54 protein-coding genes are annotated in these 57671 nt (G+C 38.7%); 23 read left to right on the top strand and 31 right to left on the bottom strand.

What is annotated here, in order from left to right:
* Positions 1–656: 656 nt before the first annotated feature.
* The 4 genes from secDF to gyrB form a co-directional block, all read right to left on the bottom strand.
* On the bottom strand, positions 657–3716 hold the full coding sequence (secDF, locus tag IQ282_RS05435; protein WP_194850834.1) for a protein translocase subunit SecDF: 3060 nt from the start codon (positions 3714–3716) through the stop codon (positions 657–659).
* A gap of 269 nt (positions 3717–3985) precedes the next feature.
* Complete coding sequence (mdh, locus tag IQ282_RS05440; protein ID WP_194850835.1) at positions 3986–4906, bottom strand: malate dehydrogenase; 921 nt, start codon at positions 4904–4906, stop codon at positions 3986–3988.
* A 225-nt stretch (positions 4907–5131) separates the two neighbouring features.
* Positions 5132–5515 (bottom strand): DUF4345 domain-containing protein, encoded by a 384-nt coding sequence (locus IQ282_RS05445; protein WP_194850836.1) that lies wholly within the window; start codon positions 5513–5515, stop codon positions 5132–5134.
* A gap of 271 nt (positions 5516–5786) precedes the next feature.
* Positions 5787–7724 carry a DNA topoisomerase (ATP-hydrolyzing) subunit B gene (gene gyrB, locus IQ282_RS05450; RefSeq protein WP_194850837.1) on the bottom strand — a complete coding sequence of 646 codons (1938 nt, stop codon included), beginning with the start codon at positions 7722–7724 and terminating at the stop codon, positions 5787–5789.
* A gap of 166 nt (positions 7725–7890) precedes the next feature.
* Here gyrB and IQ282_RS05455 point away from each other — a divergent pair, with 166 nt between their 5' ends.
* The gene (locus tag IQ282_RS05455; RefSeq protein ID WP_194850838.1) at positions 7891–8430 is read left to right on the top strand and encodes a DUF2911 domain-containing protein; all 540 of its coding nucleotides are present in this window, start codon (positions 7891–7893) and stop codon (positions 8428–8430) included.
* On the opposite strand, the gene IQ282_RS05460 is transcribed toward IQ282_RS05455, so the two are convergent.
* On the bottom strand, positions 8427–9056 hold the full coding sequence (locus tag IQ282_RS05460) for a 7-carboxy-7-deazaguanine synthase QueE (protein ID WP_194850839.1): 630 nt from the start codon (positions 9054–9056) through the stop codon (positions 8427–8429). The two genes, IQ282_RS05455 and IQ282_RS05460, sit on opposite strands and share 4 nt — an antisense overlap.
* Positions 9057–9233: 177 nt before the next feature.
* Here IQ282_RS05460 and IQ282_RS05465 point away from each other — a divergent pair, with 177 nt between their 5' ends.
* The 8 genes from IQ282_RS05465 (at position 9234) to IQ282_RS05500 (ending at position 15201) form a co-directional block, all read left to right on the top strand.
* Positions 9234–10751 (top strand): helicase HerA-like domain-containing protein, encoded by a 1518-nt coding sequence (locus IQ282_RS05465; RefSeq protein WP_194850840.1) that lies wholly within the window; start codon positions 9234–9236, stop codon positions 10749–10751.
* Positions 10752–10990: 239 nt separating this feature from the next.
* A complete protein-coding gene (locus IQ282_RS05470; RefSeq protein ID WP_194850841.1) occupies positions 10991–11536 on the top strand; it encodes a hypothetical protein in 546 nt (181 codons plus the stop codon).
* Positions 11537–11540: 4 nt separating this feature from the next.
* Positions 11541–12377, top strand: a complete 837-nt coding sequence (locus IQ282_RS05475) for an alpha/beta hydrolase (protein WP_228547231.1) — start codon at positions 11541–11543, stop codon at positions 12375–12377.
* Between the two features lie 45 nt (positions 12378–12422).
* On the top strand, positions 12423–12662 hold the full coding sequence (locus tag IQ282_RS05480) for a DUF7218 family protein (RefSeq protein ID WP_194850842.1): 240 nt from the start codon (positions 12423–12425) through the stop codon (positions 12660–12662).
* 1 nt (position 12663) lies between these two features.
* Complete coding sequence (locus tag IQ282_RS05485) at positions 12664–13686, top strand: AI-2E family transporter (RefSeq protein ID WP_194850843.1); 1023 nt, start codon at positions 12664–12666, stop codon at positions 13684–13686.
* A 58-nt stretch (positions 13687–13744) separates the two neighbouring features.
* Entirely contained in the window at positions 13745–14287 is a 543-nt protein-coding gene (locus IQ282_RS05490; RefSeq protein ID WP_194850844.1) for a ClpP family protease, read from the top strand.
* A 63-nt stretch (positions 14288–14350) separates the two neighbouring features.
* A complete protein-coding gene (locus IQ282_RS05495) occupies positions 14351–14767 on the top strand; it encodes a VOC family protein (RefSeq protein WP_194850845.1) in 417 nt (138 codons plus the stop codon).
* Entirely contained in the window at positions 14764–15201 is a 438-nt protein-coding gene (locus IQ282_RS05500; RefSeq protein ID WP_194850846.1) for a YkvA family protein, read from the top strand. Before IQ282_RS05495 ends, IQ282_RS05500 begins: the two co-directional genes overlap by 4 nt.
* Here the strand turns inward: IQ282_RS05500 and IQ282_RS05505 are convergent.
* From IQ282_RS05505 to IQ282_RS05515, 3 genes are all read right to left on the bottom strand, one after another.
* The gene (locus IQ282_RS05505; RefSeq protein WP_194850847.1) at positions 15195–16832 is read right to left on the bottom strand and encodes an amidohydrolase; all 1638 of its coding nucleotides are present in this window, start codon (positions 16830–16832) and stop codon (positions 15195–15197) included. The genes IQ282_RS05500 and IQ282_RS05505 overlap by 7 nt on opposite strands.
* A 176-nt stretch (positions 16833–17008) precedes the next feature.
* Positions 17009–18739: a TonB-dependent receptor gene (locus IQ282_RS05510; RefSeq protein WP_194850848.1), complete on the bottom strand. Its 1731-nt coding sequence runs from the start codon at positions 18737–18739 to the stop codon at positions 17009–17011.
* 8 nt (positions 18740–18747) lie between these two features.
* On the bottom strand, positions 18748–21786 hold the full coding sequence (locus IQ282_RS05515; RefSeq protein WP_194850849.1) for a tetratricopeptide repeat protein: 3039 nt from the start codon (positions 21784–21786) through the stop codon (positions 18748–18750).
* 122 nt (positions 21787–21908) lie between these two features.
* On the opposite strand from IQ282_RS05515, the gene IQ282_RS05520 reads away from it, so the two are divergent.
* The 3 genes from IQ282_RS05520 (at position 21909) to IQ282_RS05530 (ending at position 24781) form a co-directional block, all read left to right on the top strand.
* On the top strand, positions 21909–22592 hold the full coding sequence (locus IQ282_RS05520; protein ID WP_194850850.1) for a cell division ATP-binding protein FtsE: 684 nt from the start codon (positions 21909–21911) through the stop codon (positions 22590–22592).
* A gap of 276 nt (positions 22593–22868) precedes the next feature.
* On the top strand, positions 22869–23768 hold the full coding sequence (locus tag IQ282_RS05525) for a glycosyltransferase family 2 protein (RefSeq protein ID WP_194850851.1): 900 nt from the start codon (positions 22869–22871) through the stop codon (positions 23766–23768).
* Between the two features lie 71 nt (positions 23769–23839).
* Entirely contained in the window at positions 23840–24781 is a 942-nt protein-coding gene (locus tag IQ282_RS05530) for a glycosyltransferase family A protein (RefSeq protein WP_194850852.1), read from the top strand.
* On the opposite strand, the gene IQ282_RS05535 is transcribed toward IQ282_RS05530, so the two are convergent.
* Together IQ282_RS05535 and IQ282_RS05540 are read right to left on the bottom strand one after the other, a co-directional pair.
* The gene (locus IQ282_RS05535) at positions 24778–25173 is read right to left on the bottom strand and encodes a sugar 3,4-ketoisomerase (RefSeq protein ID WP_194850853.1); all 396 of its coding nucleotides are present in this window, start codon (positions 25171–25173) and stop codon (positions 24778–24780) included. The genes IQ282_RS05530 and IQ282_RS05535 overlap by 4 nt on opposite strands.
* 23 nt (positions 25174–25196) lie before the next feature.
* Positions 25197–26024 (bottom strand): glycosyltransferase, encoded by an 828-nt coding sequence (locus tag IQ282_RS05540; protein WP_194850854.1) that lies wholly within the window; start codon positions 26022–26024, stop codon positions 25197–25199.
* A 30-nt stretch (positions 26025–26054) separates the two neighbouring features.
* Between IQ282_RS05540 and IQ282_RS05545 the strand changes: the two genes are divergently transcribed.
* A complete protein-coding gene (locus IQ282_RS05545) occupies positions 26055–27194 on the top strand; it encodes a glycosyltransferase (RefSeq protein ID WP_194850855.1) in 1140 nt (379 codons plus the stop codon).
* A 535-nt stretch (positions 27195–27729) separates the two neighbouring features.
* On the opposite strand, the gene IQ282_RS05550 is transcribed toward IQ282_RS05545, so the two are convergent.
* From IQ282_RS05550 to recR, 4 genes are all read right to left on the bottom strand, one after another.
* The gene (locus IQ282_RS05550; RefSeq protein WP_194850856.1) at positions 27730–28020 is read right to left on the bottom strand and encodes a hypothetical protein; all 291 of its coding nucleotides are present in this window, start codon (positions 28018–28020) and stop codon (positions 27730–27732) included.
* Between the two features lie 81 nt (positions 28021–28101).
* Positions 28102–29457 carry a dihydrolipoamide acetyltransferase family protein gene (locus IQ282_RS05555; protein ID WP_194850857.1) on the bottom strand — a complete coding sequence of 452 codons (1356 nt, stop codon included), beginning with the start codon at positions 29455–29457 and terminating at the stop codon, positions 28102–28104.
* A gap of 133 nt (positions 29458–29590) precedes the next feature.
* On the bottom strand, positions 29591–30682 hold the full coding sequence (locus IQ282_RS05560) for a glycosyltransferase family 2 protein (RefSeq protein ID WP_194850858.1): 1092 nt from the start codon (positions 30680–30682) through the stop codon (positions 29591–29593).
* Position 30683: 1 nt separating this feature from the next.
* The gene (recR, locus tag IQ282_RS05565) at positions 30684–31301 is read right to left on the bottom strand and encodes a recombination mediator RecR (RefSeq protein ID WP_194850859.1); all 618 of its coding nucleotides are present in this window, start codon (positions 31299–31301) and stop codon (positions 30684–30686) included.
* Positions 31302–31397: 96 nt separating this feature from the next.
* Between recR and IQ282_RS05570 the strand changes: the two genes are divergently transcribed.
* Positions 31398–32888, top strand: coding sequence for a sodium:solute symporter (locus IQ282_RS05570; protein WP_194850860.1), 1491 nt, complete (start codon positions 31398–31400; stop codon positions 32886–32888).
* Positions 32889–33080: 192 nt separating this feature from the next.
* Here the strand turns inward: IQ282_RS05570 and IQ282_RS05575 are convergent, their stop codons facing one another.
* A complete protein-coding gene (locus IQ282_RS05575) occupies positions 33081–33443 on the bottom strand; it encodes a CoA-binding protein (RefSeq protein ID WP_194850861.1) in 363 nt (120 codons plus the stop codon).
* A gap of 331 nt (positions 33444–33774) precedes the next feature.
* Between IQ282_RS05575 and tnpA the strand changes: the two genes are divergently transcribed.
* Entirely contained in the window at positions 33775–34179 is a 405-nt protein-coding gene (tnpA, locus tag IQ282_RS05580; RefSeq protein WP_194850862.1) for an IS200/IS605 family transposase, read from the top strand.
* A gap of 65 nt (positions 34180–34244) precedes the next feature.
* Here the strand turns inward: tnpA and IQ282_RS05585 are convergent, their stop codons facing one another.
* Positions 34245–35252 (bottom strand): 3-oxoacyl-ACP synthase III family protein, encoded by a 1008-nt coding sequence (locus IQ282_RS05585; RefSeq protein WP_194850863.1) that lies wholly within the window; start codon positions 35250–35252, stop codon positions 34245–34247.
* Between the two features lie 76 nt (positions 35253–35328).
* Between IQ282_RS05585 and IQ282_RS05590 the strand changes: the two genes are divergently transcribed.
* The 7 genes from IQ282_RS05590 (at position 35329) to IQ282_RS05620 (ending at position 40882) form a co-directional block, all read left to right on the top strand.
* Entirely contained in the window at positions 35329–35940 is a 612-nt protein-coding gene (locus tag IQ282_RS05590; RefSeq protein ID WP_194850864.1) for an alpha-ketoglutarate-dependent dioxygenase AlkB family protein, read from the top strand.
* 44 nt (positions 35941–35984) lie between these two features.
* Positions 35985–36281 carry a TIGR03643 family protein gene (locus IQ282_RS05595; protein ID WP_194850865.1) on the top strand — a complete coding sequence of 99 codons (297 nt, stop codon included), beginning with the start codon at positions 35985–35987 and terminating at the stop codon, positions 36279–36281.
* 532 nt (positions 36282–36813) lie between these two features.
* Complete coding sequence (locus IQ282_RS05600) at positions 36814–37068, top strand: autorepressor SdpR family transcription factor (protein ID WP_194850866.1); 255 nt, start codon at positions 36814–36816, stop codon at positions 37066–37068.
* 3 nt (positions 37069–37071) lie between these two features.
* Positions 37072–37725 carry an SdpI family protein gene (locus tag IQ282_RS05605; protein WP_194850867.1) on the top strand — a complete coding sequence of 218 codons (654 nt, stop codon included), beginning with the start codon at positions 37072–37074 and terminating at the stop codon, positions 37723–37725.
* On the top strand, positions 37718–38668 hold the full coding sequence (locus IQ282_RS05610) for an alpha/beta hydrolase family protein (protein ID WP_194850868.1): 951 nt from the start codon (positions 37718–37720) through the stop codon (positions 38666–38668). The genes IQ282_RS05605 and IQ282_RS05610 overlap by 8 nt, the downstream gene beginning before the upstream one ends.
* A 141-nt stretch (positions 38669–38809) precedes the next feature.
* Complete coding sequence (locus tag IQ282_RS05615) at positions 38810–40126, top strand: DUF819 family protein (protein ID WP_194850950.1); 1317 nt, start codon at positions 38810–38812, stop codon at positions 40124–40126.
* A gap of 45 nt (positions 40127–40171) precedes the next feature.
* Complete coding sequence (locus tag IQ282_RS05620; RefSeq protein ID WP_194850869.1) at positions 40172–40882, top strand: DUF4369 domain-containing protein; 711 nt, start codon at positions 40172–40174, stop codon at positions 40880–40882.
* Here IQ282_RS05620 and IQ282_RS05625 read toward each other — a convergent pair.
* From IQ282_RS05625 to idi, 4 genes are read right to left on the bottom strand one after another with little or no spacing between them, the layout of a single operon-like run.
* The gene (locus tag IQ282_RS05625; protein ID WP_194850870.1) at positions 40879–41145 is read right to left on the bottom strand and encodes a hypothetical protein; all 267 of its coding nucleotides are present in this window, start codon (positions 41143–41145) and stop codon (positions 40879–40881) included. The two genes, IQ282_RS05620 and IQ282_RS05625, sit on opposite strands and share 4 nt — an antisense overlap.
* Positions 41146–41183: 38 nt before the next feature.
* Complete coding sequence (locus tag IQ282_RS05630) at positions 41184–42155, bottom strand: type I phosphomannose isomerase catalytic subunit (RefSeq protein WP_194850871.1); 972 nt, start codon at positions 42153–42155, stop codon at positions 41184–41186.
* Positions 42155–42565, bottom strand: coding sequence for a 6-pyruvoyl trahydropterin synthase family protein (locus tag IQ282_RS05635; protein ID WP_194850872.1), 411 nt, complete (start codon positions 42563–42565; stop codon positions 42155–42157). The genes IQ282_RS05630 and IQ282_RS05635 overlap by 1 nt, the downstream gene beginning before the upstream one ends.
* Positions 42562–43077 (bottom strand): isopentenyl-diphosphate Delta-isomerase, encoded by a 516-nt coding sequence (gene idi / locus IQ282_RS05640; protein ID WP_194850951.1) that lies wholly within the window; start codon positions 43075–43077, stop codon positions 42562–42564. The genes IQ282_RS05635 and idi overlap by 4 nt, the downstream gene beginning before the upstream one ends.
* A gap of 136 nt (positions 43078–43213) precedes the next feature.
* Here idi and IQ282_RS05645 point away from each other — a divergent pair, with 136 nt between their 5' ends.
* Entirely contained in the window at positions 43214–44818 is a 1605-nt protein-coding gene (locus IQ282_RS05645; protein WP_194850873.1) for a peptide chain release factor 3, read from the top strand.
* A 240-nt stretch (positions 44819–45058) separates the two neighbouring features.
* Here the strand turns inward: IQ282_RS05645 and IQ282_RS05650 are convergent, their stop codons facing one another.
* The 11 genes from IQ282_RS05650 to secE all read right to left on the bottom strand — a co-directional run bounded on the left by IQ282_RS05650 (position 45059) and on the right by secE (position 57577).
* Entirely contained in the window at positions 45059–45331 is a 273-nt protein-coding gene (locus tag IQ282_RS05650) for an OmpA family protein (protein WP_194850874.1), read from the bottom strand.
* A 72-nt stretch (positions 45332–45403) separates the two neighbouring features.
* A complete protein-coding gene (locus IQ282_RS05655; RefSeq protein WP_194850875.1) occupies positions 45404–45826 on the bottom strand; it encodes a hypothetical protein in 423 nt (140 codons plus the stop codon).
* A 169-nt stretch (positions 45827–45995) separates the two neighbouring features.
* On the bottom strand, positions 45996–46307 hold the full coding sequence (locus tag IQ282_RS05660) for a DUF3467 domain-containing protein (protein ID WP_194850876.1): 312 nt from the start codon (positions 46305–46307) through the stop codon (positions 45996–45998).
* Positions 46307–50614 carry a DNA-directed RNA polymerase subunit beta' gene (rpoC, locus tag IQ282_RS05665; RefSeq protein ID WP_194850877.1) on the bottom strand — a complete coding sequence of 1436 codons (4308 nt, stop codon included), beginning with the start codon at positions 50612–50614 and terminating at the stop codon, positions 46307–46309. The genes IQ282_RS05660 and rpoC overlap by 1 nt, the downstream gene beginning before the upstream one ends.
* A 92-nt stretch (positions 50615–50706) precedes the next feature.
* A complete protein-coding gene (gene rpoB / locus IQ282_RS05670; RefSeq protein ID WP_194850878.1) occupies positions 50707–54516 on the bottom strand; it encodes a DNA-directed RNA polymerase subunit beta in 3810 nt (1269 codons plus the stop codon).
* A 120-nt stretch (positions 54517–54636) separates the two neighbouring features.
* Positions 54637–55008, bottom strand: coding sequence for a 50S ribosomal protein L7/L12 (gene rplL, locus IQ282_RS05675; protein ID WP_194850879.1), 372 nt, complete (start codon positions 55006–55008; stop codon positions 54637–54639).
* Between the two features lie 53 nt (positions 55009–55061).
* A complete protein-coding gene (rplJ, locus tag IQ282_RS05680) occupies positions 55062–55577 on the bottom strand; it encodes a 50S ribosomal protein L10 (protein ID WP_194850880.1) in 516 nt (171 codons plus the stop codon).
* 12 nt (positions 55578–55589) lie between these two features.
* Positions 55590–56291 (bottom strand): 50S ribosomal protein L1, encoded by a 702-nt coding sequence (gene rplA, locus IQ282_RS05685; RefSeq protein ID WP_194850881.1) that lies wholly within the window; start codon positions 56289–56291, stop codon positions 55590–55592.
* Positions 56292–56302: 11 nt separating this feature from the next.
* Positions 56303–56743: a 50S ribosomal protein L11 gene (gene rplK / locus IQ282_RS05690; RefSeq protein WP_194850882.1), complete on the bottom strand. Its 441-nt coding sequence runs from the start codon at positions 56741–56743 to the stop codon at positions 56303–56305.
* A gap of 69 nt (positions 56744–56812) precedes the next feature.
* A complete protein-coding gene (gene nusG, locus IQ282_RS05695; protein ID WP_194850883.1) occupies positions 56813–57367 on the bottom strand; it encodes a transcription termination/antitermination protein NusG in 555 nt (184 codons plus the stop codon).
* A gap of 9 nt (positions 57368–57376) precedes the next feature.
* Complete coding sequence (gene secE / locus IQ282_RS05700; RefSeq protein WP_194850952.1) at positions 57377–57577, bottom strand: preprotein translocase subunit SecE; 201 nt, start codon at positions 57575–57577, stop codon at positions 57377–57379.
* Positions 57578–57671 lie beyond the last annotated feature (94 nt).

Consider the following 57671-nt stretch of genomic DNA (forward strand, 5'->3'; position numbering starts at 1 on the left):
TTCCTTATATTATTCTTATACAATAGTTTGACGCTTCAACCAGCAGTGGCTTTAATACGGTTTAAAGTCAAAAGGTTATTTGTTCGATCAAGTTTATTCCATTTTAGGTATCGTCAATAATAAACAAAGCCAAAATAATGACCATAGAAGTCCAAACGCGTTTATGATCAATAGTTCAACCTTACTATTAAATTGTTTCTTGAAAGTCAGTCCGGCAGGTACAAGAAGCAGATTTATTGAAAGTGAAATAGGTAATATGAGGGGTACATTCTCAAAAGCATCATCTAACGATTTGATAGTAATATAACTAAATAGCAAAAAGTAGATATTAGTCAAGATTAAAAGTATCGATATTGTCCGGTTAGCTGTTTTCATTTTGTGTTTGCCTACTATAATTGGCTCTCCCTACTATCACTGCTCATTTTATGGATGCATTGAAATCTATTAACCATGCTCAACTTCAATCGCGAGGACTTCCTTCTGACTTTCTTCAAGAAGGCCTATTGAAACTGTCATAAACTCCCGCAAACCTAATAGTTAATTCACTTTTGCGAAAGCGGAACACACAATTTATTTCACTTTTTAATTAGAATTCATGCATAAAAAAACGCCTGAGTATTAACTCAGGCGTTTCTGTATTTAAGATCTAGATCACACTAATCCACTTCCTTTTCTGGAATCGATTTGCGTGGTCTTGCTTTTGTCTTTCTCAAAGTATCATACATGATTGGCGTTGCAATGAATACTGATGAGTAAGTTCCTACTACAACTCCTATGATCAATGCAAACATAAATCCTCGAATAGATTCTCCACCGAATGTAAATATCGCAAGCAATACGATCAACGTAGTAAGCGACGTATTCAATGTACGAGAGATTGTGCTGTTGATGGCACCGTTAACCGTGCGAGCGAAATCCCAGTTGGTTTTCTCTGCAATGAACTCTCTGATTCTATCAAATACAACTACCGTATCATTCAGGGAATAACCAATTACCGTCAGGATCGCTGCAATAAACGCTTGGTCAATTTCCATATTGAAAGGTAAGAATCGATAACATGCTGAGAAAATACCTAGTAAGATAATAACATCATGGAATACCGCAAGTACAGCACCTAATGAGAATTGCCATCTGCGGAATCGTATCAATATATAAAGGAACACAACGATCAACGATCCGAAAATCGCATATAGAGATCCTGTTAAAATATCATCTGCAATGGTAGGACCTACCTGGAAATTAGACATAATACCATATTCCTTGCCTTCCACACTCACATCACCGAATTCTAGCTGGGTCATGTCTGCAGGAAGATATTCTTTCAATGAATTATAAAGTTTACCTTCAATATCTGCACTGGCCTCACTATCATCCATTTCAATACCGTACTTGGTACTGATGGCAAGTTGATTGTCTGCACCGTAAGTTTTCACTTCTGCACTTCCGAAAACTGCATCATCGCTCAATACGCTGGCAACCTCGGTCGCATTCATGTCTTGTTCAAAACGAACTGTGTACTTACGTCCACCTGTGAAATCAATACCTAAGTTCAATTGGAACGTAGCTAATGATATTAAACTGGCAACAATTAAAACACCGGATAAAATGTACGCACCTTTTCTTTTCTTAAGAAAATCAATATTCACATTAGTAAACCAGTTCTTAGTAATTGCAGTGGTGAAATCAATGAACTTACCTTTTTTACCGTAACGGTCGATGAACAATCTAGTAATGAAAATCGCTGTAAATAACGATGTTAAAATACCGATCATCAATGTAGTTGCAAAACCTTGAATAGGTCCTGTTCCAAAAATGTAAAGGATCGCAGCGGTTAAGAATGTTGTGATATTCGCATCAAGGATGGAACTCAAAGCATTGTTGAAACCATCTTTAATACTATCAGCTTGGGATTTTCCTTTGGCCAGTTCTTCCTTGATCCTCTCAAAGATCAGAACGTTTGCATCTACAGAAATACCTATGGTCAATACAATACCCGCAATTCCAGGTAAGGTCAAAACCGCCCCAAAGGACGCCAGCGCACCGAATATGAATAAAATATTTACTAGCAAGGCAACGTCAGCATATAAACCGGCGCGTCCGTAATAGAAAAACATCCATACTAGTACTAGTAATAACGCAATTGCAAAAGACCAAAGTCCAGCAGTAATTGCTTCTTGACCTAAGGATGGCCCGATCACTTCGCTTTGAATGATTTCTGCTTTTGCAGGTAATTTTCCGGCTTTAAGTACCGTAGCAAGATCTTCTGCATCGGCAACGGTAAAGTTACCAGAGATCTGACTATTTCCACCAGTAATAGGACCGTCATTAATTCCAGGAGCACTGTATACCGTATTGTCTAATACAACGGCAACTTGAGTTTGATTTTGGAAAGCTTCTGTAGTCATCTGTTCCCAGATTTTGGACCCTTCAGAATTCATGGACATACTCACGATAACATTATTATTAATGCCGTAATCTTGTTTTGCATTAGTGATAACACCTCCAGAAAGAGGGGCTTCATCCTGTGCATTTGCACGCAATGCATAAAGGTCAATTAACTCGTAACCTAATTCATTATTCAATTCTGGACGTCCCCATGCAAATTTCAGAAAGCGTTGTTCAGGATTTAGTTTCCCACGTGCTTGCTTATCATTCAAATACTTTTGAATCAATTCTTGATCACTGGCTCTAAACGTAGCAATGATCGGACCTGTACCATTTCCTGGAGCAAGTACTCTGGAAAGTATGGGGTTTTTATCAAGTTGGTCCTGATCTGCAACTGCTACATCCTCAACTTCATTAGAATTATTATTCAATAAATCTTCCAGGGTGTTGTCATTCTGTTGAACGGCAACTGCTGTGTCCACCGCAACGGTAGTAGAATCTATATCAGCAGGATTTTTCTCGTTTGCGATTTTTTCTGCCCAATAGGTATCCGCAGCCATTAGATAAGGCGCTACATCACTAGCTTTATATACATGCCAAAACTCCAAAAGTGCCGTTCCAACAAGTAATTGTTTTACTCGTTTCACGTCTTTCTCTCCTGGCATCTCGATCAAAATTCTTCCAGAACTTCCTAGTTGTTGAATGTTAGGCTGTGTTGTACCAAACTTATCAATCCGCTTTCTCAATACGTCAAAAGCACTAACCATATAAGATTGAAGCTCTTCTCTTAAAACAGGAGCAACATCGCTATTAGACATATCAAAGTTGATACGTCCTTCCATTTCTTGATTTGCAAAAATGTCTGGGGAAGCAAGTTGTGCTCCATCAATTGCCTCAAACTCTTCAATGAAGTAGTCAAAGTAATCTTGTTGACCGTCCTTGATGCGCTCATCTGCACGATCCAGTGCCGTACGGAAATCTCCATCAGTAGATCCATCTGCCATACCTACTAATAGGTCGCGTATGGAAATTTGAAGAATCACATTAATACCACCTTTAAGGTCAAGACCTTTTTTGAGTTCATTATCCTTAGCGCTTGCATAGGTTGTGTAACCACCCCAAATGTCCTTATTTGACACAGAATCCAGATATCTTTTTCTGGTTTCTTCAATCAGTGTTGGTGCATTTGGAGCATCTTTATCTACCATGCTTATAGCATAAGCTTCCGCATCATTCTCAACACTATTGGTAATGATCGTGTAAGTAAGTTGGTAGATACAAACTGCTGCAAAAATGATCGCGAAGAATCTGATCAGTCCTTTATTTTGCATTCTCTAAATCTTTAATTGTTGTTAAAATTTGAAGGAGCAAATATAGGCTTTCGAGTTTCTACTGGCAATTAAAATTACTTTCGCAACCCTACTGTAATTCAGCCGGTTAATAATTTATTTTAATAGTTAATGTGTTTCCGCTTTCGCGAAAGCGTATGATCCACATCCTCATATCCTACTATCAATATCATTTAATCTTTCAAAATAGAGAACACAAAAAAACCGCCTAGTGCTAGACTAGACGGTTGTTACAATGTTCTTGTAAACTATTATAAAAGTTTATTAGTAGCCTTTACACCCTCGGCACTTTTATGCATATGCTCTTTCTCTGCATCTGTCAGGTCAATCTCGACTATCTTTTCTATACCGTTTGCTCCCAGAATTACAGGAACTCCTATACATAGATCAGATAGCCCATATTCACCATCTAATAAAGCGCTACATGGAAACATTTTTTTCTGGTCGCAGGCAATTGCTTGAACTAAACCTGAAACTGCAGCTCCTGGTGCATACCAGGCACTAGTTCCTAATAATTTAGTAAGCGTTGCTCCACCTACTTTGGTATCTTCCATTACCTGATTCAATCGATCCTCGCTTAAAAATTCACTTACCGGCACGCTATTGCGAGTGGCAAGTCTGGTCAAGGGCACCATTCCAGTATCACTATGACCACCTATTACCATACCGTCAACATCAGAAATAGGAGCTTCTAGAGCCTCAGCAAGTCTGTATTTGAAACGAGCACTATCAAGTGCACCACCCATTCCTATAATTTTATTTTTAGGAAGACCCGTTGCTTTATGAGCGAGATAGGTCATTGTATCCATAGGGTTTGAAACTACAATCAACACCACATCTGGTGATTCCTTGACGATACTTTCTGATACTGATTTTACTATACCAGCATTTATACCTATTAATTCTTCACGTGACATTCCAGGTTTGCGAGGAATTCCAGAAGTAATGACAGCGATATGACTGCCCGCAGTTTTAGAATAATCGTTAGTAACACCAGTGATTTTAGTGTCAAAACCATTGAGCGATGCGGTTTGCATTAAGTCCATTGCTTTACCTTCTGCAAAGCCTTCTTTAATATCTAGCAATACAACCTCACTAGCGAAATCCTTGATAGCAATATATTCTGCACAACTTGCACCTACTGCGCCTGCTCCTACTACGGTAACTTTCATAACTGTTATTTTTTTATGTTGGATTAATTTCGCTTTCGCGAAAGCGAAACAGTCCATATTCCGCGCTATAAAAGTAATAAAAAACAGCTTAATTAGCACCCTTATCTTTCAGGATATGAGTCGTTTTAAGCCCTATAGACGCTAAAGTTTTCTTAAGTCACTCCGACGAACTATGATTATCGAATGGCCGATTGTAAAAAAATAAGAAAACAAAACAACTCGCATTTAAAAAATTGAAGACTGCACAACATACTTTCTAAACTGATATATAGAAAACAGTCCGATAAAACCCTCAGCGATGATTCCAAAAACATAGCCTCCAGTAGGAATACCATCGATAATTATACTTAATAGGCGTCCCGTGGCAAGAGTTAACATAAATAAGATATTGAGCTGTGTTGCTATTTTCCAATACCTAGATTTCCAAACGCCTGCAATCCAAACGCCACAGATTCCTAGGTATAAACACATGATAGCTCGCAACATATTTGCCAGATCAACGGACTGGACCTCTATATCCAAATGATCGGGAAGGATCGCTGGTGATCCATAAATGATTGCTGTAGGGACAACTATCGCAATAGACAATAGCAAGTGTGAATTTTTCAAAAGCCAATGCACCTTTTCTTTCCTATGTTCCCTTTTCATTTTAATCCTTTATTGAATTATTTTTTCCAAAAATAAAATTTAAGATAACACAAAGAAACTTTGTTGGTAGCACTGCTTCAGTCCAATTGAAAGATTCAAAACTAAATTCATTTTAAAGCAATTACTTATTATAATTTACTATTCAAAATTGACATTATAAGCTGTACTAAGCGGTAAAAAAAATCCCGCTGCAATTAGATTGCAGCGGGATAATTATATACTTCAGTCTGATCTATGCGTCAATATTTGCATAAATAGCATTCTTCTCTATAAATTCTCTACGTGGCGGTACCTCATCACCCATTAACATAGAGAAAACCCGGTCAGCCTCTGGCAAACTGTCGATCGTTACCTGACGTAGCGTTCTGAATTCTGGATTCATTGTGGTATCCCACAATTGGTCTGCATTCATTTCACCCAGTCCTTTATAACGTTGTATTGCTGCTGCCCCACCAAAATCGTCATTTATTTCATCACGCTCTTTATTAGACCAGGCATAACGTTTCTTGTTCCCTTTTTTCACAAGATATAAAGGCGGCGTTGCGATATAAATATATCCCAGTTCTACCAGTTCTCTCATGTATCTAAAGAAGAAAGTTAAAATCAAGGTTGCAATGTGCGACCCATCAATATCCGCGTCACACATGATGACTACTTTGTGATATCTAAGTTTATCCAGGTTCAAGGCTTTTGAATCTTCCTCTGTTCCTATAGTTACTCCTAAAGCGGTGTAAATATTCCTTATCTCTTCATTTTCAAAAACCTTATGTTGCATGGCTTTCTCCACATTCAAGATCTTACCTCGCAATGGTAGAATGGCTTGAAAATTACGATCTCTACCCATCTTAGCCGTTCCTCCTGCACTGTCTCCCTCAACAAGAAACACTTCACAAATGGTAGGATCAGTTTCAGAACAATCTGATAATTTTCCTGGCAATCCACCACCACTCATTACGGTTTTACGTTGCACCATCTCGCGAGCTTTGCGAGCTGCATGTCTGGCCGTAGCCGCAAGAATAACTTTTTGAACGATTATTTTAGCATCATTAGGATGTTCTTCTAGATATGCTTCAAGCATCGCAGATACCGCTTGAGAAACAGCACTAGTCACCTCCCGGTTACCTAGTTTCGTTTTAGTTTGTCCCTCAAATTGTGGTTCTTGAACCTTTACAGATATAATTGCAGTCAATCCTTCTCTAAAGTCATCACCGGCAATATCAAACTTCAATTTATCTAGAAGTCCAGATGCATCTGCATATTTTTTTAAGGTAGTTGTCAGCCCGCGACGGAAACCTGCTAGATGCGTTCCTCCTTCATGCGTATTGATGTTGTTCACATAAGAGTGCAAATTTTCAGAATAACTATCGTTATAGATCATCGCTACCTCTACAGGAATATCATTCTTTTCTCCTTCCATTGAAATCACATCACCGATGATAGGGTGGCGGGAATCATCTAGAAAGCGTATAAATTCTTTCAATCCTTCTTCAGATTGAAAAACTTCTTCAATAACATTTCCTTCCTCATCCTTAACCCGTCGGTCAGTCAAGGTCATTTTTATACCTTTATTTAAAAAGGAAAGCTCCCGCATACGATTTGCCAGAGTTATATAATTGTATTCTACAGTTTGCTGGAAAATGGAACGGTCTGGTAAAAAAGTAATTACCGTACCACGCTTATCTGTTTCCCCTGCCTCTCTTACAGGATACATTGCTTTACCACATTCATATTCCTGCTCATAAATTTTACCATCTCTGTAAACAGTTGCCTTCAAATGCTGGGAAAGAGCATTTACGCAACTCACACCTACACCGTGCAAACCACCGGAAACTTTATAGGAATCTTTATCAAACTTCCCACCGGCGCCTATTTTAGTCATTACTACTTGTAATGCAGAAACACCTTCTTTCTTATGAATATCGACAGGAATACCACGCCCATCATCAGTCACGGTAACACTGTTATCTTCATTGATAACCACCTCGATATTATCACAGTTTCCTGTCATGGCTTCATCGATGGAATTATCCACTACCTCATAGACTAAATGGTGAAGTCCACGTATTCCCACGTCACCTATATACATAGATGGTCGCATGCGCACATGCTCCATTCCTTCTAGTGCTTGTATCTGGTCTGCACCGTAACTATTTTTTTTATCCTCGCTCATAAAATTTTAGTAAAAATCTGCGTTTTTGCGTAATAAACAAATATAACAAACCATTAGTGTTTACAGTGGCTTGGGCTGTTTATAAGCTCCTAAGTTATTAACAATATATTACAAAGACGTCCATACTAAAATAAACAAAACACAGTTATACCTCAAAATAACCCGCGTGAAAAATTTCAAAATCTTCCTGGTCCTTTTTAGTATTTCTGCTATACTGACAGCTCAAAGCCTGGGCTTCTCAAATCTTGATAAAAGCCCGCTGGATGTGGTAATGTATAGAGATGCAGATCAATCTGCCGTGGCGCGGATCATTTACAGCCGTCCCTCCAAAAATGACCGCATTATTTTTGGGGATTTAGTTCCTTACAATCAAGTCTGGAGAACTGGTGCTAATGAAGCTACAGAGGTTACATTTTATAAAGATGTAATGATTGAGGATCAAAAGGTATTTGCTGGTACTTACAGTATTTATACGGTGCCCGGAGAGGAAGAATGGACTTTCATCCTTAATAGTGACACTACCCAGTCTGGAATGGATTATACGGAAAGCCACACTGTTTTTAAAACTGCGATGGATGTCTTTCCAGCCCCTCAAACCATAGAGTCTTTTTCCATAAATTTTAGTGAAGAGCTAGAAGGCGCAACGCTATTTATGGGCTGGGATGATCGCATCGCCAGCGTTAAATTTAAAGTCGCCCTGCCTTAAGGTATATTCAAATACTTATGCGTCTGCAAGGAAACCCGCCATTCTGGATTCTCCATTACAAAATCCGTGATAAGTGGTATCATTTTCTCCCGCACTGACCATTCTGGCTGTAAAAATAATGTGCAGTTTGAAGATACTTTAGCTGCTTCCGCTTTCGCGAAAGCGAAGTCACTTTTATTAAAGATAATCATCTTCAACTCATCAGCACGATCATAGATTTCTGCAACTGGCATTTTGAGCTTCTTGGGAGAAAGGCAAATCCAGTCCCAAACTCCGGACATAGGATAAGCGCCGCTGGTTTCAATATGCACTTTCATCCCACGTTCCTTCAAGCTATGGGTTAATGGCGCCATATTCCAGGTAAGTGGCTCACCTCCTGTTATAACAATCGTTTTACTCCATTTGTCTGCATTTTGTACAATCTGGTCAATATGTGTAGGAGGATGTGTCTCTGCATTCCAGCTTTCCTTAACATCACACCAGTGGCAACCCACATCACAACCACCCACTCTTATAAAATAAGCAGCGGTTCCCGTATGAAATCCTTCCCCTTGAATAGTGTAGAATTCCTCCATTAGAGGCAACATTGTTCCTGTATTTACCTGGTCTTGTATCGTCTTTTCCATGCGACTGCAAAAATAAATCTTTCCATTGTACTGTGGAACCTTTAGCCCTATGAAACTAGGCGGTTTATTGTTTATTACAATAAGTATTAAAGATTCTTTCTTTCCTCAGGTCTCTCTATTTACAGCTCATTTCCTAAAAGTGCTTTTTTCTTTTACTTTTGTTTGAAATCCTAAACCATGTCCAGAAAAGAAGATTTTCAAAATAGTATCATAGAAGGTTACAGTCCCAAAGGAGAATCAATTATCATGGGAGCTGCTATGCTGGATGGAGAAACCATTACCGGATCACATGTAAAAATCCCTTTGAAAACCATGAACAGACACGGTCTGATTGCTGGTGCAACGGGAACTGGTAAAACAAAAACCCTTCAAATTATTGCGGAGCAACTTTCACAGCAAGGTGTTCCTACTCTATTAATGGACATTAAAGGTGATTTATCGGGAATTGCTGCGGCAAGTGAAGGACACATTAAAATCGATGAGCGCCATGCTTCCATAGGATTGGACTTTAAGAAAAGAGCCAGCCCGGTGGAAATTCTTACCATTTCTAAACAAGCAGGTGTGAAAATGCGGGCGACCGTGAGCGAATTCGGCCCGGTGCTGCTTTCCAGAATTCTGGACGTGACGGAAACTCAAGCGGGAATCATTAGTGTCATATTTAAATATTGTGACGATAACAAAATGCCCTTGCTGGACTTAAACGATTTGAAAAAAGTACTGCAATATGCAACTGGTGCTGGCAAAGAAGAGTTTCAAGCAGAATATGGACGGATTTCAACCTCATCTACCGGTGCGATTTTACGCAAGCTCGTAGAACTAGAACAGCAAGGTGCAGAATTGTTTTTCGGTGAGCGCAGTTTTGAGGTTATGGATTTGGTACGAAAAGATAAGAATGGTCACGGTTATGTGAATGTCATCAGGCTAACAGATATCCAAGACCGTCCTAAGTTATTCTCTACATTTATGCTGAGTCTTCTCGCAGAAATTTATAGTTCGTTTCCTGAAAAAGGAGATGCAGACAAACCAGAGTTGGTTCTATTTATTGATGAAGCGCATTTGATTTTTGATGAGGCCAGCAAAGCTTTACTGAATCAGATTGAAAGCATCATCAAATTGATACGCTCTAAAGGTATCGGGATTTACTTTGTTACTCAAAATCCTAGTGATATTCCAGAAGGCGTTCTCAGTCAATTAGGTTTAAAAATTCAACACGCCCTAAGAGCTTTTACCGCTAAAGATCGGAAAGCTATAAAACTGACCGCTCAAAATTATCCCATCAGCGATTATTATGATACTGCAGAGGTTTTGACATCATTAGGAATAGGTGAAGCACTGATTTCAGCACTGGATGAAAAAGGTAGACCCAGCCCACTTGCAGCAACCATGTTGAGAGCACCAGAAAGCAGAATGGATATTTTAACGGCGCGAGAGCTGGACGATCTAATATCAGATTCTGAATTAACGGACAAATACAATGAGTCTATTAATCGAGAAAGTGCTGAGGAAATGCTTCAAGAAAAAATAGTAGAAGCCCACGAAGAGGAGGTAAAAGAAAAAGCGCAAAAAGAACGTGCTAAAACCAGTAGTTCCAGTTCCAGAAGAGCCAGCACGCGACAAAACCCCATTATAAAAGTACTTACAAGTGCCACGTTTATACGCGGCGTGATGGGAATTTTAGGTAAAGCCTTTAAATAAACGCTTCATTATTGATAGTATCAAACTTTGTTTTTTCAAGCGAGACTTAATACTTGCAATTCATTGAGGTTCTATTCAATAAGTTTTATTCTTGAACAAAATTTATAGAAGCAGAATTTTTTCACGCGAATTCACTTTCGCGAAAGCGAGCCAGTTTTAAAAATCTTAAAGCCAAAGAAACCTTTTATAAATTGCTAAGTCCTAGTAGTCATTGTAATTTTACATTTTTAACCACACCCATGAAAAGAATATTTTTATTAGTACTTATCGTTGTCGTTTTCGCTAGTTGTAAAGACGAGCAAGATCCATTTGAATGGAATAAGGATCGCGTAGGAATGCTGACTAAAGACACTCAAGTCTATCAACTGGACAGTCTTTATGCAAACGATAGTATCGTAAAGGCTTCCAATGATGCGGAATTCACAAGTGGTCAGAACGCGATTGAGATTTTTGAAAAAGGCGGAAAACATTTGTTAACGTTAACACCATACAAAAAAGACAGCACGTCTACTATTGAAAACGTGCGTGTACGGGATGAACGATTTACCACGGCTAAGGGAGTAAATATTAATAGTGATTTCAAAACTATAAATGAGGCTTATAAGATCGGGAGTATTGATAATATGATCAATAGCGCTGTGGTATGGGTAAATGAAGAGAACTTCTATTTTACCATTAAAAATGATGTTTTACCGTCTGAAGTAAAATTTGATATCGCTGCTCCTATCGATAAAACCATGATTCCAGATACTGCAAAACCCGAGTTTGTATTTATAAGCTGGTAAACCCATGTTCAAAAAATTAATTAATAAAGCCGTACCTCGATTGTACGGCTTTTACTTTAATGCTCTTTCACTAATTTCTAAAGAGAAAGGAGCGGCACTTGCCATGCGTGTTTTCAGCGTTCCTCGCAGTGGTAAGATTCTTCCATATCAACACGAGTTTCTTTCCACATCACACCAACAAAAGTTAATTACAGAAGAGGGATTTATTCAAATCTACCACTGGAAAGGAAATGGAAAAACCATATTTCTAGCGCATGGTTGGGAATCAAACGCCTGGCGATGGAAATTTTTGATTGAACCCTTATTGCAAAGAAATTACAATATCATAGCTATTGATGCGCCCGCTCATGGCAATTCTGACGGCACGGAGTTTACTGCTATTAAATATTCACGGATAATACGCAAGGTTGTAGAATTATACCAGCCGGAAATTATTGTGGCTCATAGTGTAGGTGCTATGGCTACTAGTTTTCAGGAATCTGAAACTCCTCATGACTTTTTGGAGAAGCTTGTGTTACTGGGAAGTCCAAACACACTGCAAGTAATCATGAAAAATTATCAAAATCTGGTCGGGTTTACAAACCGTGTTTACGGGAGCTTGGATGATTTGCTGGATCAAACCTATGGGTTTAAAATCAATGATTTCAGTACAGAGGATTTTGTTTCTAAAATTAGCTGTCCAGTTCTTTTGATCCATAGTAAAGAAGATGCTATCGTCTCCTTTGACAGCGTTAACCAGATTGCCTTAAAATCTCCAAATGCGACGGTTTACGAGTCTAAAACTGGAGGTCACAGCTTACATACACCAGAGGTGGTGGATCAAATCTTAGCTTTTTTATAATTAAAGATGTCTTTCCATTGTTTTATCTTTCAAAATAAAATAATCATGGGACGACCTAGCATAAAGAATGAGGATCAATACGATGCCTTGAGAGAAAAAGGGTATTCGCAGGAAAAAGCGGCTCGCATTGCAAATTCTGAGAATAGCGGTGAGAAAGGTGGTAAAGCAGATCTGTATGAAGAGCGCACCAAAAAAGAACTATATGATCAAGCTAAAGACATAGGTATTGATGGACGTTCTTCCATGAATAAAAAAGAATTAATTCACGCGTTACGCAATAATTAGAATGGCTCATAAAATCCCAGCTCGCATTATAAGACAAGTTTTCGTTCTTATTTTTTTAGCGGCAATGTTTGTACTTATTACTGTAGAAATGCTTCCTTATTTAGGAGGTGTTCTTGCCGCAGTCACCCTTTATGTTATTCTCGTGCCCGCCCAGCGCAAACTGGAGAGCTACAAATGGAAACCAGGTCTTGCTGCCACTTTATTAATGATTTTATCTACCATAGGAATTTTACTTCCCATCGCTGGTATAGGCATCATGTTCTCCTCACAAATTAAAAGCGCCGTTGCTAACAGTGATAAAATTACAGCACAGATCAAGACTCAGATATCCCAGATTGAATCTTACGTGGGGTTTGACGTGGTACCTACAATTGATGGTGACCAGATTAAAAGTACCCTATCCTATTTAATCAGTAATATCGCGAGCTCAAGCATAACCATTTTTATTGCTTTAGGTGTGATGTATTTTATTTTGTACTATATGCTTGTCAACCGAAAGATATGGCAAGAGGCCAGTATAAACTATCTCCCCATGAAAAAAGAAAATGTGGAAACGATAGGCAAAGAAAGTATCAACCTTGTCAAATCAAATGCTATAGGAATTCCTTTAGTTGCTATCCTACAAGGAGTCGTGGCCCTAATAGGTTATTTCATTTTTGGTGTTGAGAATCCGTTTTTCTGGTTTGGAATTACCGTTATTGGGAGTATGATCCCATTTGTGGGAACTGCTATAGGTATTTTACCGGTGGTAATCCTATTACTGGCTCAAGGTGATACACAATCGGCTATTGGTATTCTCATATATGGAACTGTGGTGGTAGGTTCCACTGACAATCTTTTTCGCCTAGTGGTGCAGAAACGTCTGGCAGATATTCATCCATTGATTACTCTTCTAGGTGTCGTTGTAGGTGTTCCGTTATTTGGATTTATAGGACTTATTTTTGGCCCTTTACTAATCAGTTTATTTTTACTACTGGTAAAAATTTATAAAAGCGAATATGCTGAAAAGACAGACGCTATTTAAGAGCAATCCAACACTTAGCTACTGCAGTTTTTCTTATTTTTAACCCAAACAAAATTTAATGAGTAAGTTGACAAAACTCCAAGATAAAATTGATGAAAAATTCATCGAGCAGCGCAAGTTGTTCATATGGGGAATGGTGGATGAAAAGACGGCGAGACACTGTGTGGACCGACTTTTATATCTGGACTCTATAAGTAATGAAGAAATCACATTTGTAATCAACAGTCCAGGTGGCTATGTGACTGCAGGCTTTTCTATATATGATACCATGAAGCAGATCAACAGCCCGATAAGTACGGTTTGTAGTGGTCTTGCTGCCTCCATGGGAAGTATTTTACTTTCTGGTGGTGATAAAGGGAAACGTTACATCCAGAAGCATGGTCGTGTAATGATACATCAGCCTAGTGGTGGCGCCAGAGGTACTGGAGCAGATCTAGAAATTACTGCCAAAGAGATTTTAAAGACTAAAGAATTGAGTGCGCAGATCCTTGCAGATAACTGTGGCCAGTCTTTTGAAAAAGTCATGAAAGACTTTAACCGTGATTACTGGATGGGAGCTGATGAAGCGGTTGCCTACGGTATCGTGGACGGTATTATTTAAAAATGAGAAAACATTAACCTAAGCCGTTCTAATTCAGGGCGGCTTTTTTTATATTTTTATGGAATGAGTTTAACACCATTTCATCTTGCGATTCCCGTAAAGGAAATCACAACCACACGCGACTTTTACCGCGACACCCTAGGCATGAAGGAAGGACGCAGTAGTGATCACTGGGTAGATTTTGATTTCTTCGGTCACCAGCTGGTAATTCATATAAGTGATGCCATAGCTCCAGAAGCAGTTAATGCTGTTGATGGTAAAGCGGTTCCAGTACCACATTTTGGTGTGGTGTTAGAATGGGATAAATTCCACGCTTTCGCGAAAGCGTTACAAAACAAAAACATCAAATTTATAATCGAGCCTTACATAAGATTTGAGGGGTTGCCCGGTGAGCAGGCCACAATGTTCTTCAAGGACCCCAGTGGAAACGCACTAGAATTTAAATCTTTCAAGGACTTCAATCAAATTTTTGCAACATGAGCCTAAAAAACATATTTACTCCAGATGAAGATTACGTGCGTCAACAAGCAGATGATGCCACGACTGAAGAAGTTGACAAAGTCATTAAAAAGGAAGGTAAAATAGGTTTTATCATGTCCAGCATTAAGGTGCTTAAGAAATACTACCACCTTTTTGATGTTATGATGATGATGATTAAAGATTATCGCAAAGGAATATATACAGCTGTACCCTGGTTTACCATTGCCGCGATTGCAAGTGCTTTGTTATACGTATTAAGTCCCATTGACTTAATTCCAGACTTTATTCCTGGACTGGGTTATCTTGATGATGTTACCGTTCTTACAATAGTTACAGGGTGGATTGATTCTGACCTACATCGTTATTTAGACTGGAAACTCGATCATGATCACACGACTCCAGAAGAAATCAAAAAACTAGAAAAGTCTCAATAAACCTTTTCGCCATTGACATAAGTAGCTTTCACTTTTATATTAGGAACATTTTGAATCGGCATTTTCATGAGATCTTCTTGCAAGATCATGAAATCAGCCGATTTTCCTTTTTCCAAACTTCCCTTTTCGTTTTCCTCAAAATTGGAAAATGCACCCCAGATCGTCATGCCTCGTAAAGCATCTTCTCTAGACAGCGCATCCTTCATATTAAAACCACCTTCTGGAAAACCACTTGTATCTTGTCGAGCTACAGCAGCATAGAAAGTCAAAAACGGATTGACTTGTTCTACTGGATAATCTGTTCCTAACGCAACCATTCCAGACTGGTTCAATAATTTCTGATAAGCATAGGCTCCTTTGATACGCTCTGCTCCTACACGATCTTGTGCCCAATACATGTCACTGGTAGCATGTGTAGGTTGAACGGACGGCAATATGCGATCTCTATCAAAATATTCAAAATCATCAGAACTTATAATTTGTGCGTGCTCTACCCTCCACCTTCTGTTAGGTAGATCGTTCAACAATTCTCTATACGTTTTTAAAACGACCACGTTTGCACTATCTCCAATGGCGTGAGTGTTCATCTGAAAATCTGATGCCGCAATACGTTCTGCTGTTTTCTTGAAATCTTCAACACAGCTTAACAGCGCTCCAAAGTGAACCGATTTATCTGAATAAGGCTCTTTCATTGCAGCACCTCGAGAACCTAGGGCACCATCTGCATAAAATTTTACGGACCTTACATTTAATCTGTCGGTCTTGATTATACCTTTTTGATCCAGGTAATAATCAAGGTTTTCAGGTGTGTTGCTCACCATTGCATAGATCTTAATCTTCAAATTTCCAGCTTGTTGCAGACTATCAATCAGTTCAATAGTATTCCTATTCAAACCTGCATCATCTACCGTAGTCAACCCATAACTAAAATTAATTTTCTGAGCATCCATTAAAGATTCTATATCTTCCTTAACACTAGCTTTAGGAAACATATTTTCAACCAGGCTCATAGGATTATCCACTAGAATTCCAGTAAGTTTTCCATTTCTTTGTTCGATCTCACCCCCAGAAAATAAAGTGTTTGTATCGATTTGAGCTAGTCGCAAACCAGAATCGTTGACAATCATTGCATGACCATCCACTCTTGTCAATGCTACTGGAGTGTTGGGAAATAACTCATTGAGTTCTGCATTCGTTGGAAACTCCTGTACTTCCCAATCATTTTGATCCCACCCACGGCCTATAATAAATGATTTGTTATTTGACTTTTGAAATTCTTGGACTTTATTTAGAACTTCTTGATAGCTTTTAGTTCCAGTTAAATCTACACGTTGTAATTGTTGTCCCAGTCCATAAAAGTGACAGTGTGCATCGATTAATCCTGGATAGACAAACTGTCCAGCAAGATCAATAACGGTATCTCCTTTTAAATTCAAAGCGTCGATATCGTCTTGTGATCCTATAGCAAATATTTTACCATCTTTTACAGCCATAGCAGTTGCCATAGAAAACTCATTATTAACGGTATAAATGTGACCATTCTGATAAATGGCATCCACATAATTATCGGCGTCTTTATTTTGACAACTTATTAAAATAGCTACGAAGACAAGGAAGATAAAATTTTTCATGGTTTAAAAATACGCTAAAGTCTTTTGAAAGAAAAAATGACTGCCGCATGGTCAATCAAGAACAAAAGCCGATTGAAACCTTTGTTATTTTCCCTAAACAAAAAACACGAGCAAATTGCTCGTGTTTCTATTTTATACGTTGGTTTAAAAAGCTAATAGTAATTAACTCATAAACTCTAGAAATCAAACTTGTAAACCACTCCACCCAACACTTGTAAGTCCTGAACAGGATAGTCTAAGTAATATTCATAATTACCACCGGTCAAGTTATTACCTCTTATAAAAGCGGTCAATTTAGAGTTGATCTTATAATTTACATCTAGATTTAAGTCCACAAAGGAATCAAGCGATTCCACACCTAGTCCATTGCGATAAACATCACGCTCTCCTACGTAATAAACCGTAGCACCTACATCTAACTTATCTGTGATTTGATACATTCCGACCAGGTCTGCCGTAAATTCAGGCAATTGGGAAGCTACGTTTTCAAAATCGTCACCGTTGGTCACTTCATAACTCATACTTTTCCCGCTTAAAGTAAGGTTGAATTTTGAGCTTACATCCACACTCAACGATGCTCCATAAAACATAGTTTCAAGATCTGCATATTGAGTGTAAAAAACATTTCCTAGAGTCGCTCCTTCTTCTACAATTAAAACGCGACCTACATCTTTAGTATAGAAATAGCGATCATTCTCTTTTTTATAACCTCCATAAATTTTATAACCCAAATTATTAGTCACCTTTCCTTTTAATCCTAGTTGTGCATCAATCAATCTGTCAGTAGGTTTAATTGTAATCGCTGGTGCTAAAAACACATTCTCATCAGCAAATTGTTGCAAGCTATTCATATCTAATCCTCCTAAAAGCTGTGTGTAAGCTATAATTTGATCGTCTAGAACTCTATAGCTGGCATTGATGTCTGGATAAAAATTGAATTCATTCTGATTGCCTTCAAAATCATTCAGATAATTCACCTTGGCACCTAATTCAAGTTTATAATTATCACCATACAAATTTAGCTTGGGGTTAGCGCCCGCTATTAAATAAGAGTAATCTGTTTGTGCTGGTCGCAGGCCTTGCTGGTCAAAAGTTCCTTTCAAGTAATCTAAATCTAGGCCTAACCCTATTTCTGTATCCTGTATATCAAAAGAAAGCTGAGGCGTCAGTCGCCCGCGGAATTCTTGAGCATCTTCACTGGAGGAAAGCCCGGTTAATTTTACTTTCAGTTCCTTGAAAACCGAATCAAAGAAATCAACATTACCACCTATTCCATAAGAAAGATAATTAATGGCAACATCTGTATCGTCGGGATTTGTTCCTATTAACTGTGTATTTAAGGGGTCATATATTCCGTACCAATTTGCTCTTTGATATCGTGCTCCAGCAGTAACACCATAACTAGCATATCTTGAACGATGACCGTAAGAAAGGTCTAAAGCAGAGTCTGAATAAGAATCATCCAGTAAAACCTCGTCAATACCACCGAAAGATGAGTTGTGATTTAGAAAAATCCCTAAGTCAGAATCCTTGTCGACCTCAACATTACCAGCAAATTCTGCTATAATATTGCCGTAATTCCCCAGTCCCAGTCGTGCATAGTTATCATAATATTCTGGCCGCTTTCGTGGTTTTAAACGCGATAATTTCCCCTTTGCGGGAGTAAATGTGGACGCCACGGGAACTGAAAAAATGCTATAGGTCACTGCTTTCTTCTTAATCTTAATCGTATCATTTAATTGGGGCACGCTCTTAACTTTAAAAGCATCTGCAACAGATGGATCATAAGCTTTGACAACAGTAATAGTACCGCCATTCAATCGGTCTTCATCTTTCTTGTCCTGTGCAATAAGCGTCGTTCCAATTAATAAAACCGAAACTGCTGTAGTTATATATTTAAAATTCATAGAGATGATTAGTTATTGGATGGAACTATGGATGAGTTGGTTTTTGCCTGTTCGTTTTTGATTCTGGCAAGTTCCGTTTTTGCCTGTGCAACAACTTCTGGATATTGCGAGAAATTGTCAATCACACCTTGCAATAAGGTTACTGCATTCAAGGTTTGTTTTGTGGCGTCATAACTTTTCGCCATGACCACAAGACCTCGAGCGCTCCATAATTTATAGCTTCCATAGTTTTTAGAGAGGCTTTGCACGGTTGCGATAGCCTCACTATGTTTCCCTTCTTGATTCTCAAAATATGCCTTATAAAACGTAGCCTCTGCAGCTGTGACACCGCTGGAGTTACTGAACACTTCTGCATAACCGCGTTTTGCAGCTGCCATATCATTACGCTTGAAGGAAGATCTTGCAATGATCAATTGTGCATCTGATCTTACCGCAGCGACTGTTGAACTATCTCCCAATACTTTATTAGCATAACCTACCGCTTTATCAAATTGCTCCGTTTCATAGTAGGCTTTCATCAAGTTTGATTGTGCGTAAGCTTTGTTCTGTGGGAAATCTGCTGTAGCTTCTAGTTTTATTAATATGGGTATCGCTTTCGCGAAAGCGGACTTTCTATCACCACCATCACTAACCGCATCATTCAACAATATTTCTCCCAGTCGTGCCAGTGCCTGTTCAGAATACTCGCTGCGCTCGCGGTCTGCAACATATTGATAATTAGGAATACTTGCTGCCTTATTACCTTCAGAAAAATACGCCTGCGCTAGATTGAAATGCGCCTGTAAAGCATATTTGCCATTGGGAAATTGCTCCAGATACTTTTTCAATTCACGCACCGCAGCACTCATGTTACCTTGTACAAATGGACGCTCTGCGCTCTCATAAGCCGTGTCATCCAGCTCTGAATCTGTGACATCAATAAAATCTAAACCACGCACCCAGCTCGCATATTCTGCCGTTTTACCTTGATCAATATATACCAGTCTCGCACTACTCACAGCTTCTACTGCTTGCGGAGTTCCAGCATATTTTGATGCTACTTGTTTAAAAATAGCTAAAGCCTCATCGAGCTTATTGTCATTGTAAAACTGTAAACCCTTACGCATCATAGATGGTGCGGTATATCTACTGTTTGGAAATTCTTTAATTAAGCGATCATAAGTCTGTGTACCATCAGCGACTTTACCACTGTTGATGTAGGTATTCCCTAATTCATACAAAACATCATCACGAAATTGAGAATTTTTGAAGTTTTCTAGAAACGTATTAAGTTCTTGTATTTTGCTATCTATACGATCAACAAAACCATAAGACATTGCTTTCTGGAAGGTTGCATAGTCAGCAGCTGGTCCTCCCATTTTAATCGATTCGTTGTAGGACTCAATAGCTGGCCAGTATTTTTTTGATACAAAATTAGCATCTCCTATCCTCATGTAAGCATCGTTTGTTCTCACTTTATCATTTGAAAACTGAGCGACAAAGCGCTCCATAGCGCTGATGCTAGAACTATAATTTTTTAATTTAAAATGGGTGTAACCCATATCATAATCTAACAATTTGTCTTCATCAATACTTGCACTGATTTTGTTTGCCCGCTCAAACTCTGCTAACGCGTTGTTGAAATCACTCAATTCGTAAAGAGAAGCTGCTTTCCAAAATCGCGCTTTCTTCTCTAGATTTTTTTCGGTTAAGTTTTTAATAGCCTTATCAAGATTAGCTCCCGCAGCAGCATAATCTCCTGCTGTGAATAAATTCAATCCATGATATAAAGCTACCTTACCGTATACATTTTCATTCCCGCGAATTCTACCATCTTCCAATAAACTGATGGCTTCCGCATAATTTTTAGAGCTGAAATAGGAATCGATCAACAGGTTGTTCATTTCATCCTTATTTTCTGCATTGGGATATTTCTCGATATAATTCAAGATCACCGCTGGAACGCTTTCGTATGGATTCCCGTTCTCATAGCTCAATTTTGCATAGTTATAGGTGGCATCTTGAGTAATCTGATCATCGAGTGCAATTTCACTTGCCTTTTTGAAAGCGTTCAACGCATCCTCACCACGATCAAGCTTGATGTAACTTTGACCCAGGTGATAGTAAGCATTTTGAGCAGTCGCATTTTCACCTCCTATAATCTTATTGAAAGTTTCCACCGCGTTTGCAAAATCGCCTAGTTTGTAATACGTATAACCCAGCTGGTAATAATCGTTATTGTTCCATTTACCTCGAGTTCCCTGATATTTTTGCAAGTACGGTAAAGCTTCCTGATATTTTTCTTGGTTGAATAAAGACTGTCCTATAACACGGTTCAATTCAGATTGTTCTGCGCGGTTAGAGGTCGACATTTGCTTTTCAGCTAGAGTGATCGCTTCATCAAAACGCCCTAGTTTATAATTAAGATCAGCTTGATAATACGATAACTTGGCATCCGTTTCTGGTGCCTCCTCTACCTCGTTGAATAAACCCTCTGCAGTTTCTAGGTCATCACCTTCATAAGCGATGTATCCCAGATAATATTTTGCTTTGGAACCATATTCTTGCGTATCGCTAACTCTGTTCAAATAAGGTTTAGCCTCGTCATATTTATTGCTTTGAACGAGTGTATAACCCTTATTGAAGTAGTACCGATTTTTTTGGTCTTCAGATAAGTTGTTTTCATCCACCTTATCATACCACAATACCGCCTGACGGTAATTACCACTTTCAAAATAATAGTCAGCAACATCAATGTAAGCGCTATTACTCTTTGTAGAGGTAGGATATTGCTTCACAAAATTCTCTACCATCTCATCAGCATTGCGTTGATTCAATCGCACAGCGCAGTTTGCAGCATAATATGCAGCATTTCCTTTGATGGTTTCATCATCAATCTTTTCAACAACCGCTTCAAATAAACGTTGTGCCGCAACGTATTGATCCTCTTGATAAAGATCGACAGCAGTGTTGTAGTTGCGCAAGTTGTCCGTAAAAATTTTAGACTGCTGGGCGAGTCCTGTATAAACGGCGCCTAATAAAAAAGCCGTAAGTGCAATTTTCCTCATGAGAGCTATAGTTAGTCAGTGTGTAAAATTAGAATCCTACACTTTGTTAACGGCACTTTTCCTAATTAATTATACGCATGGTTATCCACAGCTTTATGTATTTTTACCTCAAAATATATTTCATGTCAAATCACGTGCTTTCCCTTTCTGATGTCGATATTTTTCAAATGGACAATCTCATCCTTAAAGACGTGAATCTCAATATTGATAAAGGCGAGTTTGTTTACTTAATCGGTAAAACTGGTAGTGGTAAAAGCTCCTTGATGAAAACCCTTTATGGTGATATTCCCTTGAAAAAAGGTTCTGGAAGTATTGTAGATTTTGATTTAGCCAGCTTGCGCGAAAGCGAAATTCCTTTCCTACGTCGCAAACTAGGAGTGGTATTTCAGGATTTTAAGCTTCTTACGGACAGAACAATTCAAGAAAACCTGAAGTTTGTTCTGAAAGCCACCGGCTGGAAGAATAAAACCGAAATGCAGGATAAGATTGACGAGGTTCTGGATAAGGTGGGCATGAAAACCAAAGGCTTTAAATACCCACACGAACTCTCTGGCGGTGAGCAACAACGTGTGGCTATTGCTAGAGCACTTCTTAATAATCCAGAACTGATTATTGCAGATGAGCCCACTGGAAATCTAGATCCACAGACCAGTGTGGAAATCATGGAGGTTTTACAAACCATTAATAAAAACGGAAATACGATTTTAATGGCAACCCATGATTATGCCCTCATTTTAAAATATCCATCCAAGACTCTCAAATGTGACGATGGCGAAGTTTTTGAAGTGGTTCAGAGAACGGTTTAATTCATTTTAAATATTCTACTTATCGCTGAAAAGAAATGATTAACGGATTAGTTTTGGCACTAGTTCCTTTTTCAAAATATGTCGTTTGAAATTATAAGCCGGGTAGGTCAACGTTAGACATTTAATTATGCGAATACTTTAGATTACTGATAATCAAAAGTATATTTAGATCTGTGGCAAGATAAAATCACCATTATCAATTATCGGTTCATTAAGAAAAAAGCGTTTCTTGGTTCGGCTGGAGAAACCTTTTAAGAGTACAATTAATTTTTAAGCATGTTATCCATCTGCATTCCTGTTTTCAATTATGACATTAGGAAACTGGTCATGGAAATTCACAAACAAGTCTCGGCTCTTGATATCGCATTTGAGCTTTTAGTTTATGACGACTGTAGCTCTTCTAACTCAATCGTGACTAACAATTCTGAAATTCAGGAATTACAAAATGTTAGATTCAAAGTCTTAGAAAATAACATAGGACGCAGCGCTATTAGAAATTTATTGGCCGACGATTCTCAATTCCCTCATATTTTATTTCTAGATGCGGATGTTTATCCAAATAGTCCAGATTTTATAGAAAAGTATTTTAAACATATTTCTGCTGCTACCACCATTATTTACGGTGGTATTCAATATCAAAAAAATAAACCCGCTGCCGATGAAATGCTGCGATGGGTTTACGGAAGAGAAAGAGAAGTATTGACAGTAAAAGAAAGGCTTCTCAAACCACACCTGCGATTTTTGACTTTGAATTTTTTAATTTCCAGAGAAGCTTTCAACCTACTCCGTTTTAACGAGAATATACCCAACTTAAGACATGACGACACTTTATTTGCTCTTAGCGCTAAAAATTTAGGTATCCCAGTTTTACACATCGATAATACCGTAGAACATCAAGGGTTGGAATCGAGTAAGATTTTCTTAAAGAAATCTAGTGAATCATCTCAAGTACTTGCTCATCTGGTCAAATCTGGACTTATAGAAGCTAAATCCACCAAGCTTTCAAAAACAGCAGGTCGACTTTTACGCTACAAGTTAGCTACGTTTATAATTTCTCTTCAAAAAACGTTTAGAAATAGAATGGAAGCAAACCTAAAATCTTCACAGCCATCAATGATTCTCTTTGATTTTCACAGGCTCGGTGAATATTTAAAAAGTTTTATTTCAGTAAGATAAGTTTTGTCATTTAAGAAAGTCTTATTTTGGATAAGCTACCGCAGTCTATTAAACTGCTAACTTTTTATGTTATGAATTCATTTCTTGTTGTTATTCCATTGTATAATAAATCTTCAACGATCCTTAGAGCGATAGAATCAGTTCTCGCACAAGTGCATATTGATTTTAAAATACTCATAATAGATGATGGTTCTACAGACGACAGCTATCAACAAGCTTCATTAGTAACAAATGATCACATTACCCTTATTAAGCAAGAAAATCACGGCGTTAGTTATACCCGCAACATAGGAATAAAAGAAGCTATTGAAAATAAATTTGATTTTGTAGCCTTCCTAGATGCAGATGATTACTGGATGCCAGATCATTTGAAGCAATTAGATTATTCAATCAGCAAGTTCCCTGACGCAACAATTATTGCAAATAATTACAAGATAAAAATAGGTAAACGTCAATTTCAAAAAACTAAATTATCACTTAAAAATATCGAGGATAGTTTTCTTGTAGAACCTTTTTTCCAGTACAATTATCTCAATACCGTACTGATTCCATCAGCGATTTGCATGTCTGTAAAAAATAACGAACCTATTTATTTTGATGAAAATTTAAGTCATACAGAAGATATTGATTTCTTAATTAAAGCTGGACTGAGTGCAAAAGTTGCTTTTCATAAGAATCCCACTGTTATTTATGATGAAACTGCAGGGAACAAATCCTCAGAAGTTCCTATAGTCAAAAGATCTGTTACAAACTTTAGTAAGTATGAAAAGGAATATCCCGAGAACCTCCACCTTAAGAAATTAATTGATATTAATAGATTTTCTATTGCCATCGATTACCGTTTGCTTAACGATATTAAGAATGCAACACTATACCAGCATCAAATAGATCAAAATAACCTTACTAAAAAACAGCGCACATTATTAGAAATGAGCAGCCGTCAATTAAAAGCGCTCAAAAGGACCCAGCGGGTTTTAGGAAACTTAGGATTTAGACTTAGAACCGGGAGTTAATGACTTGCTAGACTCTCAAAAGCTGTAAGATCTCTAATATAATCTTCTTCATCAAATTCATGAGAAGCGATGGAAAGACAAACAGCACCGCTGGAAAAGTCTTCCAACTCTCGCCATAACATTGTGGGAATCAACAACCCTTTGTCCGGTTTGTTTAAAAGGATTTTCTTCCAGCTTTTACCGTCGTAAAGTTTAACGGTAAAACTACCGCTCAATGCAATGAGCATCGACTGGCATTCTTTGTGCGCATGACCACCACGATGGCTGTTACTGGGAACATCAAACAAGTAATATACCCGTTTTACCGCAAACGGAATAGTATTTCCTTCAATGACGGCAAGGTTACCTCGCGGGTCTACAATTTTAGGGATATCGACAAATTTATGCTCCATTGTTCAAATGTAATTCTTTGTCATTAACTAGTCTTGAGTCTATCCCTATCCTGAAAATCAGCTGCGCCTTGCTCAAATGTTCGTTTAACTATCCAGGGCTTACGAGGGTCCAGGATTAAACCTTTTCGCAATAAAAAAAAGGCGTACTTGTAACTAAGAAAAGAAATATTCTTTTTAAAATATTGGGCGATCGCACCACGGGCATAGATAATGCGAGAAGAACTCGCTTCCATACTAGAATTATGTTTTGGGTGTGCAACAATTACCTTATTGAGAAAATACCTTGATATATTTTTCTGTCCTAATTGATGTAGGAAAAGATAGTTCTCCCCATCCTCAAATTGAGCTCCTAACCCAAAACGTTCGTCATATCTAACCTTATTCTTTATAGGATTTCTTTTAAAAACAATTTCAGGCGACAAGGTTTGGTTTTCATTGACTTGAGTAAAAGTTTGATTATTATCTGGATACTCCCAGTATAGCTTTCCAGACTCCAGTACTTCCGTTTGAAACGTGATCAAGTCTGATGATATGTTATTGAATGCCTCAATTATTATCGAAATGGCATCTTGCCGGATAATACAATCGTCGTCCATAAGCCACAATAACTCACCTTTTGATTCTCGAATCGCCAGATTTCTACTGCGACTCAATCCATAATCCGTATCATTTATAACTCGGATATTGGTTTGGTCGCTGACTAGCTTTTTAGTTTTGCTCTGATTGACGATCAAAATGTTTTCTGTGATCGCAACAAGAGGTTTTGAAAAAATAACTTCTAAAAACGACAAGTCACTACGATCCATGGTCGCAATTAGAATCTCAAGATCATCTTCACTGTATTGTCTCAACCCCTTATCTTTATCCCAAAGGTACTTTTTATGCGCATTCTGCTGGTAGGCGAGTACAGTAATTATCACAACTCACTCAAACACGGTTTGATCCAGCTGGGTCATGAGGTAATCATTGTGGGCGATGGCGATGGTTTCAAAGATCTTCCAGTGGATGTTTTTGTAGGCAGCGACTATTATCGCCGCAACAGGTTTCGTGAAAAATTCAAGGTTGCCTGGTGGAAACTTACAGGTCGCAACCTTGAAGATAACCTGAGGTTAGCACGCTTTCGCGAAAGCGAACATCTTCTCAAAGGTTTTGATATAGTGCAGTTTATCAACTCAAATCCATTTAGCTGCGAGCCGCCTGTTGAGATGAAAATGCTGAAGTTTCTCGTTGAAAATAACGGAAAATGTTTTCTTGCTGCCTGCGGCGATGACTATCATTACGCAGATTATCTTACAAATTATCATGAAGGTTACAGCATTCTGGAAGCGGTAAAAATCGACTCCAGTTTAAAGCCTTTTTTGTGGCATACCTATAAATATTTAGGTCCGGAATATAAAGCTAACTATGAGTGGCTGGTCGATAAGTGTGTTGCCATAATTCCTAGTAATGTCGATTATGCAATGACATTGACGAGACAAATAAAAACTACAGAAATTATTCCAGCGCCCATAATTATCGATAAATACCAGCTGGAACAAAATGAAAACACCGAAGTTATCCAAATATTTCTGGGTATAAATCGACAAAATTACTGGAAAAAAGGCATTAATTATTTTGAGGAAGCTTTACTCCTACTCAAGGAAAAATATAATAATCAGGTGAATGTTACCGTAGCAGAAAATCTTCCCTATGTAGAATATATGACTCGTTTAAAGGATTCACACATTCTGTTAGATCAGGTATTAAGCTATGATCAAGGATATAACGCACTGGAATCTATGCTCAAGGGAAAAGTAGTTTTTGCAGGTGCTGGGCCTGAATTCTTAAAAGCCCATAACCTAAAGAATATTGCAGTTATCAATGCTCAACCTGATGTCTCATATCTATTTGAACAAATTTCTATGCTGATAGAGAACCCAGAATCCCTACTATACATCGGAAAAAACGCAAGACGACATGTTGTGAAGTTTCATGATTCTGTGATGATTGCATCATTATTTGTAAAAAAATATAAATTTTAATATCGGTAGTTGTGCATATTTTTATAAACGATATTAATTGTTCCCTCCTGAAAAACTTAAATTAAGTGATGTCCTTTAGGATCTTTTAAAAAAAGATTGATTAAAAAAAGCCCTTTTAGATAAATTCCGTCCTTTTCCAGCTTATGTAATCCATAGCATTCAGGAAAGTTTAAGTGTAAAATGGACGTATAACTCAAACAGTATTGAAGGAAACACGTTAACTCTTCAAGAAACAAGAATTGTTCTTCAAGAAGGTCTAACCGTAAGTTGAAAACCGCTCAGAGAACACTTTGAAGCTGTGAACCATAGCGATGCCATTTAATTTGTAGAGGATCTTGTGACTATCGCAAGTATCTTAAGGAATCTAGTCTTGAATATGCAGCAGACTATATAAGCTTGCTTGCAAGACAGGGAAAAATAGATGCTTATAAAGAAGGTCGTGTGTAGTTCACCACTAAAAAAACGATATAGGATTATGTGAAGAACAGAAAAAAAAGAGGTAGTTGTGAATCAACTACCTCTTTCTTTTTCTGGCTTAGCCTTTCTTATTTTTCCATTTGATATCAATCCCTTGGAAATCTTCTGCAGCTTTTTCTTTAGCTTGTTTTGGAATCATGAATTCGAATTCCTGTATGATTTCTAGATCTTCATCAAAATAAAATAGCATCGTTTCCTCTCCGTCATAATCACAGATAGTGAGTGCATGAACTTCATGCTCTACAAAATATTCATCTTTCACGTTTTGAGGTTCGACAAACTCAAAATAGTGCAAGACTTTTGCGCCTTTGAAAAAATCAAAATCCTCTAAATAAAACTGATCTGCCATGCTACAAAAATAAATATTTAATAATGATTAAAAAGAAAGCCAGTCTATAAGACTGGCTTTCACTATTGTTTTAATTAGTTTTTATATGGATCTGTTAGGATCAAAAGCCTCTAACAACTGCGCAACGCGCTGCACAAACTGACCACCTAATGCACCGTTAACAACTCTATGGTCGTAACTGTGCGATAAGAACATCTTCATGCGTATTCCTATAAAGTCTCCATCAGGAGTCTCTACTACAGCAGGAACTTTACGAATTGCACCTAAAGCCAAGATCGCGACTTGTGGCTGGTTTATAATAGGTGTACCCATTATAGAGCCGAATGTTCCCACGTTAGTCACCGTATAGGTTCCGCCTTGAGTGTCGTCTGGCTTTAATTTTCCATCTCTGGCTCTTCCTGCAAGATCATTTACTGCTTTTGCCATGCCTACTAGGTTGAGCTGGTCAGCATTTTTGATTACCGGAACGATTAGATTACCATTAGGTAAGGCTGCTGCCATTCCTAGGTTGATGTTTTTCCGCTTGATGATTTTATCACCGTCTAAAGCAATATTAATCATTGGAAATTCTTTGATGGCTTGTGCAACCGCTTCCATAAAAATAGGAGTAAAGGTTAAGTTCTCACCTTCACGTTTCTGGAAATCGGCCTTATGTTTCTTTCTCCAGTTCCAGATATTTGTAACATCACACTCAATAAAACTTTGAACGTGAGCACTCGTCTGTACCGATGCCACCATGTGATGAGAAATCATTTTACCCATGCGGGTCATCTCTATCACCTCATCTTCTCCATTAACAGATACTGGAATTGCTTTGGCTGCTGGTTTAGGAGCATTATTTTGAGCTGTAGGCGCTGGCGCAGCAGCCTTTGCAGGTGCTTGGGCTGGCTTACCACTCTTGCGATCTTCAACAAATTTTAGAATATCATTTTTAGTCACACGGTCATCCTTACCAGTTCCATTGATGGACTCTAGTTCTGACATGGAGATATTTTCTTCTTTTGCGATATTTTTAACCAGTGGTGAATAGAAAGATTCGCTAGATGTGTAATCGTTCTTTCCAGCGGTATCCATTCCTTTATCAATCTGCTCTTCTGCAGTTTCTGTAGCTGCCTCTGCATAGCCTGCAGGTGCTTCATCAGCAACTTCTATAGGATCAATAGATTTAGAATCATTACTTGATTCTTCTTGTCCACCTTCCGTTTCTATGATTGCAATTGTTTGTCCTACTTCTACGACATCATCTATATTGAAGAGAATCTCGACTAACTTACCATCAACTTCACTTGGAACCTCACTATCGACTTTATCGGTAGCTATTTCAAGCACAGGTTCATCCATTTCTATCGTATCGCCTACATTTTTAAGCCATGCGGTTATGGTAGCCTCTGCTACGGATTCACCCATTTTAGGTAATTTCAATTCAAATCGAGCCATAATTGCGCAGTAATATATCGGTTTATTAAGAATTGCAAAAATAAGAATTATCTATCAGCCTTTGCAGTTATCGGATAGCAATAGGAATTATTTAAGAAATCAATGAAGTTTAGACGGGAAGGTTGAGTTTATATCATATAATTTTGACCTCACCGCGTTCCTCACTAGAGTCACTTCCCGCCATTGCAGAACGATCCAACGTGAAAAATCTATAGGTGTTCCCAAACCCTTTACTAAGATTCATAAGGTCAATCACCTTCCCATGTTCTAGAGTTGCCATATCCCAGATTACTTGATCACCTCCTTTTGAGCTCATTTTAAGAGTATCAAAAGTTACTACCTGACCTGCCCATTCTGGTTTAAAATTCAAATCTGCAGTTACTAATATTTTTTGCTGAATCGCAGATATAGTAATAGTTGAAGCTGTCTTTGAGCGAGTTATTTTAGGAAGTATAAATTTTAAGAATCCGCTTAGAAACTTACCTTTTGGATAGTGCTTGTCATAAAATAGCGACATAGCTTTAAAAAACCTTTCCTTGTAGACTTTATCTTTTATTGTACTTTCTCCTTTAAAGTGAATGGCTTTTTCAGATCCTATGTAATAGTTCTGAAATCCGTTTTTTAAAGCGGTAAAACTCAAATCAATATCCTCACCGTACATAAAGTACCGCTCGTCCAGTCCACCTAAACTTTCATAGACAGACTTTTTACCTAACATAAATGCTCCCACTAAAATCTCTGTTTGACCATTCTCATCTTCTTTTATTCTATGATCATAATAACTGGAAGAAAACCCCAGCAGTTTCAAAAGGGCGCTGGACCGTTTCGGTGTGCGCCGTTTACTTTCAGGAAGAAAATTTCCCGTTCCATCTAGCAATCGTACTCCTAAAAACCCTGTTTTTGAGTTCGCTTTCGCGAAAGCGAGACCTACATCAAAAACAGTTTCTCCAACAATGACATCAGGATTTACAAGACAAATAAACGATCCTCGCGCTCGAGAGACCGCTATATTATTACCCTTAGAGAATCCATAATTCTCATCTAATTTGACAATTTTAATCTTTTTATATCTTGTCGAAAGTCGCTCAACACTGCCATCAGTCGAGTCATTATCTACTACGATAATTTCAGATTGAATATTTGTAGTTGCGCGTAAAACACTTTCCACACACAGCTCTAAAAAAACCGAAGCATTGAAATTCAATATTACAACGGAGAGTTCCATGCTAGCTTCTTAGCGAATTCTCATAAGGTACGCGATGTAAAATACTGCGACCCAGAGTGACTTCGTCTGCAAATTCTAGTTCATCACCTACAGCAATTCCTCTTGCGATAGTTGACGTATTGATCTCTAGACCGTCCAATTGTTTAAATATGTAGAAATTAGTGGTATCTCCTTCTATCGTGGGACTCAAGGCAAAAATGATCTCCTTCACTCCTTCCTCTTTTACTCTTTTAACAAGTGAGCCTACTTTTAAATCCTGAGGCCCCACGCCATCCATGGGACTAATTTTTCCTCCTATGACATGGTATAAACCTCGATATTGACTCGTGTTTTCAATCGCCATCACATCACGTATATCTTCCACAACACAGACGATTTTTTGATCGCGATTGTGACTAGCACAGATCTCGCAAAGCTCTGTATCACTAACATTATGGCATCGCTTGCAAAACTGCAAATCGTGTCGCATCTTGAGCAAGGCTTCTGACAATAAATCTGTATTCTGTTCTGGCTGGCGCATTAAATGCAGCACCAGGCGCAATGCGGTACGCTTACCTATTCCAGGCAGTTGTGACACCTGATTGACGGCTTCTTCTAATATTTTTGAGGAGAAATTCATACTGTACAAAGATAGGAACAGTAATCCTATCGTCAGCAGGTTTACAATTTCGATAAGCTTAGCTATTAGTACTATTTTAGCGCAAAATTTGATCCATTGACTTCTACCCAAATCCTAATTACCATTGCCATTTACTTTGCTGTTTTGATCGCAATATCATTTATTGTGGGCAGGAAAGGTGATAGCGCTACCTTTTTTAGAGGCAATCGCAGCTCTCCATGGTACATTGTTGCTTTTGGAATGATAGGAGCCTCACTTAGCGGTGTGACATTTATTTCAGTTCCCGGTGCGGTTGAGTCCGGCGCGATGAATTATTTCCAGGTAGTTCTGGGATATATTGTAGGTTACGGAGTGATCGGGCTAGTGCTCATGCCATTGTACTATCGCATGAATCTTACTTCTATTTATAGTTATCTGGGAGATCGATTTGGTAGTGCAGCTCAATATACCGGGAGTAGTTTTTTCATATTATCGCGCGTTGTAGGCGCTAGCTTCCGGTTATATCTGGTCGCTGGAGTATTACAGGCGTTTGTATTTGATGAGATGGGAATTGAATTCTGGCAGACCGTTACGTTTACGGTTTTGCTCATCTGGTTGTACACCTTCAAATCTGGTATTAAAACCATCGTCTGGACAGATACACTGCAGACCTTATTTATGCTTATTGCTGTGGGCGTGGCTATCTACTACATATCTGATAGTTTGAACCTTGAAGGGATCGGTGGTATTATCTCTTTTGTAGGCGAGAGCGATCTGTCACAAATCTTTTTCTGGGACGACTGGAAAAGTGATCAATACTTTATAAAACAGTTTTTATCAGGTGCTTTTATTGCTATCGTGATGACAGGTCTGGATCAGGATATGATGCAGAAAAACCTTACTTGTCGCAATCTAGGTGAAGCTCAGAAGAATATTTTTTGGTTTACAATCGTCCTCACGGTTGTGAATTTTATTTTTCTGGTTTTAGGAGTGTTGCTTACCGCTTTCGCGAAAGCGGAAAATATACAAGCCTCAAAAGATGCTTTGTTCCCGTCCATCGCAATGGATGGCGGTTTAGGAATGGGAATAGGGTTGGTATTTATTTTAGGTCTGATAGCAGCAGCCTACTCCAGTGCAGATAGCGCTTTGACGTCTCTCACCACATCTTTTTCTGTAGACATCGTAAAATTAGAAACTCGTTTTACAGATAAAAAGCAGCAGAACTTGAGGAAATTATTCCACATAGGGTTTTCCATATTACTTATCGCGGTAATCGTCAGTTTTGAATACGTGATAAAGGATGCTAGTGTGATTAATAAACTATTTGTTTTTGCGGGATATACTTATGGGCCATTGCTGGGACTGTTCGGTTTTGGGATATTGACTAAACTTAAAGTGAATCATGTATTGATTCCGTTTATTGCGGTGGCCTCGCCGATACTTACGTTTTTGATCAGTTATCTATCCTCCACCTACGGCGGATTCGAATTTGGCTTCTTTGTATTGTTATTGAATGGAGCGATTACATTTTTGGGAATGTGGATTGCGAGTATGTTTAATGATCAGACCGATCTTGAAACGATTCCATCCGCAGTTTCTAGTTCTTGACTTTAACTCCAATAAAATTGAGAAGAACTTCAAACTCCCAAAACAACTAAAGAGATACGCAGAGAAAAAGCGGGAAAATTTAATTTCTTCCCATCAACTATTTCGATAAAACGGGTATTTGCAAAACATGCATCGCACGCCGGTATGTTTTCAACTATCGCAACATAAAGCTTCTAGCGGTGCTCTTTATTTTTAATACTGGTTCGTTCCCAGCATCACCAATGTACACGCCACCTCAACTTCAATATTCTGATCCTGCAACATTTTATAAAATGATGGGTTTTCTGTACCAGGATTGAATATCACACGGCCAGGTTTAAGACTTAAAATATAGTCGTAGTATTCCTCCTGCCGCTGCGCATTTAAATAAAGCGTTACGGTATCAATATCAGTAAAAGGCACTAGTTCTGTATGGATTTTTACATCATCTACTATTCCAGATCTTAAACCTATCGCTACAGTTTCAATGTTATATTTTCTGAGTCTATAGATGGCGACATTAGAATAACGCTCTTCTTTAAGTGACGCTCCTAAAACAAGTGTTTTTTTAGACATAATTTCATATTCAGACTGTAACAATACGAAATTTCGCTCGTCTATTTATTGAAGGAAGTGATGAACCTTCATTGATTTATTTGATAAAAGACGGTTGTCAAACCGCAATTCAATAGCCAAATAACTCATAGCTAATGGTTAGTGTTATTATTTGGTTACTAGAAATCCCGAGCTTGCAGGCTCGGGATTTTGTTTTTCTTTTTTATAGAAATATTGGAGCTAGAGTAACACGAGCGGAAATCATGTAAGAAAATTCAACCGTCAAACTCTCGATTTTTCATAAGGGTAGGCTTAAGCCTACCCTTATGAAAACAAATAACTAAATTGCTGTATGTCAAGAAATGACATACAAGTTTACTACCATCTCATTTTCGGAACGAAATATAGAGAGAATACAATTTCTTCTCTTCTTCATTATGGGATATATGGTTGTATTTGGAATAAGTGTGAGGAAATTAAAGTCAAACCAATTATTGTCGATGGAACGGAAAACCACATACATGTGCTTGTAAAACCTAACAGTAAAATTACGATATCATCGATGGTTCATTTAATAAAAGGCTCTAGTTCAAAATGGCTTAATGAAAATCACGAGTTTTTAGAACCGTTTAGATGGCAGCGCGGTTATGGGATATTCAGCGTCAGCCCCAAAGATGTTGATATGATCACTGCCTATATTAAAAAACAAAAGGAGCACCATAATAATGGAACCGTGGAGAGTCAGTGGGAAGTTTAAGAATCACACATTTCGTAAGGGTAGCTTTAAAGCTACCCTTATGAAAATGGGCTGCCTTTAAAACACTACCACTTAATCACAGCACTTCCCCAGGTAAATCCACTACCGAAAGCGGCAAGAACAACCATGTCTCCTTCCTTTATTTTGCCTTCTTCCCAGGCTTCAGTCAACGCGATTGGAATAGATGCCGCAGTGGTATTCCCGTATTTCTGGATGTTATTGTAGACCTTATCATCGGGTAATTGAAACTTCTTCTGGATAAATTGAGAGATGCGTAAGTTGGCTTGATGCGGAATCAACATATCTATATCAGCAACCTCCAGATTATTTGCTTTTAACCCTTCCATAATAACTTCACTAAATCGAACCACCGCGTTTTTAAAAACAAATTGCCCGTTCATATAAGGGAAGTAAGGAATGTCTTCTTGCGGATTCTCTTCTAAAATCTGCGGCACCCAGTATTCTGTAGAAGGTCCACGTAACGAAAGTTCCAGTGCATGTTTTCCCTCACTGTGCAAGTGTGTGGAAAGAATACCGTGACCTTCCTTATCAGATCTGGTTAAGACAGCAGCTCCCGCTCCATCGCCGAAGATTACACTCACACTCCTACCACGAGTGGAAAAATCCAGTCCGCCACTGTGGTTTTCAGACCCTATGACTAAAACATTTTTATACATCCCAGTCTTAATGAACTGATCTGCCACAGAAAGTCCATAAATAAAACCACTACACTGATTTCTAACATCTAACGCTGGGCACGTATGGATATCTAGCAATTCCTGTACTTGAACGCCACAACCTGGAAAATAGTAATCTGGAGATAATGTGGCAAAAACAATCAGGTCTATGTCATCTTTAGATATTTTAGCACGTTCTAACGCGATTTTGGCTGCTTTCACACCCATTGTTGCAGTCGTATTATCGTCCTCTTTTGTAATGTGATGACGTTCTTTAATTCCCGTACGCTCCTGGATCCAGGCATCATTTGTATCCATGATCCCGGCAAGATCATCATTTGTCACTATATTTTCTGGAACATATTTTCCCATTCCAGCTATTCGAGAAGTATACATATCTTATTTTTGAATGTGTAGCAAGATACGCTCTAGCCTACTTTCAACGCTAGCGAACTTCTTTATTTTAGTATGCATGCATAACAAATTACATTCGTTTATCAATCTCGGGTTCCCTGATGCTGACGTGCAGTATGACGGAGGTTTTTACGCTTTCGCGAAAGCGGAACAACTCTTCAGCACCCTGCAACAAGAGATTCCATGGCGGCAAAACGAGATCACCGTGTTTGGAAAAACCTATAATGAACCACGATTGACGCAGTTGTATGGCGATGACCAAATGGAATACAGTTATAGTGGGATCGCGTTCAAAGCACTCGAATGGTCTCCCGCTATGAAATCCATCAAAGAAGATGTGGAAAAAGCGACGGGTTACCGGTTTAATATTTGTCTAGCCAACTTCTATCGCGACGGCAGCGATTCTAACGGCTGGCACGCAGATAATGAGAAGGAGTTGGGCCGCAATCCTGTAATTGCTTCCATCAGTCTGGGACAGGAACGATTTTTTCACTTGCGGCATAACAAGAACAAAGAGTGGCGCTATAAATTCCCATTACAAAACGGAAGTCTACTGCTTATGGCAGGAGAAACACAACATACTTATAAGCACCAAGTAGCAAAAACCAAACACCAGATCCACCCGCGCATTAACCTGACGTTTAGAAAAGTCATCGATAGCTGTTCTTAACTTTGCATTTGTAAACTAATAACAAGTGAATCGACTATTAATATATGGCCAAAGCAAAAGAACTTATTGAAGACCTAGACGAACGCTCTATCGACCGCATTATCGAGATGGCCTGGGAAGACCGCACGCCTTTTAGTGCTATTGAATTCCAATTCGGTGTTTCTGAAAGCGAAGTGATTAAAATTATGCGGGACCAGATGAAAGCCAGCAGCTTCAGAATGTGGCGGGCACGCGTTCAGGACAGACCTACAAAACATGTCGCACTGCGTGATCCAGAAATGGACCGATTTAAATGCAACCGCCAGCGAGCGATTAGTCACAATAAGATTTCTAAGAGGTAAGTGTTTTCTAAAATTAGAACCTCCTTCAATTGTCAATCTTCATGAGATGAAAAGATAAAAGCGAACAGTTCAACCGCCGATACACAACATCTAGGTTTGATATTCTTAGCTGAGGCCTGATGAGTTGTTTCAACTTTGAAAATCAGTGATATCTCAATATTCACATATTTAATATTCCTTAAAAGGATTATCAATTAAGGTTCATATTTGATAAAAATATTTGCTTAATGATCATTTATTTCAATAGTAGATGCTCTATTCTATTTTGAAAATCTTTCAATTTTAATACAGATTCGAAAAAAGATACTGAAAAGCTTCTGTTTTTAGATACAGTGAAATATTGACGTCTGGCTCAAGTTTAGCCAATCGACTCAAACTTTAAAATTTTACGGCTTCAGTACTATCCCTTTTTAATGGTAACCTGATCGTCTTTCTACTTTCTCCCTCACTTAAAAATTCCTTATAAAATAAATGTACTTCAAGATCAGGATTTCAAAAAGTATTTAGATATTTGACTAAATAACTAACTGTAATGAATCCGCTGTTTAAAGCTTTGAACGATCCTACCCGAAGAGAAATTCTTGAAATCCTCAAGGATAAGGACCTTAATGCTGGCGAGATCGCAGATCATTTTGATATCTCAAAACCTAGTATTTCACATCATCTCGATCTGCTCAAAAGAGCAAGTTTGATCACGGGAACTAAAGAAGGTCAATTCATTAATTATTCTATCAACACCACAGTGATGGACGATTTACTCCAGTGGATCTTAAAACTAAAATCTTAACCTATGAAAACTTCAAAAACAACGGAGGCTGTCCTTATCATTCTCACTTTAATTCCACTGTTGTACCTGGCTGGGATTTATACTTCTGTGGCAGATCAAGTTCCCATGCATTTTGATGCCAGTGGAAATGCAGATAGATATGGTCATAAATCTGAATTATGGATCATCCCTTTAGTGCTGAATGTGTCCTTGTACTTATTGTTTAAATATTTTCCAAAACTTGATTCCAAAAAGCAGTTCCACAAAATGGAAAATAAGTACACCTATGTGCGCATGGCGTTGACCTTGTTCTTGACCGTACTCTCTTGTGGGATAATTTTTATCTCCACGAGTAATTCTACAGAAGCTCCGGTCAACTGGCTCTATGGACTAACAGGGTTGATGTTTATATTTCTGGGAAACTACATGCCTGCAATGAAGCCCAATTATTTTATAGGAATTCGCACTCCATGGACTTTAGAGAATGAAACGGTATGGCGCAAAACACATCAAGTAGGCGCTTGGGTTTTTATAGCTTCTGGCTTTTTGATCATTCTATCCTGTTTCCTGCTGTCAAATTTCGCCATACTTTTCGTTGTTCTTGGCATAACGATTGTCATAGTATTGTTCAGCACTATTTACAGTTATCTTGTTTTCAAAAAACTAAATCATGAATAGATTTCTCATTTTCCTATTACTTCCTGCTTTTGCATTTGCCCAGAATACCTTCAAAATGAATAATTCTGAGTCAAGCACTTCTAAAGCTACTCAGATTGATATCAATGATGATATTAAGGGAACTCTACTAATCCCAGCAATAGATAAAAAGGTGCCACTTGTCATTTTATTTACAGGAAGTGGTCCTAACGATCGCAACGGGAATTCTATGATGACCAGAAATGATAGTCACAAACAACTGGCGCAAGCTTTAGATTCGGCTGGAATTGCTTCCTATAGATTTGACAAACGCACTTTTACCATGCTCAAGGAACGTCGCATGAAAGTTGATGTTTCTTTCAATGATTTTGTTACAGATGCAAAATCGGTGGTAGCAAACTTTGCAGGTGATCAACGGTTTTCTAAAATCATTCTTGCAGGTCACAGTCAAGGCTCGCTAGTAGCAATGCTCGCCATAGATGAGAGTATTGACGGCTTTATTTCCATTGGTGGCGCAGCAGATGAGATCGATGCTATTGTGGTGCAACAAATCGCGGCACAGGCCCCTGGACTGGATAAAGAAGCTGCGAAGGTTTTTAGACAAATGCGCTCTCAGGACTCACTGGTTTCTGATGTAAACCCGGTTCTGGCTTCAATGCTGGGTCCAGAAATTCAACCTTTTATGGAATCCTGGATGGCTTATAATCCTAAGGAAATCATTAAAGATGTGAAAATTCCAGTGCTGATTATCAATGGCACCAGAGATCGTCAAGTTAATGTAGATCAAGCTGAAAAATTACACGCTGCATTGCCTGCATCTAAGTTGGTTATCATTGAAAACATGAACCACATTTTCAAGAAAGTAGGTCAAGATGATATCATGGCTGCAAAAAGTTATACGGACCCTAGTTTCAAATTACATCCAGAACTCATTGAATCGATCATTTCCTTTGTAAAGCATTAAGATTATTACAAGTACGCTTTCGCGAAAGCGGTGTAACCTAAGTTTCACACCATAAAAATATTTCCTCAAATGCTATTCTAATTGAGAATGGACGATCGGGCCTAAAGTTGTATTTTGGCAGACTATCCATTTCAATACAATATGATATTACAAGAAGTACTCGTTGACACAGCACCATTCATCACGGAAGATTCGGTTGTTTTTGGACTATTAATGATAGCGCTGGGTTTTGTGTTTTATACCTCTTCTCAAACTACTGGCTTTTGGGGCAAATTTTACAAGTACGTTCCCGCATTATTAATGTGCTATTTGATCCCCTCTATTTTGAGTTCTACTGGGATTATAGGAACGGAATGGAAAGAACTGGAAGATGGCGTGCTGGTAGAGAAATCATCTTCACTTTATCAAATGGCTTCCAGATACCTATTACCTGCAGCATTAGTATTGATGACCTTGAGCATTGATCTAAAGGCGGTATTTAATCTGGGTCCCAAAGCGTTAATCATGTTCCTCACTGGAAGTGTAGGAATCATCATAGGTGGACCCATTGCCTTGATGATTTTTATTTCCATAAGTCCAGAATCGTTTGACGCTACTGGTGCAGATGCTATATGGCGTGGATTGAGCACCATCGCTGGAAGCTGGATAGGTGGTGGCGCAAATCAAGCTGCCATGTTAGAGGTCTATGGTTACAATCAAGAATTATTTGGAGGTGTGTTACTGGTAGATATTATTGTGGCAAACCTCTGGATGGCTATGATTCTTCTAGGAATAGGTTCTTCCGCAAGGTTTGATAAGTGGACTGGCGCTGACGTTAGTTCCATTGAAAAACTCAAGCAAAAAGTAAATGCTTATTCTCAAAGTGTGAAACGAGAAGCTTCCTTTACAGATATGATGGTCATTTTGGGAATAGGTTTTGGCGCGGTCGCAATTGCGAGATTTACAGGAGATTATCTGGGAGATATGATGGATAGCAACCCAGCAGTAGCAGATAATATTTATTTGAGTTTCTTGACTAGTAAATTCTTTTGGTTGATTTCTATAGCAACAGTAATAGGCATCATCCTTTCCTATACACCTCTTAAAAAATATGAAGGTGCTGGCGCTTCTCGCATCGGTAGTATATTTATTTACATACTAGTGGCAACGATAGGTGTTCATATGGACTTAAGTACCATATTAGAAAATCCACTATTAATCCTTGTAGGTATCGTTTGGATGGCCATTCATGCAGGATTGTTGATTCTCATGGCAAAATTAATTAAGGCTCCTTATTTCTTTCTTGCAGTAGGAAGTCAAGCAAATGTAGGCGGTGCTGCCAGCGCACCTGTAGTTGCGGCAGAGTTTCATCCATCTTTAACAACAGTAGGGGTTCTTCTTGCCGTTTTTGGATATGTGGTAGGGACTGTGGGTGCTATTGCTTGTACCATATTGATGCAAATTGTTGCAACCGCCTAAAAGTTTAAAAGTTTACACGCATATTTGCACTCTGAAAAAAAAGCTATGAGAACCTGTATTTATATCATTTTGAGCCTGATTATATTTTCGTCCTGCACAGAGGATACTTCTAACAATCTTACCATTAACGGTAATGTAAAAGGTCTAAAAGTAGGTAAACTCATTCTCCAGAAAATTCAAGATTCAGTTCTTGTAAATCTCGACAGTGTACAAATTGACGGCGACGGTAAATTCTCACTAACTACTTTTATTGAGGAACCTCAAATATTATATCTCTACCTAGATAAAAAAGATGGAACCGTCTATGATGACCGACTTACATTTTTTGCACAGGATACTATTATGAGTATTAATACTACTTTGGAAAAGTTTGAAAATGATGCAGTGATTACAGGTTCTAAAAATCAGGAGATCCTAAATGTGTTTAACGGCAACATAGAGAAATTAAATCAAACCTATACAGAACTGATGAAACGTAGCATGACGTTGCAACAACAAGAATCCCCCTCTCAAGAAGATATTGAGCAGCTGGATGTAGATTACGATAAGTATTTGCGCAAGCGTGTTTTGTATGCCTTGAGCTTTGCGACCGTAAATAAAGATAAAGAAGTGGCACCGTATATCTTGGTGCAAGAAGGATTTGATACAAATCCAGAGCTATTAGACAGCGTTTATAATCAAATGCCAAAAAAAATTCAGACAAGTCTTTACGGGAAAGAATTGTCTGAATTGATAAAAGACTTGAAAGAACTCTAGAGTTCGTTCACACGCTCGATAAGGGAAGAACCTTTAGTTTCAAGGTCTGCGCGCACTGCTTGTAAGTGAGCTGCTCTCTTTTCTACTTTTTTATCGTTTACACGTGCAATCAGATCGTCAAATGTTGCGATGCTGTCGTCGATGATTTTTTCTGATGCTGCTGCATCGCTTTTTGGATTAACCGCTTGTGAGATTAATGCTGCCTCTATGATATCTCCAAGAACATAATTGATGTCTTGCTTAAGATCTCTAATACTTGCCATGATTTAATTTTAGATTGCAAAAATAGTGAATATTAACGCTACAAATGCACCACTAACAATTTCCCATTGCCAGAGCATCTTGCAGATAAATTTGTCAGTACTGAAGGAATAAGATATGTTTGAGAATTACTGAATTTATAAATCATTCCATCCTGCTCTAACTCACAATCATCACCCACGTTCATGAGGATCGTAAAGCTGTCCCTAGGGTGTAAATCAATAGGTTCTTGTCCTTCAAATTGAAGAATATCAGCTAGAAAATAATCAGATCGCCCTAATTCTTGCACGCCTTGTTCTTGAAAATTGTAAGCGAGTTTGTAATTCTCTGCCTTGGAATAATCTGCCGCAGCGATGGATTGCTCTATATGGAGATCTCTGGGTTTGCCTTTATCATCACGACGGTCATAGTCATAAACCCGATAGGTCACATCACTGCTTTGCTGGATTTCTGCAAGCATAATACCTGATCCTATCGCATGTATAAATCCAGGTTTTATCAAAAACGCATCCCCCTCTTTTACTTTCTGGGAATTCAATAATGCAGGAAGATTGTTGTTGTGTATCGCTTTCGCGAAAGCGGACTCTTTACAATTTTCTTTAAAACCTAATGTCAATGTTGCACCTTCAACGGCATCCATCACATACCACATCTCTGTCTTGCCGGAGCTATTGTGCTTGTCGCGCGCCATGGCATCATCTGGATGTAACTGGATGGATAGATCCTGAGCGGCGTCGATATATTTGATCAAAAGGGGAAATTGTGTCCCGAATTGTTCAAATATGCGTTTGCCCATCACTTCCTCGCCGTGGTTTTCTAGTAACCATTTTAAAGACCTCCCTTTAAAACTTCCAGAATCGACAATGGAAATATCGTTTCCTACATCACTAATTTCCCAGCTTTCGCCCAATTTAGGAATGAAGGGATGAACTTTTTTAAGTGAATTCAATTTACTGCCACCCCAGATCTTTTCCTTGTAAATAGGCTGAAATGTTAGGGGATACCAGTTCATTAATTACCTTTATAGACCACAAAATTACGTGGCGTCTCGAATAACTTCACTTCTAGATCATATTTAGGATCCAGTTGTTCTTTAATCTTATTATAGATCACAAAAGCGATATTTTCTGCAGTAGGATTTAGATCCTTAAATTCTAAAACTTCCTCATTAAGATTTTTATGATCCAGCGCATCCTCTACGTGATGCTCAATAATGTCTTTTAATATTTTCAAGTCTATGAGAAAACCCGTTTCTGGATCCACCTCGCCAGTAACCCCTACTTCAAGATCATAATTGTGTCCATGATAATGTGGGTTGCTACATTTTCCAAAAATTGATAGATTTTTTTCATCGCTCCAGTCCTTTCGGTATAAACGATGTGCTGCATTAAAATGGGCTTTTCTGTAGGCTGTTATTCTCATGATATGTGTTTGTAATACTTATCAAAAATGATCTTAAACCATTCTGTGTATATTTCAGGTTGTCGCTCCATATCATTTTTAATTTCAATAGCGGTCATCCATTTCCACGCAGCGACCTCATGAGGATTCAAGTCCGGTTCGCCATTATAACTTCCTACCATCACGTGATCAAATTCATGCTCTGTAAGACCGTTATCAAAAGGAGCTATGTATATGAAATGGAACAGCTCTTTCAGGTCGGTTTTGAAACCCATTTCTTCCATCAAACGGCGTTTCCCAGCTTCAATATTAGTCTCGCCTTCTCGTTGATGGCTGCAACAGGTATTGGTCCACAATCCCGGAGAATGATATTTTTCTAGAGCCCGCTGTTGCAACATGATCTCGTTCTTATCATTAACCACAAAAACAGAAAACGCCCGGTGTAAAAGCGCTTTTTTATGAGCCTCTATTTTTTCCATCAAGCCTATCTGCTCATCCTTCTCGTTTACCAGTATTACTTTCTCTTCCACTATTTTTATTTCAGTCTCAAAAATACAAAAGGAAGTCTTACAAAAAAATTAGTTTGTGCCCTCTTATGATTGCAAAAACTCCCCAGCATTCCACGGAAACGATAGCTAAAACGTATTTTTGCACTCATTAAAATTATCTATGAAATTCAAGGATCAAATCGCCCGCAGACGAACCTTTGGGATTATATCTCACCCAGATGCCGGGAAAACCACGCTTACTGAAAAGCTACTCCTTTATGGTGGGGCGATTCAAGAGGCTGGAGCTGTAAAATCCAATAAGATTAAAAAGGGTGCTACCAGTGACTTTATGGAGATTGAGCGGCAACGTGGGATTTCTGTAGCCACCTCTGTCCTTGCTTTTGAATACGATAATAAGAAGATCAATATCCTGGATACACCAGGTCACAAAGATTTTGCAGAAGATACCTTTAGAACCCTAACCGCAGTGGATAGCGTCATCGTTGTTATCGATGTTGCTAAAGGTGTTGAGGAGCAAACTGAAAAGCTCGTAGAAGTATGCCGCATGCGCAAGATTCCCATCATAGTTTTCATAAATAAGATGGATCGCGAGGGTAAAGATGCTTTTGACCTGATGGATGAGATCGAACAAAAGCTACATTTAAGGGTAACACCCATGAGTTTCCCAATAGGAATGGGATATGATCTAAAAGGAATTTACAACCTTAGAAAAAAGAATGTCAACCTTTTTACGGGCGATTCTGTCAAACAAAGAAAAAATCTAATTTCCATAACGGACCTTGCAGACCCTAAACTGGATGAGCTAGTGGGCGCAAAAGCTGCCGATACTTTACGTGAGGAAATTGAACTTGTTGAAGGAATTTATCCTGAATTCAATAGAGAAGAATATTTAGAAGGCGAATTGCAACCCATCTTTTTTGGGAGTGCGCTGCACAACTTCGGAGTGAAGGAATTATTAGACGGATTTATCGAGGTGGCACCAGCACCTCGAGCTAAGAAAGCGGAGGAACGCCTGGTTCAACCTGACGAAAAAGAATTTAGTGGTTTTGTATTTAAAATTCATGCAAACATGGATCCACGCCACCGTGACCGCCTTGCTTTTATAAAGGTTGTAAGTGGTGTTTTTGAAAGAAATACAGCTTACAAACACGTAAGGTTAGAAAAAAACCTCAAGTTTTCCAGTCCCAATGCATTTTTTGCAGAGAAGAAGGAAATTGTAGATGAATCATTCCCTGGTGATATTGTAGGATTGCATGATACTGGGAATTTCAAAATAGGAGACACACTCACCTCTGGAGAGAATTTGCATTATAAAGGAATTCCATCGTTCTCACCAGAACACTTCAGATACATTAACAACGCAGACCCAATGAAGTCTAAACAACTTGCAAAAGGGGTCGACCAATTGATGGATGAGGGTGTAGCGCAGTTGTTCACCTTAGAACTCAATGGTAGAAAGGTTATAGGGACTGTAGGTGCTCTTCAATTTGAAGTAATTCAATACCGTTTAGAGCATGAATACGGCGCGACGTGTGCTTATGAGAACCTCAGCGTTCACAAAGCTTGTTGGGTAGATACCGCAGACGAGCAGTCTGATGAGTTCAAAGACTTTAAGCGTGTAAAAGCTAAATTTCTTGCACATGACAAACGTAACCAACTCGTGTTTTTTGCAGATTCATCTTTTTCATTACAGATGACTCAGCAAAAATACCCAAGTATCAAATTCCATTTTGTGTCGGAATTTGATAAGATTAGCGATCAATAAATCTTTAAGCAAGGATACAAATAGGCTTCCATATGGAAGCCTATTTGTATTCTTGTTTGTGCTTTTTAAATAGCTATGGGCAATCTTAATATTGATCCATTCCTGAAACTATAATCTCAGATCTACGATTCCGCTGGAAATCTGTCGGTGTACAATTCACACCATTAGCACACACATTCACTAACTGGCGCTCATCATAAACCTGATCAGTGACTCGATTTGTATCGAGCCCTTTGCCTCTTAATCAATTTCTGGTACTTGTGCTCTTCTTTCAGAAAACTCGTCGTTATAAGCATCATTTACACGGCTACCTGTATGCGAGAGTATGTCAATTTTTAATGCTGGATATAATTCAAGGAACACTTGGATTATATCCAGTTCATTAGCAGCGTCAGATCTGGTGTTTGATTTAGCAAAATCAAAATAGATTTTCTTAAAGTCTAGAACTCTGGCTATGTCATCACATTCTAATACAAGAATTTTAGAACTTGATAAATACAGAACAATATCCATAAAATCATTAGTAGGTGGCGTTGTAAATAATTCATCATCTGGAGTATATAGATCTAAAGATGCGCGAACGAACTACTGCTTGACGCATTCTAATTTGAATACATAATTTTTGTTTTCTCTAGTCGTAACCTGATCCACCTGATTGTTATAAGCTTCCATAATGGTTGCCAGAGCTCCCAATAACGGTTCCCCTGAATTAGAATCCAGTGTTCCAGTAACTAAAACCTCACACATAATCCGCAAGTCTTCTAACTGTACAAACCAATAAATTTTGTTACCTCCTTTACTGCCAGCACGGTTAGAACTGAAATAACCCAGTTCAGTATCGTCATTCACGATAAATCTGAAATCATCGTAAGCTGTAATAATCGGCTTTCCCAAATTGATTACGTCACTCATAGAAACATCGTTATTTGTAGAGATTGTAAAAACATCAAGCCCACCTAGGCCTTGATGTCTTATGCTTGCAAAGTATAGAACATTATTCTTACTCAAAAACGTGAAAATGTCTCGCCTATTTGTATTGATACTTTCATTGTTTTTAGGATTGCTTAAAGTGTCTCGTCCTGAAATAGCGATACATTAAATTACTAGTGTATCGCCATTTCATTACGAAACAGTATGGTACAAAAAAAGCCCGATACTTTCGTATCGGGCTTTTTAATTATGCTTGGCCAGTAGGACCAAAATTCAGTGGTATGGGCGGTTTATCATAATCCTTGATCTCACCATGCGAGGCTTCAAACTTTCTAACATTATCTGCTAGTGCTCGAGCTAATCGTTTTGCATGTTGAGGAGTTAATATGATCCTCGACTTTACCTTGGACTTTGGGTTACCTGGCATAATGTTCACAAAATCCACAACGAATTCAGAAACCGAATGGTTTATAATGGCAAGATTACTGTATTGGCCTTCGGCCGTTTCAGGATCTACCTCGATGTTGATCTTGTGATCGTTATTATTATTTGAATCCATTAATTATAGTTCACTTGTGGCTCTTCCTTGCGTTGAAGTAATTTTTCAAATTCCTCCTTAGACCCTACGATGATATCCTCGTAGTTACGCATTCCTGTACCCGCTGGAATTCTATGTCCTACGATTACATTCTCTTTCAATCCTTCTAGAGTATCTACTTTACCGCTTACTGCAGCTTCATTCAATACTTTAGTAGTTTCTTGGAACGATGCCGCACTAATAAATGATTTAGTCTGTAGGGAAGCTCTCGTAATACCTTGAAGAACTGGCTCTGCCGTTGCTGGCTGAACGTCTCTAGCTTCTACAAGTGCTTTATCTTCACGTTTCAATATGGAGTTCTCATCTCTCAACTCACGTGGAGAAATAGTCTGTCCTTCTTTCAACGTTGCAGAATCTCCTGCATTCTCTACTACTTTCATTCCGTATAGCTTATCGTTTTCAAGGATAAAATCTTCTTTATGAACCAACTGGTTTTCAAGGAAAATTCCATCACCTGGATCTACGATTCTTACCTTACGTAGCATTTGACGAACAACAACCTCAAAGTGTTTGTCGTTAATCTTCACGCCTTGTAATCTATATACTTCCTGAACTTCATTAACAAGATACTGTTGAACAGCACTAGGTCCTTTAATGGCAAGAATATCTTTAGGAGTAATTGATCCATCAGATAGAGGCATACCGGCACGAACATAATCGTTTTCCTGTACCAAAATCTGGTTGGATAATTTCACTAGATACTTCTTAATCTCATCCGTTTTAGAGGTTACCACGATCTCGCGGTTACCACGTTTAATTTTACCGAAGGAAACAACACCATCAATTTCACTTACAACCGCTGGGTTGGAAGGATTACGAGCTTCAAAGAGTTCTGTTACTCGTGGAAGACCTCCCGTAATATCACCTGCTTTAGCAGATTTACGTGGAATCTTAACAAGTACTTTACCTACTTTGATCTTCTCAGCATCATTTACCATCAAGTGTGCACCTACTGGTAAATTGTAACTGATTTGAGTATCACCATTAGCATCTACAATGTGTAGGGTTGGGATTAACTTCTTATCTCTAGAGTCAGAAATTACTTTCTCCTCATATCCTGTCTGCTCATCCGTTTCTACTTGGAACGTTGTCCCTTGAATGATATTTTCAAACTTGATCTTACCAGCAAATTCAGATATAATTACACCGTTGAATGCATCCCATTTAGCGATAATATCACCTTTCTTCACAGCAGAACCTATTTTGATATAAAGTTCAGAACCGTAAGGAATGTTATTAGAGTTTAGAAGAATTCCAGTTTTAGGGTGCATTAGTTTAGATTCAGCTGTACGAGATATTACTACCTCTATTTCTTTACCTTCACTACTGGTTCCTTTTACTGTTTTGATATCTTCTATTTCTAGTATACCGTCATTTTTAGCAACAATTGTGTTCTCTTCAGAAACGTTACCTGCAACTCCACCCACGTGGAATGTACGTAGTGTCAATTGTGTTCCTGGTTCACCAATGGATTGTGCTGCTATTACTCCTACAGCTTCTCCTCTCATTACCATTCTATTAGTAGCGAGGTTGCGACCATAACATTTAGCACACACACCTTTTTCTGCTTCACAAGTCAAGGAAGATCTTACTTCTACAGCTTCCAAACCAGATATCTCAATCTGATCTGCAATTGCATTTGTAATCATCTCACCTGCAGCAACAAGTACATCTTGTGATGCTGGATCGATAACATCATTAAGTGCTGTACGTCCTACGACTCTAGCTCCTAATTTCTCCATCACCTCTTCATTCTTCTTCAATGCACTAACACTAATACCTCTTAATGTTTCACAGTCTACCGTGTTAACGATAACATCTTGTGCAACATCATGAAGACGACGTGTCAAGTAACCAGCATCTGCCGTTTTCAAGGCTGTATCTGCAAGTCCTTTACGTGCACCGTGAGTAGAGATAAAGTATTCAAGAATCGATAGTCCTTCCTTAAAGTTGGAAAGAATAGGATTCTCAATAATTTCACCACCACCAGAGTTAGATTTTTTAGGCTTAGCCATCAATCCACGCATTCCTGTAAGCTGTCTGATCTGTTCTTTAGATCCACGTGCTCCAGAGTCAAGCATCATGTACACAGAGTTGAATCCTTGTTGATCCTCTCTAATGTTTTTCATGGAAAGTTCTGTCAACTGCGCATTAGTAGCAGTCCACACATCAATCACCTGATTATAGCGCTCGTTTTGAGTAATTAGTCCCATACCATAGTTACCACGGATGGTATCTACTTTCTTGTTAGCAGCATCAATCATAGATTGCTTCTCCTTTGGAATCATAATATCTCCCAAAGAGAATGATAACCCACCGCGGAATGCAAATCCATAACCTAGATCTTTAATTTCATCTAGGAAAGTAGCTGTTCTAGGAACATCTGTTACCTTCAAGATTTCACCGATGATATCACGTAGTGCTTTCTTAGTAAGTACCTCGTTAATATAACCTGCCTCGTTAGGAACTTTCTCGTTAAAGATGACACGACCTGCAGTCGTTTCAATGATCTCATTTTTGAAAGAACCGTCTGGTTGCAACAAGCTGATTCTACATTTAACTGGCGCGTTGATGTCAACCCGCTTCTCGTTAAATGCAATAACTAATTCTTCTGGTCCATAGAACGTCAGTCCTTCACCTCTTACTGGGTGACCTTCTTCTGATCTACGCAATTTGGTCATATAATAAAGACCCAATACCATATCCTGAGAAGGTACCGCTATTGGGCTACCATTTGCAGGGTTCAAGATATTGTGGGAAGCCAGCATTAATAACTGACATTCAAGAATTGCTTCTGGTCCTAATGGAAGGTGAACAGCCATTTGATCCCCATCAAAATCTGCATTAAATGCAGTACATACTAAGGGGTGCAATTGGATTGCTTTTCCTTCAATCAATTTAGGTTGGAAAGCCTGGATACCTAAACGGTGAAGTGTAGGTGCACGGTTTAACATAACTGGATGTCCTTTAAGAACATTTTCCAGAATATCCCAAACCACAGGTTCCTTATTATCTATTATTTTCTTAGCAGATTTTACCGTCTTAACGATACCACGCTCAATAAGCTTTCTAATAACGAAAGGCTTATACAATTCCGCAGCCATGTCTTTAGGCAATCCACATTCAAACAATTTTAATTCTGGTCCAACGACGATTACCGAACGAGCCGAATAATCTACACGCTTACCAAGTAAGTTCTGACGGAAACGCCCTTGCTTACCTTTCAATGAATCAGAAAGTGACTTTAATGGTCTGTTAGAATCCGTTTTAACAGCACTTGATTTTCTAGTGTTGTCTAATAGGGAATCCACAGCCTCTTGAAGCATACGCTTCTCATTACGCAAGATTACCTCTGGAGCCTTGATTTCCATCAATCGCTTCAAACGGTTGTTACGTATGATCACACGGCGGTACAAGTCATTCAAGTCAGAAGTTGCAAAACGACCACCATCTAGTGGTACTAATGGACGCAATTCTGGTGGAATAACTGGAACGACCTTCATGATCATCCACTCTGGTTTGTTCTCGCGACGCTCGTTAGATTCCTTAAGCGCTTGAACTACTTGAAGACGTTTTAAAGCCTCCATTTTGCGTTGTTTAGACGTCTCGTTGTTTGCTTTATGACGCAAGTCATAAGACAAGGTCTCAAGATCAATACGTTTAAGCAAATCGATCAAACACTCTGCACCCATCTTAGCAATAAACTTGTTAGGGTCAGAATCCTCTAGGTACATATTCTCTTGTGGAATAGTGTCTAGAATGTTCAAATATTCTTCTTCAGTAAGGAAATCAAGTCTTTTAAGCTCCTCACCATCTTCATTTTTTGCGATACCTGGCTGGATCACTACATACCTTTCGTAGTAGATGATCATGTCAAGTTTCTTAGATGGTAATCCCAGTAGGTAACCTATTTTGTTAGGTAAACTACGGAAATACCAGATGTGTGCAACAGGAACGACAAGGTTGATATGTCCTATACGGTCACGTCTTACCTTTTTTTCAGTTACTTCTACACCACATCGATCACATACGATTCCCTTGTAACGGATTCGTTTGTATTTACCACAAGCACACTCATAATCCTTAACCGGACCAAAGATGCGCTCACAGAAAAGTCCATCCCTTTCTGGTTTGTGCGTACGGTAGTTGATCGTTTCCGGTTTTAAGACCTCACCTCTGGACTCTGCAAGAATTGCTTCTGGAGAAGCCAGGCCGATTGAAATCTTGGAAAATTTCTTCTGTGCTGGGGCGTCGTTATATCTAGCCATATTTATGGTACTATTTTAAGTTAGGAATAGTGAGGAATCTGGATTATTACGCTTTCGCGAAAGCGAACTATCCACAGTCCTCACTGAAAAAATTAATCCTCGAGTCTCAAGTCTAATCCTAGACCTTTCAATTCGTGCATTAATACATTAAATGACTCAGGCAATCCTGGTTCTGGCATAGGCTCACCTTTAACGATCGCCTCATAAGTCTTAGCACGTCCTACAACGTCATCAGACTTAACAGTCAGGATCTCTCTAAGTGTGCTCGATGCACCATAGGCCTCGAGTGCCCATACTTCCATCTCACCAAATCGTTGACCACCAAATTGTGCTTTACCACCTAATGGCTGCTGTGTGATCAATGAATATGGACCGATAGAACGTGCGTGCATCTTATCGTCAACCATATGACCCAGTTTCAACATGTAGATAATACCTACTGTTGCTGGCTGGTCAAAACGCTCTCCGGTTCCACCATCATATAAGTAGGTATGACCGAATCTTGGGATTCCTGCCTCATCTGTATAGGCGTTGATCTGGTCAAGGGTTGCTCCGTCAAAAATTGGTGTTGCAAAATTCTTGCCCAACTTCTCACCAGCCCATCCTAGAACGGTCTCATAAATCTGCCCGATGTTCATACGCGATGGTACACCTAGTGGGTTTAGTACGATATCTACTGGAGTTCCATCCTCAAGAAATGGCATATCCTCTGCACGTACAATACGCGCAACGATACCTTTATTCCCATGACGTCCTGCCATCTTGTCCCCTACTTTAAGCTTACGTTTTTTAGCAACGTAAACTTTAGCAAGTTTTATAATTCCAGCTGGAAGCTCATCACCTACTGAAACAGTAAATTTCTCACGTCTCAAGGAACCTTGAAGGTCATTTTCCTTAATCTTATAGTTGTGAAGTAAATCTGCAACCGTCTCGTTAGTTTCTTTAGTGGTAGTCCACGTTCCAGAAACTAAATGCGTAAAGTCATCAACAGAATTCATCATTTTCAACGTGTATTTCTTTCCTTTAGGAAGAACTTCTTCTCCTAAGTCATTGAATACACCTTGTGATGTTTTTCCACTTACTATTTCAAAAAGCTTATCAACAAGTCTTGTCTTAAGATCATCAAACTTAGCTTGATATTCTTGTTCCAATCTTGCGATGTCTTCTTTATCCTGCGCTCTTTTCTTCTTGTCCTTAACGGCACGAGAGAACAATTTCTTATCGATTACAACACCACGTAATGATGGAGAAGCTTTTAAAGAAGCATCTTTTACATCACCTGCTTTATCACCGAAGATTGCTCTTAGAAGTTTCTCTTCTGGAGTAGGATCTGATTCCCCTTTAGGAGTAATCTTACCTATTAATATATCTCCCGGCTCAACCTCTGCACCGATGCGGATCATACCGTTCTCATCAAGATTTGCAGTAGCCTCTTCAGAAACGTTAGGTATGTCTGGCGTTAATTCCTCATTACCTAATTTTGTATCTCTTACATCCAGGGAATATTCGTCCACGTGAATGGAAGTAAATATATCCTCACGAACTACTTTCTCTGATATTACAATCGCATCCTCAAAGTTGTAACCCTTCCATGGCATAAATGCCACTTTCATGTTACGACCTAAAGCAAGCTCTCCAGCCTCAGTCGCATAACCCTGGCAAAGAACCTGTCCTTTACTTACACGATCACCCTTCTGAACGATAGGCTTCAATGTTATAGAAGTACCTTGATTCGTCTTACGGAATTTGATCAAGTTATAACTGGTCTCATCCGGCTCAAAACTGATCAGTTTTTCACGATCTGTTCTATCGTACTCAATAACGACTCTTTGCGCATCTACATAAGCGACGGTACCAGGACCTTCTGCATTAATCAATACCCTAGAATCTTGAGCAACCTGTCTTTCAAGTCCTGTTCCTACAATAGGAGCATCAACTCTCAACAATGGAACTGCCTGACGCATCATGTTTGATCCCATCAGCGCTCTGTTTGCATCATCATGTTCCAAGAAAGGAATTAACGAAGCAGAAATTGAAGCTATCTGGTTAGGTGCAACGTCTGCATAAACCACCTGACTAGGATCAACTACTGGGAAGTCACCTTCCATACGTGCAATTACATTTTCAGAAGTAATCTTTCCATTTTCCAATGGTAAGTTAGCCTGGGCAATGTGCATTCCTTCTTCTTCCTCAGCACTCAAGTAAATTGGGGCATCTTTAAGATTCACAACGCCGTCCTTAACGGTACGATATGGAGTCTCGATGAATCCCATGCTGTTCACTTTCGCGAAAACTGCAAGCGAGGAAATCAAACCAATATTCGGTCCCTCTGGAGTTTCAATTGGACATAATCGTCCGTAGTGTGTATAGTGAACATCACGAACCTCAAATCCTGCTCTTTCACGGGAAAGTCCACCTGGTCCTAGCGCGGAAAGACGACGCTTGTGCGTGATCTCTGCGAGAGGATTGGTTTGATCCATGAATTGGGATAGTTGATTCGTCCCAAAGAAGGAATTAATTACAGAAGACAATGTCTTTGCATTAATAAGGTCAATAGGTGTAAATACCTCATTATCCCTAACATTCATTCTTTCACGAATAGTTCTTGCCATACGAGCAAGACCTACACCAAATTGTTGTGACAACTGCTCACCAACGGTACGAACGCGACGGTTAGACAAGTGGTCAATATCATCAATCTCTGCTTTAGAGTTGATCAACATGATCAAGTGCTTGATGATGGTAATGATGTCCTCTTTAGTTAGCACCTGCTTATCCATAGGGATATCCAGTTGCAATTTTTTATTCATACGGTAACGACCTACCTCACCTAGGTTGTATCTCTGGTCAGAGAAGAACAACTTATCGATGATACCGCGAGCAGTTTCTTCATCTGGCGGCTCAGCGTTACGTAATTGTCTGTAAATATGTTCTACCGCTTCTTTTTCAGAGTTGGTAGGATCTTTTTGTAAAGTATTATGGATAATAGCATAATCTGCAGACTGATTGTCCTCTTTATGTAAAAGAATAGTTTTAGCCTGAGATTCCATGATCTCATCAATATGTTGTTTCTCAAGGATAGTATCGCGATCTAGTACAATCTCGTTACGCTCAATAGAAACTACTTCACCAGTATCTTCATCAACGAAATCCTCGTGCCATGTTTTCAAAACACGAGCAGCGAGTTTACGTCCTAAATACTTTTTAAGCCCTGTCTTACTTGCTTTCACTTCCTCTGCAAGATCAAAGATTCCAAGAATATCCTTGTCTCTTTCAAATCCAATAGCGCGGAATAAAGTAGTTACGGGTAACTTTTTCTTACGGTCGATATAGGCGTACATGACGCTATTAATATCTGTTGCAAATTCAATCCAAGAACCTTTAAAAGGAATTACTCTAGCGGAGTACAGTTTAGTTCCATTTGCGTGGAAAGACTGACCGAAGAATACACCCGGAGATCTGTGTAGTTGAGAAACTACGACTCTTTCTGCTCCATTGATTACAAAAGTACCAGAGGTAGTCATGTATGGGATTGTACCTAAATATACATCTTGAACGATTGTTTCAAAATCTTCATGTTCAGGATCAGTACAATATAATTTGAGGCGTGATTTAAGAGGCACGCTGTATGTTAATCCACGTTCAATACACTCTTGAATAGAGTATCGTGGTGGGTCTACGAAATAATCAAGAAACTCCAATACGAACTGGTTGCGCGTATCAGTAATAGGGAAGTTTTCCATGAAGGTATTGTAGAGACCTTCTACTTCACGTCTATCTGATTTAGTTTCTAATTGAAAGAAATCCTGAAACGATTTGATTTGTATATCCAGCAGATCAGGATACTCTGCCTTAGAAGTTACCGTTGAAAAATTAATTCTTTCTGTGTTTGTTGCTAGCATCAATGCACGGTATTAAGTTAAAAAAAGCGTTATCGACGACGTCTCATCTTTATACGCAAAATGGTCTAAACCTGCGGGATACCCCACAGGTCTAAACCTTAATGTATTAGGTAAGATGAATTACTTCAACTCAACCTCAGCACCAGCTTCTTCTAGCTGAGCTTTAAGAGCTTCTGCTTCGTCTTTAGATACACCTTCCTTGATTGGGGATGGAGCATTATCAACAAGTTCTTTAGCTTCTTTCAATCCTGCACCAGTAAGTTCTTTAACTAACTTTACTACTGCTAGTTTAGCACCACCTGGAGCTTTAAGGATTACGTCAAATTCTGACTGCTCCTCAACTTCTTCACCACCTGCTGCTGGTCCAGCCATTGCAACTGCCGCTGCTGCTGGTTCGATTCCATACTCGTCTTTAAGTATAGTCGCTAATTCGTTTACTTCTTTCACAGTAAGGTTTACTAACTTTTCTGCGAAGTCTTTTAAATCTGCCATTTCTATCGTTTTAATAAAATTTATAAATAATTAATTGCGTACTAATTTGTGTGTTATCTCTCTGATAACGTTTTAATGATTCCAGCAATTTTACCACCACTTGATTTAAGTGCTGATATAACATTTTTAGCTGGGCTCTGAAGAAGACCAACGATCTCTCCGATCATTTCTTCTTTAGATTTGATATCGCTTAATGCATCAATCAAGTGATCTCCTACATAAACCGTCTCTTCAATATAAGCTCCTTTCAAAACCGGCTTAGCCGACTTTTTACGGAATCCCTGAATAACCTTTGCTGGTGCATTGGCTACTTCAGAAAGCATCATTGAAGTGTTTCCTTTCAATAATTCTGGAAGCTCTCCAAAATCTTTATCAGAAGCCTCCATTGCTTTTGCAAGCAAGGTGTTCTTTACTACTGAAAGACTAACGTTAGCTTTAAAACAAGCTCTACGTAGGTTTGTTGTTTGTAATGCGTTAAGTCCAGATATATCTGCTAGATAAATGGTTGTGTTGTCAGCCAGCGTAGCAGTCAAATCCTGTATAACAGTTGCTTTTTCTTCTCTTGTCATTATCTAGATTTTTTAGTCGTCTGATGCAAAACGCTTCGTGTCGATCTGGATGCTAGGACTCATTGTGCTAGACATGTATATACTTTTGATATATACTCCTTTTGACGTCGTAGGTTTTAACTTAACTAACGTGTTGATTAATTCTCTTGCATTTCCTGCAATCTTTTCTGCATCAAAGGAAGCTTTTCCAACAGATGCGTGAATGATACCAGTTTTATCAACCTTAAAGTCAATTTTACCAGCTTTCACATCAGCTACTGCTTTTGCAACGTCCATTGTTACTGTACCAGTCTTAGGGTTAGGCATCAAACCACGTGGACCCAAAACGCGTCCTAGCGGTCCTAACTTACCCATAACACTAGGCATCGTGATAATTACATCAACATCAGTCCAACCGTTCTTGATTTTGTCAAGATATTCATCAAGACCTACATAATCTGCACCAGCCGCTGTAGCTTCCGCTTCTTTGTCTGGAGTAACTAATGCAAGTACTTTCACATCTTTACCAGTACCATGTGGGAGTGTAACAACACCTCTAACCATCTGGTTTGCCTTACGTGGATCCACGTTAAGACGCACTGCTAGATCTACAGAGGCATCAAAATTTACCGTTGATACATCCTTTACTAACTGGGAAGCTTCTGCAACCGTATAGGTATTAGCCCTATCGATTTTTGCATTAGTATCCTTCTGTTTTTTTGTTAATTTTGCCATTGTTGTAAGTTTTAAGCAGGTGCGTTACCGCCCTTTACATTAATACCCAATGATCTTGCAGTACCAGCTATCATTTTCATAGCGCTTTCTACTGTAAAAGCATTTAGATCAGGCATTTTGTCTTCTGCGATCAGTTTTACCTGATCCCAGCTTATGGTTCCAACTTTCTTACGGTTAGGCTCACCACTACCAACTTTAATTTTTGCTGCTTCTAGGATTTGTACTGCTGCTGGAGGAGTTTTAATTACAAAATCAAAGGACTTATCCTTAAAAACCGTAATTGCAACTGGTAAAATCTTACCAGCCTTATCCTGGGTTCTAGCATTGAACTGCTTACAGAACTCCATGATATTAACACCAGCCGCACCTAATGCAGGTCCTACAGGTGGAGATGGGTTTGCTGCACCACCTCTAACTTGTAACTTTACAACCTTAGATACTTCTTTAGCCATTTTTAATTTATTTCAAAGTTTAACAGATATAAAGTGGAAGCCTTATACACTGCTTATAAACTGTAACACTTATACTTTTTCTACTTGCATATAGCTTAGCTCCAATGGAGTCTTACGGCCAAATATCTTAACCATAACCTCAAGCTTACGCTTCTCTTCGTTTACTTTTTCAATTGTACCATTGAACCCATTAAATGGACCGTCGATAACCTTGATTGTTTCACCACTCTTGAATGGGATGTTAACGTTATCAGTTTGTTCTGCAAGCTCATCGACCTTACCTAACATCCTATTAACCTCTGCTCTTCTCAATGGAACCGGCTCGCCACCTTTCGTTTCACCTAAGAAACCTATGACGCCGTTAACAGATTTAATAATATGGGGTACCTCACCTTCAAGACGTGCTTGAACCATGATGTATCCTGGAAAATAAACCTTCTCTTTATTAATTTTTTTACCGTCTCGTATCTGCACTACCTTTTCGGTAGGAACAAGAATTTGCTTTAAGTAATCACCTAGGTTATGGTGGTTGATTTCAGATTCAATATATTCTTTGATCTTATTTTCTTGACCGCTAACAGATCTTACTACATACCACTTCATTACATCTTTTTCCTCACTCATGTCGTAGTATTATGTTGTTTTGATCCATTCAAAGTAATTGGTAATAGCCGTACTAAACACGGTATCTATTCCATAGATAATCAATGCAAAAATAACTGAAAAGACTGCCACGGTTACCGTTAGCTTTTGAGCCTCTGCCCATGTAGGCCACGTGACAAAGTTTGTCAACTCATTGTAAGACTCCTTTACATATGTTACTAATCCCATAATTTGAACGATCTATCGTGAATCGCTTCACTTGATTATTTCTTTGAACTTTGTAAAGAGTTCATTTGTACTGTTTCTCAACAAGTATAAACTTGTC

Origin of the sequence: Nonlabens antarcticus (assembly GCF_015356755.1) — a bacterium.
GTDB classification, from domain to species: domain Bacteria; phylum Bacteroidota; class Bacteroidia; order Flavobacteriales; family Flavobacteriaceae; genus Nonlabens; species Nonlabens antarcticus.

What these genes read in the sequence shown, in the direction of transcription:
- rplJ (WP_194850880.1), bottom strand. Translation starts at nt 55,577, where the DNA reads ATGACAAGAGAAGAAAAAGCAACTGTTATACAGGATTTGACTGCTACG.
- IQ282_RS05575 (WP_194850861.1), bottom strand. Translation starts at nt 33,443, where the DNA reads ATGTCTAAAAAAACACTTGTTTTAGGAGCGTCACTTAAAGAAGAGCGT.
- IQ282_RS05515 (WP_194850849.1), bottom strand. Translation starts at nt 21,786, where the DNA reads ATGAGGAAAATTGCACTTACGGCTTTTTTATTAGGCGCCGTTTATACA.
- IQ282_RS05610 (WP_194850868.1), top strand. Translation starts at nt 37,718, where the DNA reads ATGAATAGATTTCTCATTTTCCTATTACTTCCTGCTTTTGCATTTGCC.
- IQ282_RS05475 (WP_228547231.1), top strand. Translation starts at nt 11,541, where the DNA reads ATGTTCAAAAAATTAATTAATAAAGCCGTACCTCGATTGTACGGCTTT.
- mdh (WP_194850835.1), bottom strand. Translation starts at nt 4,906, where the DNA reads ATGAAAGTTACCGTAGTAGGAGCAGGCGCAGTAGGTGCAAGTTGTGCA.
- tnpA (WP_194850862.1), top strand. Translation starts at nt 33,775, where the DNA reads ATGTCAAGAAATGACATACAAGTTTACTACCATCTCATTTTCGGAACG.
- IQ282_RS05520 (WP_194850850.1), top strand. Translation starts at nt 21,909, where the DNA reads ATGTCAAATCACGTGCTTTCCCTTTCTGATGTCGATATTTTTCAAATG.
- IQ282_RS05635 (WP_194850872.1), bottom strand. Translation starts at nt 42,565, where the DNA reads ATGAGAATAACAGCCTACAGAAAAGCCCATTTTAATGCAGCACATCGT.
- nusG (WP_194850883.1), bottom strand. Translation starts at nt 57,367, where the DNA reads ATGAGTGAGGAAAAAGATGTAATGAAGTGGTATGTAGTAAGATCTGTT.
- IQ282_RS05585 (WP_194850863.1), bottom strand. Translation starts at nt 35,252, where the DNA reads ATGTATACTTCTCGAATAGCTGGAATGGGAAAATATGTTCCAGAAAAT.
- IQ282_RS05595 (WP_194850865.1), top strand. Translation starts at nt 35,985, where the DNA reads ATGGCCAAAGCAAAAGAACTTATTGAAGACCTAGACGAACGCTCTATC.
- IQ282_RS05480 (WP_194850842.1), top strand. Translation starts at nt 12,423, where the DNA reads ATGGGACGACCTAGCATAAAGAATGAGGATCAATACGATGCCTTGAGA.
- IQ282_RS05650 (WP_194850874.1), bottom strand. Translation starts at nt 45,331, where the DNA reads ATGGATATTGTTCTGTATTTATCAAGTTCTAAAATTCTTGTATTAGAA.
- IQ282_RS05615 (WP_194850950.1), top strand. Translation starts at nt 38,810, where the DNA reads ATGATATTACAAGAAGTACTCGTTGACACAGCACCATTCATCACGGAA.
- secDF (WP_194850834.1), bottom strand. Translation starts at nt 3,716, where the DNA reads ATGCAAAATAAAGGACTGATCAGATTCTTCGCGATCATTTTTGCAGCA.
- IQ282_RS05645 (WP_194850873.1), top strand. Translation starts at nt 43,214, where the DNA reads ATGAAATTCAAGGATCAAATCGCCCGCAGACGAACCTTTGGGATTATA.
- IQ282_RS05510 (WP_194850848.1), bottom strand. Translation starts at nt 18,739, where the DNA reads ATGAATTTTAAATATATAACTACAGCAGTTTCGGTTTTATTAATTGGA.
- IQ282_RS05500 (WP_194850846.1), top strand. Translation starts at nt 14,764, where the DNA reads ATGAGCCTAAAAAACATATTTACTCCAGATGAAGATTACGTGCGTCAA.
- gyrB (WP_194850837.1), bottom strand. Translation starts at nt 7,724, where the DNA reads ATGAGCGAGGATAAAAAAAATAGTTACGGTGCAGACCAGATACAAGCA.
- IQ282_RS05485 (WP_194850843.1), top strand. Translation starts at nt 12,664, where the DNA reads ATGGCTCATAAAATCCCAGCTCGCATTATAAGACAAGTTTTCGTTCTT.
- IQ282_RS05545 (WP_194850855.1), top strand. Translation starts at nt 26,055, where the DNA reads ATGCGCATTCTGCTGGTAGGCGAGTACAGTAATTATCACAACTCACTC.
- IQ282_RS05590 (WP_194850864.1), top strand. Translation starts at nt 35,329, where the DNA reads ATGCATAACAAATTACATTCGTTTATCAATCTCGGGTTCCCTGATGCT.
- IQ282_RS05620 (WP_194850869.1), top strand. Translation starts at nt 40,172, where the DNA reads ATGAGAACCTGTATTTATATCATTTTGAGCCTGATTATATTTTCGTCC.
- rplL (WP_194850879.1), bottom strand. Translation starts at nt 55,008, where the DNA reads ATGGCAGATTTAAAAGACTTCGCAGAAAAGTTAGTAAACCTTACTGTG.
- rpoB (WP_194850878.1), bottom strand. Translation starts at nt 54,516, where the DNA reads ATGCTAGCAACAAACACAGAAAGAATTAATTTTTCAACGGTAACTTCT.
- IQ282_RS05605 (WP_194850867.1), top strand. Translation starts at nt 37,072, where the DNA reads ATGAAAACTTCAAAAACAACGGAGGCTGTCCTTATCATTCTCACTTTA.
- IQ282_RS05525 (WP_194850851.1), top strand. Translation starts at nt 22,869, where the DNA reads ATGTTATCCATCTGCATTCCTGTTTTCAATTATGACATTAGGAAACTG.
- IQ282_RS05465 (WP_194850840.1), top strand. Translation starts at nt 9,234, where the DNA reads ATGTCCAGAAAAGAAGATTTTCAAAATAGTATCATAGAAGGTTACAGT.
- IQ282_RS05625 (WP_194850870.1), bottom strand. Translation starts at nt 41,145, where the DNA reads ATGGCAAGTATTAGAGATCTTAAGCAAGACATCAATTATGTTCTTGGA.
- IQ282_RS05550 (WP_194850856.1), bottom strand. Translation starts at nt 28,020, where the DNA reads ATGGCAGATCAGTTTTATTTAGAGGATTTTGATTTTTTCAAAGGCGCA.
- IQ282_RS05530 (WP_194850852.1), top strand. Translation starts at nt 23,840, where the DNA reads ATGAATTCATTTCTTGTTGTTATTCCATTGTATAATAAATCTTCAACG.
- IQ282_RS05490 (WP_194850844.1), top strand. Translation starts at nt 13,745, where the DNA reads ATGAGTAAGTTGACAAAACTCCAAGATAAAATTGATGAAAAATTCATC.
- IQ282_RS05660 (WP_194850876.1), bottom strand. Translation starts at nt 46,307, where the DNA reads ATGGATTCAAATAATAATAACGATCACAAGATCAACATCGAGGTAGAT.
- IQ282_RS05460 (WP_194850839.1), bottom strand. Translation starts at nt 9,056, where the DNA reads ATGGAAAAGACGATACAAGACCAGGTAAATACAGGAACAATGTTGCCT.
- rpoC (WP_194850877.1), bottom strand. Translation starts at nt 50,614, where the DNA reads ATGGCTAGATATAACGACGCCCCAGCACAGAAGAAATTTTCCAAGATT.
- IQ282_RS05535 (WP_194850853.1), bottom strand. Translation starts at nt 25,173, where the DNA reads ATGGAGCATAAATTTGTCGATATCCCTAAAATTGTAGACCCGCGAGGT.
- rplA (WP_194850881.1), bottom strand. Translation starts at nt 56,291, where the DNA reads ATGGCAAAATTAACAAAAAAACAGAAGGATACTAATGCAAAAATCGAT.
- recR (WP_194850859.1), bottom strand. Translation starts at nt 31,301, where the DNA reads ATGAATTTCTCCTCAAAAATATTAGAAGAAGCCGTCAATCAGGTGTCA.
- IQ282_RS05600 (WP_194850866.1), top strand. Translation starts at nt 36,814, where the DNA reads ATGAATCCGCTGTTTAAAGCTTTGAACGATCCTACCCGAAGAGAAATT.
- IQ282_RS05505 (WP_194850847.1), bottom strand. Translation starts at nt 16,832, where the DNA reads ATGAAAAATTTTATCTTCCTTGTCTTCGTAGCTATTTTAATAAGTTGT.
- IQ282_RS05560 (WP_194850858.1), bottom strand. Translation starts at nt 30,682, where the DNA reads ATGGAACTCTCCGTTGTAATATTGAATTTCAATGCTTCGGTTTTTTTA.
- IQ282_RS05470 (WP_194850841.1), top strand. Translation starts at nt 10,991, where the DNA reads ATGAAAAGAATATTTTTATTAGTACTTATCGTTGTCGTTTTCGCTAGT.
- IQ282_RS05555 (WP_194850857.1), bottom strand. Translation starts at nt 29,457, where the DNA reads ATGGCTCGATTTGAATTGAAATTACCTAAAATGGGTGAATCCGTAGCA.
- IQ282_RS05630 (WP_194850871.1), bottom strand. Translation starts at nt 42,155, where the DNA reads ATGAACTGGTATCCCCTAACATTTCAGCCTATTTACAAGGAAAAGATC.
- rplK (WP_194850882.1), bottom strand. Translation starts at nt 56,743, where the DNA reads ATGGCTAAAGAAGTATCTAAGGTTGTAAAGTTACAAGTTAGAGGTGGT.
- IQ282_RS05495 (WP_194850845.1), top strand. Translation starts at nt 14,351, where the DNA reads ATGAGTTTAACACCATTTCATCTTGCGATTCCCGTAAAGGAAATCACA.